51 protein-coding genes (2 of these 51 running past the window's edge) are annotated in these 56,279 nt (G+C 69.3%); 24 read left to right on the forward strand and 27 right to left on the reverse strand.

Translation table 11 applies throughout. The features are described from left to right. The 3 genes from MOQ72_RS11700 to MOQ72_RS11710 form a co-directional block, all read left to right on the forward strand. Positions 1-103: the 3' portion of a 3-ketosteroid-9-alpha-monooxygenase, oxygenase component gene (locus tag MOQ72_RS11700; RefSeq protein ID WP_242183065.1), read on the forward strand. Its footprint begins 1,040 nt before the window's first position; the window shows 103 of its 1,143 coding nt (coding positions 1,041-1,143); its start codon lies beyond the left edge, outside the window; it ends in the stop codon at positions 101-103. Then, positions 103-444, forward strand: a complete 342-nt coding sequence (locus tag MOQ72_RS11705) for a hypothetical protein (RefSeq protein ID WP_242182943.1) — start codon at positions 103-105, stop codon at positions 442-444. Before MOQ72_RS11700 ends, MOQ72_RS11705 begins: the two co-directional genes overlap by 1 nt. 64 nt (positions 445-508) lie before the next feature. Next, positions 509-1,585: a ferredoxin--NADP reductase gene (locus MOQ72_RS11710; RefSeq protein WP_242182945.1), complete on the forward strand. Its 1,077-nt coding sequence runs from the start codon at positions 509-511 to the stop codon at positions 1,583-1,585. Positions 1,586-1,696: 111 nt separating this feature from the next. Here the strand turns inward: MOQ72_RS11710 and MOQ72_RS11715 are convergent, their stop codons facing one another. Beyond that, on the reverse strand, positions 1,697-3,067 hold the full coding sequence (locus MOQ72_RS11715) for an FAD-binding oxidoreductase (protein ID WP_308197868.1): 1,371 nt from the start codon (positions 3,065-3,067) through the stop codon (positions 1,697-1,699). Positions 3,068-3,221: 154 nt separating this feature from the next. Between MOQ72_RS11715 and MOQ72_RS11720 the strand changes: the two genes are divergently transcribed. Then, a complete protein-coding gene (locus MOQ72_RS11720; protein ID WP_242182947.1) occupies positions 3,222-4,199 on the forward strand; it encodes a helix-turn-helix transcriptional regulator in 978 nt (325 codons plus the stop codon). Between the two features lie 135 nt (positions 4,200-4,334). Continuing rightward, positions 4,335-4,514 carry a hypothetical protein gene (locus MOQ72_RS11725; RefSeq protein WP_242182949.1) on the forward strand — a complete coding sequence of 60 codons (180 nt, stop codon included), beginning with the start codon at positions 4,335-4,337 and terminating at the stop codon, positions 4,512-4,514. Between the two features lie 122 nt (positions 4,515-4,636). Here the strand turns inward: MOQ72_RS11725 and MOQ72_RS11730 are convergent, their stop codons facing one another. The 5 genes from MOQ72_RS11730 to MOQ72_RS11750 are packed head-to-tail and all read right to left on the reverse strand — an operon-like array spanning position 4,637 to position 9,493. Beyond that, on the reverse strand, positions 4,637-5,812 hold the full coding sequence (locus MOQ72_RS11730) for a lipid-transfer protein (protein WP_242182951.1): 1,176 nt from the start codon (positions 5,810-5,812) through the stop codon (positions 4,637-4,639). Beyond that, positions 5,809-6,234: a MaoC family dehydratase gene (locus tag MOQ72_RS11735; protein WP_242182953.1), complete on the reverse strand. Its 426-nt coding sequence runs from the start codon at positions 6,232-6,234 to the stop codon at positions 5,809-5,811. The genes MOQ72_RS11730 and MOQ72_RS11735 overlap by 4 nt, the downstream gene beginning before the upstream one ends. A gap of 57 nt (positions 6,235-6,291) precedes the next feature. Further along, complete coding sequence (locus tag MOQ72_RS11740) at positions 6,292-7,248, reverse strand: bifunctional MaoC family dehydratase N-terminal/OB-fold nucleic acid binding domain-containing protein (RefSeq protein WP_242182954.1); 957 nt, start codon at positions 7,246-7,248, stop codon at positions 6,292-6,294. A 12-nt stretch (positions 7,249-7,260) separates the two neighbouring features. Then, positions 7,261-8,433 carry an acyl-CoA dehydrogenase family protein gene (locus MOQ72_RS11745; protein ID WP_242182956.1) on the reverse strand — a complete coding sequence of 391 codons (1,173 nt, stop codon included), beginning with the start codon at positions 8,431-8,433 and terminating at the stop codon, positions 7,261-7,263. 10 nt (positions 8,434-8,443) lie between these two features. Then, complete coding sequence (locus MOQ72_RS11750; protein WP_242182958.1) at positions 8,444-9,493, reverse strand: acyl-CoA dehydrogenase family protein; 1,050 nt, start codon at positions 9,491-9,493, stop codon at positions 8,444-8,446. 205 nt (positions 9,494-9,698) lie between these two features. Between MOQ72_RS11750 and MOQ72_RS11755 the strand changes: the two genes are divergently transcribed. Then, on the forward strand, positions 9,699-10,382 hold the full coding sequence (locus MOQ72_RS11755; RefSeq protein ID WP_242182960.1) for a class I SAM-dependent methyltransferase: 684 nt from the start codon (positions 9,699-9,701) through the stop codon (positions 10,380-10,382). 119 nt (positions 10,383-10,501) lie between these two features. Here the strand turns inward: MOQ72_RS11755 and MOQ72_RS11760 are convergent, their stop codons facing one another. From MOQ72_RS11760 to MOQ72_RS11770, 3 genes are read right to left on the reverse strand one after another with little or no spacing between them, the layout of a single operon-like run. Continuing rightward, the gene (locus MOQ72_RS11760; RefSeq protein WP_242182963.1) at positions 10,502-11,575 is read right to left on the reverse strand and encodes a prenyltransferase; all 1,074 of its coding nucleotides are present in this window, start codon (positions 11,573-11,575) and stop codon (positions 10,502-10,504) included. Next, entirely contained in the window at positions 11,562-12,284 is a 723-nt protein-coding gene (locus tag MOQ72_RS11765; RefSeq protein ID WP_242183070.1) for a class I SAM-dependent methyltransferase, read from the reverse strand. The genes MOQ72_RS11760 and MOQ72_RS11765 overlap by 14 nt, the downstream gene beginning before the upstream one ends. A gap of 2 nt (positions 12,285-12,286) precedes the next feature. Further along, positions 12,287-13,543, reverse strand: a complete 1,257-nt coding sequence (locus tag MOQ72_RS11770; protein WP_242182965.1) for a glycosyltransferase family 4 protein — start codon at positions 13,541-13,543, stop codon at positions 12,287-12,289. Positions 13,544-13,704: 161 nt separating this feature from the next. Here MOQ72_RS11770 and kstR point away from each other — a divergent pair, with 161 nt between their 5' ends. Then, positions 13,705-14,313 (forward strand): cholesterol catabolism transcriptional regulator KstR, encoded by a 609-nt coding sequence (kstR, locus tag MOQ72_RS11775; protein ID WP_242182966.1) that lies wholly within the window; start codon positions 13,705-13,707, stop codon positions 14,311-14,313. 73 nt (positions 14,314-14,386) lie between these two features. Here the strand turns inward: kstR and MOQ72_RS11780 are convergent, their stop codons facing one another. From MOQ72_RS11780 to MOQ72_RS11790, 3 genes are all read right to left on the reverse strand, one after another. Beyond that, on the reverse strand, positions 14,387-15,424 hold the full coding sequence (locus tag MOQ72_RS11780; protein WP_242182968.1) for an MBL fold metallo-hydrolase: 1,038 nt from the start codon (positions 15,422-15,424) through the stop codon (positions 14,387-14,389). A 167-nt stretch (positions 15,425-15,591) separates the two neighbouring features. Continuing rightward, complete coding sequence (locus MOQ72_RS11785; RefSeq protein ID WP_242182971.1) at positions 15,592-16,464, reverse strand: SDR family oxidoreductase; 873 nt, start codon at positions 16,462-16,464, stop codon at positions 15,592-15,594. Positions 16,465-16,510: 46 nt separating this feature from the next. Beyond that, on the reverse strand, positions 16,511-17,272 hold the full coding sequence (locus MOQ72_RS11790; RefSeq protein ID WP_242182973.1) for an SDR family oxidoreductase: 762 nt from the start codon (positions 17,270-17,272) through the stop codon (positions 16,511-16,513). 88 nt (positions 17,273-17,360) lie between these two features. Between MOQ72_RS11790 and MOQ72_RS11795 the strand changes: the two genes are divergently transcribed. Genes MOQ72_RS11795 through MOQ72_RS11810 form a run of 4 tightly spaced genes read left to right on the forward strand, consistent with a single transcriptional unit; the run spans position 17,361 to position 20,810 of the window. Further along, on the forward strand, positions 17,361-18,119 hold the full coding sequence (locus tag MOQ72_RS11795) for an enoyl-CoA hydratase family protein (protein WP_242182975.1): 759 nt from the start codon (positions 17,361-17,363) through the stop codon (positions 18,117-18,119). Continuing rightward, the gene (locus MOQ72_RS11800; RefSeq protein WP_242182977.1) at positions 18,119-18,988 is read left to right on the forward strand and encodes a CoA transferase subunit A; all 870 of its coding nucleotides are present in this window, start codon (positions 18,119-18,121) and stop codon (positions 18,986-18,988) included. The genes MOQ72_RS11795 and MOQ72_RS11800 overlap by 1 nt, the downstream gene beginning before the upstream one ends. Continuing rightward, positions 18,985-19,728, forward strand: a complete 744-nt coding sequence (locus MOQ72_RS11805) for a CoA-transferase subunit beta (RefSeq protein WP_242182979.1) — start codon at positions 18,985-18,987, stop codon at positions 19,726-19,728. Before MOQ72_RS11800 ends, MOQ72_RS11805 begins: the two co-directional genes overlap by 4 nt. Then, positions 19,725-20,810, forward strand: coding sequence for an NAD(P)H-dependent flavin oxidoreductase (locus MOQ72_RS11810; RefSeq protein ID WP_242182980.1), 1,086 nt, complete (start codon positions 19,725-19,727; stop codon positions 20,808-20,810). The genes MOQ72_RS11805 and MOQ72_RS11810 overlap by 4 nt, the downstream gene beginning before the upstream one ends. Here the strand turns inward: MOQ72_RS11810 and MOQ72_RS11815 are convergent. The 3 genes from MOQ72_RS11815 to MOQ72_RS11825 all read right to left on the reverse strand — a co-directional run bounded on the left by MOQ72_RS11815 (position 20,776) and on the right by MOQ72_RS11825 (position 23,441). After that, on the reverse strand, positions 20,776-21,396 hold the full coding sequence (locus MOQ72_RS11815; RefSeq protein WP_242182982.1) for a TetR/AcrR family transcriptional regulator: 621 nt from the start codon (positions 21,394-21,396) through the stop codon (positions 20,776-20,778). The two genes, MOQ72_RS11810 and MOQ72_RS11815, sit on opposite strands and share 35 nt — an antisense overlap. 99 nt (positions 21,397-21,495) lie before the next feature. Beyond that, positions 21,496-22,269: an SDR family oxidoreductase gene (locus MOQ72_RS11820; protein ID WP_242182984.1), complete on the reverse strand. Its 774-nt coding sequence runs from the start codon at positions 22,267-22,269 to the stop codon at positions 21,496-21,498. Next, entirely contained in the window at positions 22,266-23,441 is a 1,176-nt protein-coding gene (locus tag MOQ72_RS11825) for an acyl-CoA dehydrogenase family protein (RefSeq protein WP_242182986.1), read from the reverse strand. Before MOQ72_RS11825 ends, MOQ72_RS11820 begins: the two co-directional genes overlap by 4 nt. 262 nt (positions 23,442-23,703) lie before the next feature. Here MOQ72_RS11825 and MOQ72_RS11830 point away from each other — a divergent pair, with 262 nt between their 5' ends. Genes MOQ72_RS11830 through MOQ72_RS11845 form a run of 4 tightly spaced genes read left to right on the forward strand, consistent with a single transcriptional unit; the run spans position 23,704 to position 27,820 of the window. Beyond that, complete coding sequence (locus MOQ72_RS11830) at positions 23,704-24,558, forward strand: enoyl-CoA hydratase (RefSeq protein WP_242182988.1); 855 nt, start codon at positions 23,704-23,706, stop codon at positions 24,556-24,558. Positions 24,559-24,563: 5 nt separating this feature from the next. Beyond that, entirely contained in the window at positions 24,564-25,679 is a 1,116-nt protein-coding gene (locus MOQ72_RS11835) for an acyl-CoA dehydrogenase family protein (RefSeq protein ID WP_242182990.1), read from the forward strand. Then, positions 25,676-26,719 carry an acyl-CoA dehydrogenase family protein gene (locus MOQ72_RS11840; protein WP_242182991.1) on the forward strand — a complete coding sequence of 348 codons (1,044 nt, stop codon included), beginning with the start codon at positions 25,676-25,678 and terminating at the stop codon, positions 26,717-26,719. Before MOQ72_RS11835 ends, MOQ72_RS11840 begins: the two co-directional genes overlap by 4 nt. A gap of 15 nt (positions 26,720-26,734) precedes the next feature. Beyond that, positions 26,735-27,820 (forward strand): acyl-CoA dehydrogenase family protein, encoded by a 1,086-nt coding sequence (locus tag MOQ72_RS11845; protein ID WP_242182993.1) that lies wholly within the window; start codon positions 26,735-26,737, stop codon positions 27,818-27,820. A gap of 46 nt (positions 27,821-27,866) precedes the next feature. Here the strand turns inward: MOQ72_RS11845 and MOQ72_RS11850 are convergent, their stop codons facing one another. From MOQ72_RS11850 to MOQ72_RS11865, 4 genes are all read right to left on the reverse strand, one after another. Beyond that, the gene (locus MOQ72_RS11850; RefSeq protein WP_242182995.1) at positions 27,867-28,295 is read right to left on the reverse strand and encodes a MaoC family dehydratase; all 429 of its coding nucleotides are present in this window, start codon (positions 28,293-28,295) and stop codon (positions 27,867-27,869) included. Positions 28,296-28,298: 3 nt separating this feature from the next. Next, positions 28,299-28,766: a MaoC family dehydratase N-terminal domain-containing protein gene (locus MOQ72_RS11855; RefSeq protein WP_242182997.1), complete on the reverse strand. Its 468-nt coding sequence runs from the start codon at positions 28,764-28,766 to the stop codon at positions 28,299-28,301. 54 nt (positions 28,767-28,820) lie between these two features. Beyond that, on the reverse strand, positions 28,821-29,984 hold the full coding sequence (locus MOQ72_RS11860; RefSeq protein ID WP_242182999.1) for an acetyl-CoA C-acetyltransferase: 1,164 nt from the start codon (positions 29,982-29,984) through the stop codon (positions 28,821-28,823). Positions 29,985-30,132: 148 nt separating this feature from the next. Next, positions 30,133-30,972, reverse strand: a complete 840-nt coding sequence (locus MOQ72_RS11865) for an SAM-dependent methyltransferase (protein ID WP_242183001.1) — start codon at positions 30,970-30,972, stop codon at positions 30,133-30,135. 194 nt (positions 30,973-31,166) lie between these two features. On the opposite strand from MOQ72_RS11865, the gene MOQ72_RS11870 reads away from it, so the two are divergent. From MOQ72_RS11870 to MOQ72_RS11880, 3 genes are all read left to right on the forward strand, one after another. After that, a complete protein-coding gene (locus tag MOQ72_RS11870; protein WP_242183003.1) occupies positions 31,167-32,063 on the forward strand; it encodes a Sco1979 family transcriptional regulator in 897 nt (298 codons plus the stop codon). Positions 32,064-32,169: 106 nt separating this feature from the next. Then, entirely contained in the window at positions 32,170-32,403 is a 234-nt protein-coding gene (locus tag MOQ72_RS11875; RefSeq protein ID WP_242183005.1) for a DUF397 domain-containing protein, read from the forward strand. Beyond that, on the forward strand, positions 32,387-32,704 hold the full coding sequence (locus MOQ72_RS11880) for a hypothetical protein (protein ID WP_242183007.1): 318 nt from the start codon (positions 32,387-32,389) through the stop codon (positions 32,702-32,704). Before MOQ72_RS11875 ends, MOQ72_RS11880 begins: the two co-directional genes overlap by 17 nt. A gap of 27 nt (positions 32,705-32,731) precedes the next feature. Here MOQ72_RS11880 and MOQ72_RS11885 read toward each other — a convergent pair whose 3' ends face one another. Then, positions 32,732-37,747: a tetratricopeptide repeat protein gene (locus MOQ72_RS11885; RefSeq protein WP_242183009.1), complete on the reverse strand. Its 5,016-nt coding sequence runs from the start codon at positions 37,745-37,747 to the stop codon at positions 32,732-32,734. Between the two features lie 256 nt (positions 37,748-38,003). After that, complete coding sequence (locus MOQ72_RS11890; RefSeq protein ID WP_242183011.1) at positions 38,004-39,230, reverse strand: lysozyme; 1,227 nt, start codon at positions 39,228-39,230, stop codon at positions 38,004-38,006. A gap of 335 nt (positions 39,231-39,565) precedes the next feature. Between MOQ72_RS11890 and MOQ72_RS11895 the strand changes: the two genes are divergently transcribed. Genes MOQ72_RS11895 through MOQ72_RS11905 form a run of 3 tightly spaced genes read left to right on the forward strand, consistent with a single transcriptional unit; the run spans position 39,566 to position 43,661 of the window. Then, entirely contained in the window at positions 39,566-40,399 is an 834-nt protein-coding gene (locus tag MOQ72_RS11895; protein WP_242183013.1) for a hypothetical protein, read from the forward strand. Beyond that, on the forward strand, positions 40,396-41,331 hold the full coding sequence (locus MOQ72_RS11900; protein ID WP_242183015.1) for a hypothetical protein: 936 nt from the start codon (positions 40,396-40,398) through the stop codon (positions 41,329-41,331). Before MOQ72_RS11895 ends, MOQ72_RS11900 begins: the two co-directional genes overlap by 4 nt. Beyond that, positions 41,328-43,661: an AAA family ATPase gene (locus MOQ72_RS11905; RefSeq protein ID WP_242183016.1), complete on the forward strand. Its 2,334-nt coding sequence runs from the start codon at positions 41,328-41,330 to the stop codon at positions 43,659-43,661. Before MOQ72_RS11900 ends, MOQ72_RS11905 begins: the two co-directional genes overlap by 4 nt. Positions 43,662-43,759: 98 nt before the next feature. Here the strand turns inward: MOQ72_RS11905 and MOQ72_RS11910 are convergent, their stop codons facing one another. From MOQ72_RS11910 to MOQ72_RS11920, 3 genes are read right to left on the reverse strand one after another with little or no spacing between them, the layout of a single operon-like run. Next, positions 43,760-44,722 (reverse strand): hypothetical protein, encoded by a 963-nt coding sequence (locus MOQ72_RS11910; RefSeq protein ID WP_242183018.1) that lies wholly within the window; start codon positions 44,720-44,722, stop codon positions 43,760-43,762. A gap of 15 nt (positions 44,723-44,737) precedes the next feature. Continuing rightward, positions 44,738-48,502, reverse strand: a complete 3,765-nt coding sequence (gene fxsT / locus MOQ72_RS11915) for an FxSxx-COOH system tetratricopeptide repeat protein (protein WP_242183021.1) — start codon at positions 48,500-48,502, stop codon at positions 44,738-44,740. Between the two features lie 36 nt (positions 48,503-48,538). After that, the gene (locus tag MOQ72_RS11920) at positions 48,539-48,709 is read right to left on the reverse strand and encodes an FxSxx-COOH-like cyclophane-containing RiPP peptide (RefSeq protein ID WP_242183023.1); all 171 of its coding nucleotides are present in this window, start codon (positions 48,707-48,709) and stop codon (positions 48,539-48,541) included. Positions 48,710-48,958: 249 nt separating this feature from the next. Between MOQ72_RS11920 and MOQ72_RS11925 the strand changes: the two genes are divergently transcribed. Then, positions 48,959-50,119: an FxsB family cyclophane-forming radical SAM/SPASM peptide maturase gene (locus MOQ72_RS11925; protein WP_242183025.1), complete on the forward strand. Its 1,161-nt coding sequence runs from the start codon at positions 48,959-48,961 to the stop codon at positions 50,117-50,119. Beyond that, positions 50,119-51,411, forward strand: coding sequence for an HEXXH motif domain-containing protein (locus tag MOQ72_RS11930; protein ID WP_242183027.1), 1,293 nt, complete (start codon positions 50,119-50,121; stop codon positions 51,409-51,411). Before MOQ72_RS11925 ends, MOQ72_RS11930 begins: the two co-directional genes overlap by 1 nt. A 151-nt stretch (positions 51,412-51,562) precedes the next feature. Here MOQ72_RS11930 and MOQ72_RS11935 read toward each other — a convergent pair whose 3' ends face one another. Genes MOQ72_RS11935 through MOQ72_RS11945 form a run of 3 tightly spaced genes read right to left on the reverse strand, consistent with a single transcriptional unit; the run spans position 51,563 to position 54,567 of the window. After that, positions 51,563-53,050 carry a tripartite tricarboxylate transporter permease gene (locus MOQ72_RS11935; protein WP_242183029.1) on the reverse strand — a complete coding sequence of 496 codons (1,488 nt, stop codon included), beginning with the start codon at positions 53,048-53,050 and terminating at the stop codon, positions 51,563-51,565. Then, complete coding sequence (locus MOQ72_RS11940; protein ID WP_242183031.1) at positions 53,051-53,545, reverse strand: tripartite tricarboxylate transporter TctB family protein; 495 nt, start codon at positions 53,543-53,545, stop codon at positions 53,051-53,053. 5 nt (positions 53,546-53,550) lie between these two features. After that, on the reverse strand, positions 53,551-54,567 hold the full coding sequence (locus MOQ72_RS11945) for a Bug family tripartite tricarboxylate transporter substrate binding protein (RefSeq protein WP_242183033.1): 1,017 nt from the start codon (positions 54,565-54,567) through the stop codon (positions 53,551-53,553). A gap of 183 nt (positions 54,568-54,750) precedes the next feature. Between MOQ72_RS11945 and MOQ72_RS11950 the strand changes: the two genes are divergently transcribed. Beyond that, positions 54,751-56,279: the 5' portion of a Tex family protein gene (locus MOQ72_RS11950; protein WP_242183035.1), read on the forward strand. Its footprint extends 892 nt past the window's final position; the window shows 1,529 of its 2,421 coding nt (coding positions 1-1,529); the start codon lies at positions 54,751-54,753; the stop codon falls past the right edge of the window.

A 56,279-nucleotide genomic window follows, 5' to 3' on the forward strand; every position in this document is an offset into this window, starting at 1 on the left:
CATGGTCGCCCGCTTCGAGTTCGAAGTGGACACCACGCGCGCCAACGAGGTGTGGGAGCGGGAAGTCGCGGACAACCTCGCGCGCAGGGATGCGGAGAGCTGATGCCGACCTGGGCCAAAGCACCGGATTTCGCCGACCAGCCGCGGACGTTGGCCAGGGTCCGCGCGGGTACGGCCGCCGACCGGGACGACTACCTGCGCTCCGGGCTGTGCCCGATCCAGTGCGGGCGCTGCGCGACCTGGGTGCTGGCGAAGAAGAACAGCCCCCAGCACACCAGCATCCAGTGGACCGCCGAAGGCATCCGACAGTGCGCGGAGCTGGCCGCCCGCGCGCCGGGCGAGGTCGTCGAAACCTGCCCCGCCCTGCAGGCCAGCATCGACGCGGCGGCACGCGACGGCCGTCTCGCGATGCCGCAAATCAACGGGGACCGACGTGCTGGCTGACACCTCGGCCAGCACGGGCGATCGGCCCGATCGGGGTTCACAGCCGAGCCATTAGGAGCCAGTGATGTCCGAGCCTGCTCGACTGCGGGTCGCCGCGGTCATCGAGGAGACCCGCGACAGCCGGTCGCTGGTGTTCGAAGCGCCACCGACGTGGTCCTACCGTCCCGGCCAGTTCCTCACCTTGCGAATCCCCAGCGACCGCACCGGTTCGGTGGCGCGCAGCTACTCGCTGTCGAGCTCGCCGCACACCGACTCGACCTGGCAGATCACCGTGAAACGCGCGGGATACGCATCGAACTGGCTGTGCGAGAACGCCACGGCGGGGACCGAAGTGGACGTGCTGCCACCGGCGGGGGCCTGCACCCCCCGCTCGCTGGATGACGACTTCGTGCTGCTCGCGGCCGGAAGCGGGATCACGCCGGTCATGTCCATCACGAAGTCGGTGCTGGCGGCCGGTTCCGGACGGGTGGTGCTGATCTACGCCAACCAGGACCAGGACTCGGTGATCTTCGCCGCCGAACTCCGAGACCTGGCCGCGCGACACGCCGACCGGCTGGTGGTGGTGCACTGGCTGGAGTCGGTGCAGGGCCTGCCCGACGTGTCGGCGCTGCGCGAGCTGATCAGGCCGTTCACCGACCGCGAGTGCTTCGTGTGCGGGCCGGGAGGCTTCATGGACGCTGCGGCCCGAGCGCTGCGCGACCTGGCCGTGCCCCACAAGCGCACCCACGTCGAACGTTTCGTCTCCCTGACCCGCAATCCGTTCGAAGACCCCGAACCCGCGGCCCCGATCCCGGCAGAGAACACCGAATCAGCTATCCCGGCCCCGCCCGAGAACGTCGAACCGGCCGTCGCGAGCTCGGCTCGGAACAGTGCGGTCGTCGAGGTCGAACTCGACGACCAGCGCCACCGATTCTCCTGGCCACGCCAGAAACGTCTGCTCGACCTGCTACTGGACAACGGACTGGACGCGCCGTTCTCCTGTCGGGAGGGCGCTTGCAGCGCCTGCGCCTGCCGAATCGAACGCGGCGAGGTGAAGATGCTGCAGAACTCGGTGCTGGAACAGGAAGACCTCGACGACAACATCATCCTGGCCTGCCAATCCCTACCGATCACCGACGAAGTCCACATCACCTACGAATAAGAGGGCGAGCGGATTGGGTGTCGTGAGCGGTTGTGGTCGCCAGGACGACCGCGACCACTCACGACGCGGCAGCAGCTCGGGCTGTACTCGGAAGTCCACTTCGGATGGCCGTCAGGCTGGTGGAATGTTGTGGTTGAGGCGGAATCGGTTCGTCGGGTCATAGGTCCTCTTCAGGGCGACGAGGCGTTGGTAGTCGGCCTCGTCGTAGGCTTCGCGGACCTTGTCGACGTCGGCGCTCTCACCGGAGAGGAAGTTCAGGAAGCGGCCACCGGTCGACCACGGTGCCATCTCCCGCATGACCTGGTTCTGGAGTTCGCGGGCCACGGCGGCCGTGCTGTCGTCCACCACTGAGTTGACGCCGAAAACGTATGCCGCGTCGCGGTTTCCGACGCAGTTGCCAGCCGGTCGGGACAGTGCGCCGCCGAGGTGGCGGACCTCGACCACGCACTGCTGCGGCGCGTCCGGGCCAACCAGGCCGAGCAACGTCTTGATCGCCGCGTCGTCGAAGTCCCGCAGCACCGCGTTCGCCGTCAGATACGGCATCGGTTGGACCGGGTCGTTGCAGATCGAACCGACCTCGCGGTAGGGCATCTCACGCACCGAGTCGATCAGCGGCTCGCCGACCGCGCGCAACGGCTCGACCAACCGCTCCCCGGCCGCCCGGTCGCCGACATGAGCGATGCGCACGTGCACGACGTGGCGACCGCGCAACGGTTCCGGCAGCGCCGGGACATCCGGGAACGGGACCAGCGCAACCGACGACGTCATCTCCTCTGGCAAGTCGCGGGTCCACTGCTGCCAGGCCCGCAGCACTTCGCCGATCAGGTGCGCGTCGAAGTACAGCCCTCCGCCGTAGAGACTCGACACCGGCATCAACTCGACTTCCACACCGGTCACCACGCCGAAGTTGCCGCCCGCGCCGCACAGCGCCCAGAGCAGCTCGGGATCGGATTCGGCGGTGATCTGGCGGAGCCGACCATCAGCGGTGACGATGTCGACGGTCCGCACGTGGTCAGCGGCGTAGCCGTAGCGCCGCGCGAGGTGCCCGAGTCCGCCGCCGAGGGTGTAGGACACCGCGCCGACGTGGGGCGCACTGCCGCAGAGCGGCGCCAACTCGGCGTCCGCCGCCGCCTCGATCACCGCACTCCACGGCACACCCGCCTCGAACCACGCGGTGCGCCGCTCGCGAACGATCTGGACACCTGTCATCCGGTTGGTGGTGATCAGCAGTCCGCCTTCGCCCTCGGCCGGGATACCGTGCCCGGTGGCCTGCACGGCGACCGGGAGCTCCCGCGCCGCCGCGAACTCGACCGCCGCGCGCACGTCGTCCGCGTCGACCGCACCCACCACGACCTGCGGTCGACGCCGCCCGAAGGTCTGGAATCCGGTGCGTTCGGCGTCGTACCCGGCATCGCTCGGCACGAACACCGGTCCCTGGACGCGGTCGGACAGCGCGGCGAATTCGTTTGAAGTCATGCTCATACCGCCGACCCTAACCAACATTGCGGACAGGATCTGTCCTCAACGGTTGAGACCCTGTCATCGCGGCGCAATCACGGGAAACACCGCACGGCTGCGGTTGGGGCAGGTCCCCCCGCACCCGCCCGCCGAGTTCGACATTGAGATGGTGGACGCCATGACAGCCACGTTGCCCGCCCGGTTGCTTCGGTTGTTGTCGCTGCTGCAGGGCCGACGGGAGTGGTCCGGCGCCGAACTCGCCGATCGCTTGGAGGTCACCGGCCGCACGGTGCGCCGCGACATCGATCGGCTGCGAGAACTCGGCTACCCGGTCGAAAGCACCACGGGGACCGCTGGCGGTTACCGGCTGGCCTCGGGCAAGAACCTGCCACCGCTGCTGCTGGACGACGACGAGGCGGTGGCAGTGGCTGCCGGGCTGCTGACCGCGGCGGGCGGCAGCGTCACCGGCATCGAGGAGAGTTCGATCCGCGCGCTCGCCAAGCTGGAACAGGTGCTCCCAGCCCGGCTGCGCAGTCGCGTGGAGGCCGTCTCCGGCGCGACGGTGCCCGTGGTGGTGCGCAACGGACCGCAGGTCGAGGCACAGACGCTGGCCACCATCGCGGCGGCGTGTCGAGACCGGGAGATGCTGTCCTTCGACTACGCGAAACGCGGTGGCGCAAGGACGTCCCGCCGGGTCGAGCCGCACAGCCTGGTCGCGGCGGTCGGTCTGTGGTACCTGATCGCCTTCGACCCCGAACAAGACGACTGGCGCATCTTCCGGGTGGACCGCGTCACCCGACCGCTGGCCACCGGTCGCCGCTTCGAACCCCGAGACCTACCAGCGGAAAGCGCCGCGGAATACCTTCGGCGCTCCATCGCGGACGCGGCCTACCGCTACACCGCGCAGGTCACTGTGCACACCCCTGCCGAGACCGTGTTGGAACACCTGCATCTGCTGTTGCCGCAGCGCGTCGCGCCCATCGATGACCGCAGTTGCACCGTGCAGCTCAGCGAGGAAACCTTGGCCGCGATCACCCGCCACATCATCGAGCTGGCGGACCTCGACGCCGAACTCATCATCGACGCCCCGGCCGAGCTGCGCCGCCAGTTGGATGCGCGGATTCGCCAGGTCCTCAACGCCCTGTCACACGCGTGATCGAACAAGATCGCGACCGACCGCGGCCACTCCGCGTACACGGATTTCCCCCGAGAGACCGACCGTTTGCACCTTTTCCTCGAAGCTTTCTCAGCCGACGTGAGTGCAGAGGGGGCACGATGATCAGGAGCGAGCATGGGTGTCGGCGGTGTGATCCGCGCCAACTTCACGCACTACCGCTACCGGAACGCACCACCGCGCAGGCCCCCGGACATCCCGGTGATGGACGAGTGCCCACAAGGGGGCGGCCACGCACCGGTGCCGAAACAGGGCGGTGGCGGCCGGATCTGCGCCAAATGCGGCAGGGACTGCTAGGACGGCGCCGCGCCAGTTTTGTGGAAGTGGTTGCTGTCGCGCGGGGAACTTGCCGATTTCGCCCGAAATCGCCCACACCACCCGCAAGGTGACGACCCCGGAGCAACCACGCGGACCGGGTGTCAGGAAACCGCCGATACGACCAGGCCGCTGGTCGGTACACCGGTGCCTGCGGTGACCAGGACGTGCCGGACGTCGTCGACCTGGTTGATCGCCGTGCCCCGGATCTGGCGGACCGCCTCGGCGATGCCGTTCATCCCGTGGATGTACGCCTCGCCGAGCTGGCCGCCGTGGGTGTTCAACGGCAGTCGGCCGCCGAGTTCGATCGCGCCGTCGGCGATGAAATCCTTCGCCTCGCCGCGTGCGCAGAAGCCGAGTTCCTCCAACTGCACCAACACGAACGGCGTAAAGTGGTCGTAGAGGATGCCGACCTGGATCTCACGCGGCCCGATCCCGGCCTGCTGCCACAGCTTCCGGGCGACCACACCCATCTCCGGCAGCGCGGCCAGATCGTCGCGGTAGTAGCTGGTCATGGTGAACTGGTCGGCGCCACTGCCCTGCGCCGCCGCAGCCACCACCGCCGGGGGATGCGGCAGGTCCGCGGCGCGCTCCGGGCTCGTCACCACGATGGCCACGCCGCCGTCGCTTTCCTGGCAGCAGTCCAGCAACCGCAGCGGTTCGGTGATCCAGCGCGAAGCCTGGTGGTCGGCGAGCGTGATCGGCCGCTGGTAGAACCAGGCGTTCGGGTTGGTCGCCGCGTGCTTGCGATCGGCCACCGCGACGCGGCCGAAGTCGGCACTGCTGGCGCCGTAGACGTGCATGTAGCGCCGGGCGAACATGGCCACCTGCGCGCCGGGGGTGGCCACGCCCGCCGGGTAGGACCAGCTGTTGTCCAACCCGGCGGAGGTCGGGGCGCTGGCGGCCGCGGACTGCACCTGGCCGAACCGGCTGCCGGACCGCTCGTTGAAGGCCCGGTAGCACACCACGACCTCGGCCATCCCGGTCGCGACCGCCATCGCCGCCTGCTGCACGGTGGCGCATGCCGCGCCGCCGCCGTAGTGGATCCGGCTGAAGAAGCTCAGTTCCGGGATGCCCAGTTCCCGCGCGACGGCCGTTTCGGTGTTGTTGTCCATGGTGAAGGTCACCAGACCATCCACATCGGACGGTTCCAGGTCGGCATCCGCGAGGGCCGTCCGGACGGCTTCCGCGGCGAGCTGGAGTTCGCTGCGCCCGGAGTCCTTGGAGAACTCCGTCGCGCCGATGCCGACAATCGCGGCACTGCCCGAGATCGTGCTCATCGCGTCACCTCCGGCAGTGCCACCCGAACCGTGCCGCTGACGTGGGTGCCGAGGCTGTTGCGGCCCAGCACTTCGACGACCAGCACGTCGCCGTCGCGCTCCAGGACTTGGCCGTGCAGGGTCAGCGCGTCGTAGGCGTAGCAGGGCACGCCGAGCTTGATCGCCACGCCGCGCACCAGCGCCTCCGGTCCGGTCCAGTCGGTGACGTAGCGCTGCACCAGGCCGGTCGTGGTCAGGATGTTGAGGAAGATGTCCTTCGAGCCCTTGGCCACCGCCAAGTCGCGATCGTGGTGGACGTCCTGGAAGTCGCGGGTGGCGATCGCGGTGCTGACCACGAAGGTCGGCGTGACCTCGATGCGTTCTTCCGGCAGTGCGTCGCCGATGGTCACCTCGGCCAGCGAGCGGGTTCGGGCCAGCGTCATGACGCCTCCGATATCCGACGGCACGACCGCACCTGATCGGTCGCGGCGAACGAACGGTCACTCATCGAGCCTCCATCCGGGCAGCACCAGTTCGTCGTCGACCCGCTGGAACTCGACCGCCACGCGCTGGCCGATCTCGACGTGCTCCGGGTCGACTCCGTGCAACTCGCCGAGCATCCGCACCCCCTCGTCCAGTTCGACCAGCGCCACGACCAGCGGCAGTTGCTTGCCCGGCACCGGCGGATGGTGGTGGACGATGTAGCTGTAGATCTCGCCGCGCCCCACCGAGGCGAGGTGTGTTCGTTTGGTGGCACCGCATTCCGGGCACATCGGTCCTGGTGGATGCCGCAGCAGACCGCACTGCCCGCAACGCTGGATGCGCAGTTCCCCGATCGCCGTTCCCGCCCAGAAGTAGGCGGTGTCCTGGTTGACCGCCGGTCGCAAGACGTCCGAACTGGTCGATTGCTGTTGCAGTGGCGGCGTTTTCACCTCGTCTGGGCGGAACTTCAAAACCCGGAACAGCATCTCGGCGACCGGTTCGGCATCGACGTACCAGGTGTTGCGGGTGGTGACGAACCAGCCTTCCCCGAGCCCGGTCCGCTTCGGCCCGATGACGCTGTCCAGCCGAGTCGAGACAGTCAGCTGCTCGCCGTGTCGCAGGTACCGGTGGTAGGTCTGCTCGCAGTTGGTCGCCACGACCGAGGTGAACCCGGCATCGTCCAGCACGGCCATCATCGCGTACAACGGATCGTCGTTGTCGCGTTGCGGGTGCAGGCCCCCCATCGTCCACACCTGCGCCATCGCCGGAGGAGCTACCAGTCCACCATGGACGGACGCGGCCGCATCCGGCTCTGAGGTGTAGACCGGGTTTCCGTCGCCGATCGCCTCGACCCAGTTGTTTATCATCGGGGAGTTGACCGGATCACGCGCGGCCCGCGGACCGCTGGGACCGCGCTGCTCGATGCGGCGCGCGGCGGCGAGGACAGCATCCGCTGCGGTCGTTGTGCTGGTCATGTTCCCTCCGGCTCAGCGCGGCACCCGTGGCAGGTCCAGTCCGGCAGTGGCGATCAGTTCGCGCTGCACCTCGTTGACCCCACCGCCGAAGGTGAGCACCAGGTTGCGCTTGCAGTGCACGTCGAGCCAGTCCAGCAGTTCCGCGGTGTCCACATCGGACGTGTCACCGTGCCGTCCGACGACCTCGGCGAGCAGCCGCCCCAGGTGCTGGATCCGTTCCGAGGCGAACACCTTCGTCGCCGAGGCGTCCGCGATGGCCACCGGCCCGAGCGCGGTGGCCGCCGCGACCTGCCAGTTGAGCAGTTCGTTGACCCGTTCGCAGGCACGCGCACGGGCGAGCACCCGGCGGACGTCGGGCAATTCGAGCAGCGGCGTGCCCTCCGGTGTGGTCTTCGTCCGCGCCCACTCGCGCACCTGGTCGCGCATCCCGGCGATGCGCCCGGCCGGGCCCATCATGACGCGCTCGTGGTTGAGCTGCGTGGTGATCAGCCGCCAGCCCCTGTCCTGCTCCCCCACCAGCATGGTGGCCGGGACCCGGACGTCCTGGTAGTAGCTGGCGTTGACGTGGTGCGCGCCGTCGCAGGTGATGATCGGCGTCCAGGAAAACCCCGGATCACGGGTGTCGACGATCAGGATCGAGATGCCCTTGTGCTTGGCAGCATGGGGATTCGTCCGGCACGCCAGCCAGATGTAGTCGGCGTCGTGCGCGCCGGTGGTGAAGATCTTCTGGCCGTTGACCACGTAGGACTCGCCATCGCGCACCGCGCTGGTGCGCAGCGAGGCCAGGTCGGTGCCCGCGTCGGGCTCGGTGTAGCCGATCGCGAAGTGGATCTCCCCGGCCAGGATCTTGGGCAGGAAGAACTCCTTCTGCTCGGGCGTGCCGTATGCCTGCAACGTCGGACCCACGGTCTGCAGGGTCACCCCGGGCAACGGCACGTCCGCCCGCGCGGCCTCGTTGGCGAAGATCAACTGCTCCACGTCGCCGAATCCGCGACCGCCGTACTCGACCGGCCAACCCACGCCGAGCCAGCCGTCCCGGCCCATCCTTCGCACCACGTCGCGATGCGCCTTGCAATGCCGATCGACCGCCATCTGCTCGCGTTCGTCCGGCGTCACCAGACCGCTGAAGTAGGCACGCAGTTCCTCTTGCAGGGCGTGTTGTTCGGGGGTGAGTTCGATGAACATGGGCACCTCTTCAAGCCCGCGCCGCGAGCAGGTCCAGGCGGTGTTGCGCACCACCGGCCAGCCGAGCCAGGTCCGTGATCAGCGACGAGTAGCGGTGCAGCGGATAGGTGACGTCCAAGCCGAGGCCGCCGTGCAGGTGGTGGCAGGTCCGCAGCACTGCCGGGGCCTCTTCGGCCAGCCACCACGTGGCGACGTCGAGATCTTCGACCGCGTCGAGCCCGGAACCGAGCCGCCAGCACGCGGATTGGGCGGCCAGGTGCAGCGTGCGGGCCGCGATGTAGACGTCGGCGATCTGCTGCGACACGGCCTGGAAAGCCGCCAGCGGCTTGCCGAACTGGTGCCGGGTGCGCACGTGCTCGGCGGTCAGGTCGAGTGCCCCGGCCACCGCGCCATCGCCCATCGCGCAGATGCCCGCGAGCGCGCACGCGTGCAGGTCGTCGAGCACGATCTGATCCGGTTTGGCGCCGAGGAACTCACCGCGAGCGTTGTCGAGGCGGACGGCCCACTCGATGCCGGACGACGACGGAACCTTGCGCAGCGTCACGCCATCGTCGCCGGGATCGACCAGAACGACCCCGGCCCCGATCGGCGTGCTGACCGACACCAGGATCCGATGGGCGAGATCAGCGTGCAGCACTCCGGTTTTCGTGCCGGAAACCCTTGGCTCGTCGCCGATCGCAGTGGTGCGCGGCGAGTTCGGAAACGGTGCCGATGGCTCGTTCAGCGCAGCTGTCAGCGGCTTGTCGCCGAGCAATCCGTCTTGCTGTGCCGTCGTGCCGTGCCGTGCGATCGGCAGGACGCCGAAGGCCAGCGTGCTCAGTGCCGGTACGTTCGCGGCGGCGCGCCCGATCTCGGTCAGGACGATCGAGGTCTCCAGCACGCCGAGCCCGGCTCCGCCGAGCCGTTCCGGCACTGCGAGGCCGCGGAGACCCGCGTCGCCGAGCGCCTTCCAAGTCGCCTCTTCGTAACTGGTTCCAGCGACTCTACCGGCTTCGCGCCGCAGTACCTCGACGGCCAGATCTTGCACCGCCTGCTGTGTTTCCTCGAACGCGAACTCCATCAGCCCCGCCTCACACATCACCATGTAGTGAAACTTGTTCTAGTAGTACCGGTAGCTTCGCCCCGGCGCAAGCAGCTGCGCGCGGGACACAACGGCCCGAAGAGTCCGGCTCAGGGCAGCGAATAGCAACAGGTTCTACCGGAACTGCCGTGTTCAGCAGGTAGGATTTCCGGCGTCAGCAGCCCGGATCGACGGAAGGACGCACGTGACGCAGGGATCGGCCACCGACCGCGAGCAGCACCCCCCGATCCCCGCTGAGCTGCGCGAGCTCGCCGAACGGGCCACCGGGTTCATGCCCGCCGACGAGGGGCAGGCGCTCTACGAGGCCGCGCTGGAACACCTCGGCACCGGGCTCGCGGTGGAGATCGGGACCTATTGCGGCAAGTCCGCCATCTACCTCGGCGCAGCGGCGCGCCAAACCGGTGGCCGGATCGTCACCGTCGACCACCACCGCGGTTCCGAGGAACACCAACCGGGCTGGGAGTACCACGATCCGAACCTGGTCGATCCGCTCGTCGGGAAACTGGACACCCTGGGCGAATTCCGGCGAACCATCGCCGAAGCGGGGTTGGAGGACGAGGTGACCGCGATCGTCGGCCAGTCTGGGGCCGTGGCGGAGTTCTGGCGCACCCCGCTGTCGCTGCTGTTCATCGACGGTGGCCACACCGACGCCGCGGCAACCACCGACTACCGGGGCTGGGCACCGTGGGTCGCCCCCGGCGGTGCCCTGGTGATCCACGACGTCTTCCCCGACCCGGCCGACGGCGGCCAAGCCCCCTACCGCATCTACTGCCGAGCCCTGGAAACGGGCGCCTTCCGCGAAACTCGAGTCGTCGGCTCCCTCCGAGTCCTGCAACGCACCGCGGGCGAACCCGGCTCCCTGCCCTGACCGGTCGTGAGTGCCCAGCCGGGCTCCAGCCCGGTTGCGCACTCACGACAGCACCACCACGGGTCGTGAGTGCTGATGGTCGCCCCAGCGGCCATAGCCGCTCACGACAATCGGAGGGGTCAGGCGCCGGGGACGTTTTCGAGTTCGCAGCAGGGCGTGTTCTCCGCTGGTAAGCCAGTTGGGAGCCGGTCACCTCGGAAGATGCCGTTGCCCGGTGTGGTCCGGGACAGCGCGTCCGCTGCCAGGACGACCGCGGCTCCGGTCCAGGTGGTGCGTTCCTCCGGCCAGCGCTTGCCGTCGGCGTAGACCAGACCGGTCCAGTACGAACCGTCCGGGTCTCGCAGGTGTTGCATCGCGGCCAGCAGGTCCCGCGCCCGCTCCGGCTCCCCCACCGCGTCGAGGCTCAGCGCCAGTTCGCAGGTTTCCGCGCCGGTGACCCACGGGTGGTCGTCGACGCAGCGCACCCCGAGCCCGTCGACCACGAAGTCCGACCAGCGGGCGAACAACCGCTGCCGCCCGGCATCGCCGCGCAAGGCACCGCCGAGCACCGGGTAGTACCAGTCCATCGAATACCGGTGCTTCGGCGTGAACGCTTCGGGATGCCGACGCAGCGCGTGGCCGAGCCTGCCCAGCGCCACCTCCCAGCCGGGCTGCGGCCGGTCCAGGTACTCAGCCAACGCCAGCGCGCAGCGCAAGCTGTGGTGAATGCTGGAACAGCCCGACAACAACGCCTCACCAGCCGGGATGCCGTACGCGCCGACCGCCCAGTCGATCTCGCCGCGCTCGCGCTGCACGGTGAGCACGAAGTCGATCGCGGCGCGGACCATCGGCCACATCCGCTCCGCGAATCCGTCATCGCCGCTGATCAGCAGGTAGTGCCACACGCCGACGGCCGGATACGCGCAGAAGTTGGTGTCCGCTCCGGCGTCCTCGACCTGCCCGTCGCGCACTTGCAACGGCCAGGATCCGTCCGCGCGCTGGGTGTCGCGCAGCCACGAGTAGGCGCCCTCCGCCTCGGCGAGCAGCCCCGTCGCGGCCATCGCCATCGCGGACTCGACGTGGTCCCACGGGTCCACGTGCCCACCCGGAAACCACGGCACCGCACCGGATGCCAGCTGGGTCGCCGCGATGGCCTTGCCGGTCTGGGCGGCCGCCTCGGCGGACAGCACGCCCGGAACGTCAGGCCCCGGCACGGGCCGCTCCCGGCTTGCCCAGGTAGACCACGATGCTCTTGCCCAGCACCGGGTCCAGCACCCGCTCCGCGGTGCGGGTGATCCAGGGCCGCTTCATCAGGTCCCAAACCAGGAACCGGTGGTAGAGCGCGGGCAGCGGGTGGTCGTCGTTGCCCGTGCCGACCGCGCACTTCAGCCACCAGTACGGCGAGTGCAGCGCGTGCGCGTAGTGGTGGAACGCCGGGCGCAGGCCCGCGTCGCGGAGCTTGCCGATCAGCTCGTCGGCGGTGTAGATCCGCACGTGGCCGCCCTCGACCTGGTGGTACTCGTCGGACAGCGCCCAGCAGATCTTCTCCGGCCACCAGCGCGGCACCGTGACCACCACCCGGCCACCGGGCTTGACCACGCGCACCAGCTCGCGCATCGCCTTCTCGTCCTCGGGGACGTGCTCCAGGATCTCCGAGGCGATCACGCAGTCGAAGTGCCCGTCCGGGAACGGCAGCGCGAGCGCGTCACCGGAGACGGTCTGCGCGCTGGCACCATCCGGCACCTGGTTCTCGGCCTTCATCGCGGCGAACATCGCCGCCACGTTCGCCAACTCCGCGACGTCCTGGTCGAAGGCGATCACGTCCGCTCCGCGCCGATAGAGCTCGAAGGCGTGCCGCCCCGCGCCGCAGCCCAGGTCCAGCACCCGCTGGCCCGGCCGCACGCCGAGCTTTTCGAAGTCCACCGTCAGCAACGCGCTGCTCCCTTCCCGGCGCGCGGCCCGCGCGCGATCGCTTCGGCGTAGCAGTCGACCGTCGCCGCTGCCACCGATTTCCAGCTGTACTTCGCCAAGACCCGAGCTCGACCCGCCGCGCCGAGCCGCTGCCGCCGGTCGGCCGAGTCGAGCAGTCTGGTCAGCGCCTTGGCCAGCGCTTCGGCGTCGCCGGGCGGCGCCAGGTCGGCGCATTCGCCGTCGCGCCCGGCGACCTCCGGGATGGCTCCGGCGCGGCTGGCCACCAGCGGCGTCGCGCAGGCCATCGCCTCGACGGTCGGCAGCGAGAACCCTTCGTACAGCGACGGCACGCAGGCCACCTCGGCGGAGCCGAGCAACTCGGCGAGCGCGGCGTCGCTGAGCCCGTTGACGGTGCGCACCACGTCGCCGATGGTCAGCTCCTCGATGCGCTGCTCGGTCGGCCCGCCGGGGGTCGGCCGGGCGACCAGCACCAGTTCCACGGTGCGTTCGGTGCGCAGCTTCGCGACCGCCTCCAGCAGCGTGCCGATGCCCTTCATCGGGGTGTCCGCGCTGGCCATCGCCACGATGCGGCCCGGCACCCGCGGCGCGGTCGGCGGCTTGAACACCTCGGCGTCCACGCCCAGCGGCACCACCCGCAACTGGCCGGGGGCAACGCCGAAATCCTGCCCGATGTCGGCGGCCGAGGACTCCGAAACGGTCAGCAGCCGCGGGATCCGGCGAGCCACCCGGGCCTGCATGCGGGTGAACCCGTACCAGCGGCGCACCCCGATCCGCCGCCAGCCGGTGGCCCCGGCCAACTCGACCCGGCGATCGTGGGTGATGGGGTGGTGCACCGTCGCCACCAGCGGAATTCCGGCCCGTTGCAGGGAAAGCAGACCGTATCCGAGGCTCTGGTTGTCGTGCACCACGTCGAACTCGTGGGACCGCGCGCGCAGCAGCTTGGCGGCGCGCAGGCTGAAGGTCAGCGGCTCCGGGAAGCCAGCGGACCACATCGTGGCGACCTCCAGCAGGTCGACGGCGTCACGCAGTTCCCGCCAGTTCGGCGTGCGGAACGGGTCGGCCTCGTCGTAGAGGTCGAGGCTGTCCACCGCGGTCAGGTCCACGCCGGGATCCAGCTCCGGGTACGGCTGCCCGGAGAACACCTCGACGTGGTGACCCAGCTCGGCCAGTCCGCGGCTGAGGTGTCGGACGTAGACGCCTTGCCCGCCGCAGTGCGGCTTGCTCCGGTAGGACAGCAACGCGATCCGCACGACTCACCTCACACCGCCCGCGGTCGGCGGGCTGGGTAGACTGGAACATGTTTCGATCGAACCACGTCGATCACCTTAACCCGTGAGGGTGGTGCGGCGATGAGCCGCGTGGCGACGAACACGCGTTTTCGACCAACGAGTCTTCGAGGGGACCACGCTGCATGGAAAGCACGTCGCGCAATGTCCTCCAGGCGCTCCGGGACGACGAGGCTGGTTCCACCGCCCAGCACGAACGCCGCAAGCGCATCATCGACGCGACCATCGCGCTGGCCACCAAGGGCGGCTACGACGCGGTCCAGATGCGAACCGTGGCGGAGAAGGCCGATGTCGCGCTGGGCACGCTCTACCGGTACTTCCCGTCCAAGGTCCACCTGCTGGTGACCGGCCTGGCCAGGGAGTTCGAGCGGGCGCTGGACAAGATGGACCGCACCAAGGTGACGGGTGAAACGCCTTACGAACGGGTCATGTTCGTGCTCAGCCGCACCACCCGCTCGTTGCAGCGCAACCCGCAGCTGACCGAGGCGATGACCCGCGCCTTCATGTTCGCCGACACGTCCGCGGCCGCCGAGGTCGACACGGTCGCGGCATTGGCCGAGCGGTTCTTCACCAACGCGATGACCGACGGCGAGCCGACCGATGAGGAGAAGGCGATCGCCCGGGTGATCACCGACGTGTGGCTGTCCAACCTGGTCGCCTGGGTGACCCGCCGAGCATCGGCCTCCGACGTCTCCAACCGCCTGGAACTCACGGTCCGCCTGCTACTCGCGTGACCCGTTTGGGTGTTGGGTGAGGGGCACCCTTTACCAAGTAACTTGGTGAAGGGTGCCCCTCACCTTCGGAAGATCACTCGGGTGGGGTGGTGTAGCTGAGGACTCCGTCCACCAGGGACGAGGTCAGGATTCCTCGGGTGACGAGGACGTCCAGGTGCGCGTTGGTTTCGCCGACCGCTAGGACTTGGTTGAACAGGTCGAGGTCGAGCAGCTTGCGGTTGCGGCGGGTCCAGCCGAGTTTCAGCGCCGCCTCGTACGCGGTGCCCGCGCCGTCGCGGACCGCCTCGGCGGTTTGGTCCAGGCGTTGCTCGTGGTGCCGCAGGAGTTCCGCGATGCGGGTGTGCGAACTGTCGGCGACCGGGCCGTGGGCTGGTAGCAGTCGCATGTCCGGGTAGGACTGCATCAGCCGCAGCGAATCCAGGTAGTCGCGCAGCGGGAGTTCGGCCCGCTCCGGTTCGACGCCGATGGATGGCGTGATGTGCGGCAGGATGTGGTCGCCGGAGAACAGCAGAGCGGACGCGGAATCCAGGAACACCAGGTGCCCGCGCGTGTGCCCCGGCGTCGGCACGGCGAGCAGGGTGCGACTCGCCAGCGGGATCTCGACCTTGCCTTCCAGCCATTCGTCCGGGAGCTCGTACGGGCTGCGGGACTTCGGCGCCTGCCCGCCGTACGCCTCGGCCAACTTCGCCAGCAGTTCCGCCGCGCCCCAACGTTGCAGCCGCAGCGCCTCGGCCTCCTGCCGATTGGCCAGAATCGCTTCCACCGATGGCTGTTCGTCCGCGCCGAGGCTGATCCGGGAGCCGAACGTCCGGCGCAGCGTCACCGCGAGCGTGTAGTGGTCGCGGTGGGCGTGGGTGACCAGGAAGCGCTGGACGTCCTCGAAGCCGCGCCCGAGCTGGCCCAAACCGGATTCGAGCTGGTCGCGGGCCTCGTCCAGCGCCCAGCCGGAGTCGATGAGCACCAAGCCGTCGGCGTCCTCGATGGCGTAGACGTTGACTGCCCGCAGCCCGTCGTTGGGCAGTGGCAGCGGAATCCGGTGCACGCCCGGAGCCACCTCGAACACCCCCGGCTCGATCCAGGCGTGTCGCGCATCCGCCGCACCGTCGTTCACCGTCGACCTCCCGTTGGCAGCACACCGCTCCGACGCAGCGTAACCCGGCACTCCCCCGGAGCCCGCGCGGATTCGCAGCTTCTTAAAAGAGAATTATCACGCCCGTCGAAATGGTGTGCTGACCAAACCGATCCGTCCACTGAGGACGTCGAGCGGGGTCTCGGCGATCACGACCCGTACACCGGCTCCGGGGCTGGTGCCTGGGCGAGCAGTTCGCGCACTACCGGTCCGATCTCGGCCGGTTCCCACCGCCGACCCGCATCGCGGGACGGCCCTCGTTGCCATCCGGTCGCCACGGTCACCGCTCCGCCCCGCACTTCGAAAACCCGCCCGGTGACGTCAGCTGATGCCTCGCTGCCCAGCCAAACCACCAGCGGCGAGACGTTCTCCGCCGCCATCCCGTCGAATCCGTCAGCGGGCTCGGCCATCAGGTCGACGAAGACGTCCTCGGTCATCCGGGTCCGCGCCGACGGTGCGATCGCGTTCACCGTGACGCCGTAACGCGCGAGTTCGGCGGCGGTGTTGACGGTCAGCGCGACGATTCCGGCCTTCGCGGCGGCGTAGTTGGTCTGCCCGATGCTGCCGAGCAGCCCGGCACCAGAGGTCGTGTTCACCACACGGGGCTGCACCGGCGCACCGGCTTTCGCCTGGTCCCGCCAGTATTGCGCCGCATGGCGCAGGGTCGCGGCGTGCCCCTTGAGGTGCACCCGGATCACCTGGTCCCACTCAGCCTCGGTGACGTTGACGAACATCCGGTCGCGGACCACGCCCGCGTTGTTCACCAGCACGTCGAGGCCGCCGAAGCGGTCCACCGCGAAAGCCACCAGTTCGCGCGCCTGCTCCCAATCCGCGACATCGGCTCCGTGCACCGCGGCTTCGCCGCCCAGCGCCTCGATCTCCGCCGCCACTTGCTGGGCTGGCTGGTCGTCGCCGCCGCTGCCGTCCAGGCCCACGCCGATGTCGTTGACCACGACCTTCGCGCCCTGCCTGGCGAATTCCAGCGCGTGCGCCCGCCCCAGGCCGCGTCCGGCACCCGTCACGATCACGACTCTGCCCGCGCAGATCACCGGTCTCCTCCTGTCCACATCAGATGGTCCGCCGTGCGGTGAGGTAGGCGGACCGCTCGCCGCCGCCGTCCACCGTCACCGTCGAGCCGGTGATGTGCGCGGCCATCGGGGACGCCAGGAAGACGCACGCGTTGCCCACATCAGCAGGTTCGGCGAGCCGTCCCATCGGCACGATGCCGCTGATCGCGGCCGGTTCGTCGCCGTAGTGCTCTGCCTGGCCTGCCGAGCGGACCAGGCCGACCACGACCGCGTTCACCCGGACCCGCGGCGCGAATTCCTGCGCGAGCGTGCCGGTGAGGTTGTCCAACCCGGCCTTGGCCGCCCCGTAGGCGGCGGTGCCCGGCGACGGGCGGCTGCCGGAGACGCTGCTGATCATGATGATCGAGCCGCCGTGGTCGGCCAGCACCGGTCGGGCGTGCTGCGCGACGAGCAGCGGGGCGATCAGGTTCAGCTCGACTACCTTGCGGTGCAGTCGGATCGAGGCTCTCGCGGTGTCGGCCACCGGTGTCCCACCAGCATTGTTGACCACCACGTCGAGCCGCCCCGAACGACGCGTGATCTCCGCGATCAGCCCCGCGACCTGCTCGGCATCGCGCACATCAGCCTGCCGGAACTCGGCCGACCTCGCACCGTGCGACGGGAGCCGGTCGACCGGCTCGCGCGCGCAGGCGTAGACCTCGGCACCGGCTCGCAGGAAGGTCTCGCCGATACCGGCTCCGATGCCGCGGGTGCCGCCGGTCACCAGCACGACTCGGCCGGACAGGTCGATCTCGATGGCCATCCGGCCTCCCGTCGGTGCTGGCGGCACGTCCTGCGGTGTTGCTACCGTAACAACCCGACCAAACAAGTGCTAGGTTTGGCAGGTGTTCATGGGCACGCACATCGAACGCCGCGCTGGCGGCGTCGTGGTCCTCACCGTCGATCATCCACCGGTGAACGCACTCCCGGTGCGGGGCTGGCAAGACCTCGCCGCGGCACTGCGCACCAGCGGCGCCGATCCGGAAACCCGCGCGGTGGTCCTGCAAGCCGCGGGCCGGGGCTTCAACGCGGGCGTGGACATCAAGGAACTCGCCGCCGACAGCGGACATGCCAAGCTCGTCGCGGTCAACCAGGGTTGTTACGACGCGTTCAAAGCCGTTTACGAGTGCCCGGTGCCGGTGATCAGCGCGGTGCACGGGTTCTGCTTGGGCGGTGGGATCGGACTGGTGGGCAACTCCGACATCATCATCGCAGCCGAGGACGCCACGTTCGGGCTGCCCGAGGTGGATCGCGGCGCGCTCGGCGCGGCCACCCACCTCTCCCGGTTGGTGCCGCAGCACACCATGCGCGCGATGTTCTACACCGGGCGGACCGTCACCGCGCAACAACTCCTGCACTTCGGTTCGGTCTGGCAGGTGGTGCCCCGCGAGGAGTTGGCCGACGCGGCTTCGCGGCTGGCCGAGGAGATCGCCGCCAAGGACCCGCTGGTGGTGCGCAAGGCCAAGGAATCGCTCAACGGCATCGATCCGATCGACGTCAACCGCAGCTACCGCTTCGAGCAGGGCTTCACCTTCGAGCTCAACCTCACCGGGGTGTCCGACCGGGCTCGCGCCGAGTTCGTCCACAACGGACAAGCGGAGGGGGATTAGTGCAGGACAAGGTGCTGACCACCGAAGACGTGGTATCCCGCCTCGCCGACGGCATGACGATCGGCATCGGCGGCTGGGGTTCGCGCCGCAAGCCGATGGCGCTGGTCCGCGCGATCCTGCGGTCCCCGCTGCGGGATCTGACCCTGGTCTCCTACGGCGGGCCGGACGTCGGATTGCTCTGCGCAGCGGGCAAAGTCCGCAAGGTCGTCTACGGTTTCGTGTCGCTGGACTCCATCGCGCTCGACGCGCACTTCCGGGCCGCCCGCCAACGCGGCGAACTGGAGGTGGCGGAGTACGACGAGGGCATGGTGCTGGCGGGGTTGCGCGCCGCCGCTGCCCGGCTGCCCTTCCTGCCGACCCGCGCTGGCCTGGGTTCGGACGTCCTGGCGCTCAACCCCGACCTGCGCACGGTGACGTCGCCCTACCCCGACGGCGAGGAACTGGTGGCGATGCCCGCCTTGCGGCTCGACGCGGCCCTGGTGCACCTGAACCGCGCGGACCGCTTCGGCAACGCGCAATACCTCGGCCCGGACCCGTATTTCGACGATCTGATGTGCGCGGCGGCCCGGCGCAGTTTCCTCAGCTGCGAGGAGATCGTCCCGACCGAGGAGTTGTTGGCAGGCGGCCCGCCGCAGTCGTTGCTGATCAACCGGATTCACTCGCACGGCGTGGTCGAGACGCCCAACGGGGCACACTTCACCAGCTGCGCGCCGGATTACGAACGCGACGAGGCGTTCCAGCGCCGGTATGCCGACAGCGCGAAGCCCGAGCAGTGGGCGAAGTTCCGCGCCGAATTCCTCGACGGTGACGAGCAGAGCTACCAAGCCGCGGTGGCGGCCTTCCACGCCCGCGAGGAGGTTCCGGCGTGACGATCAGCAGAGCCGAAGTCTGCGCCGTCGCCTGCGCCGACACCTGGCGCGATGCCGGTGCGGTGCTGGCCTCGCCGTTCGGGGTGATCCCGTCGATAGGCGCCCGGCTGGCCCGGCTGACCACCGCGCCCGAGCTACTGCTCACCGACGGCGAGGCGATGCTGCTGGCCGAGCCGACCGCGTTGGGCGCTGAGGCGGCGGGCACCGTGGAGGGCTGGCTGCCCTACGGCCGGGTCCTCGACCTGCTCGCTGGCGGGCGGCGCCGGGTCATGATGGGTGCCTCGCAGGTGGACCGCTACGGCAACCAGAACATCTCCCGCATCGGGCCCTGGGACAAGCCGAAGGTCCAGCTGATCGGTGTTCGCGGTGCGCCGGGCAACACGGTCAACCACACCACGAACTACTGGGTCGCCCGGCACAGCGCCAAGGTCTTCGTGGCATCCGTCGACCTGGTCGCCGGGATCGGCCACGACCGGGCGCGGCAGGTCGGCGCGCGGTTCCACGACGTGCGGGTGGTGGTGACCGACCTGGCGGTGCTGGACTTCACCGGTCCGGACCGCACGATGCGGTTGCGCTCGGTGCATCCGGGCGTCAGCGTCGCGGAGGTCCAGGAACGGACCGGGTTCGAGCTCGCGGTGGACTCGGTGACCGAAACCCGGCTGCCCACCGACGAGGAGTTGGCGCTGATCCGGCACCGGATCGACCCGAAGAACCTGCGCGACCAGGAGGTTCCGGGATGATCTCGCAACTGCTGCGCACTCAGCTGTACGAGCTGACCGGGGTTCGGCACCCGGTGGTGCAGACCGGGATGGGCTGGGTGGCCGGGCCCAGCCTGGTGTCGGCCACCGCCGAGGCGGGCGGGCTGGGCATCCTCGCCTCGGCGACGATGACGCTGCCGCAACTGGCCGATGCGGTGCACGAGGTCAAGGACCGCACCTCGAACCCGTTCGGCGTCAACCTGCGTGCCGACGCCGCCGACGCGGAGGAACGCGTCGATCTGCTCATCCGCGAGCAGGTGCGGGTCGCATCCTTCGCGCTGGCCCCCAGCGAGCGGTTGGTCGGCAAGCTCAAGGACGCCGGAATCGTGGTCATCCCCTCGATCGGCGCGCGGCGGCACGCCGAGAAGGTGGCCAGTTGGGGCGCGGACGCGGTCCTGGTGCAAGGCGGTGAGGGTGGCGGCCACACCGGATCGGTCGCGACGACGCTGTTGTTGCCGCAGGTGGTGGACGCGGTGGACATCCCGGTGATCGCGGCCGGTGGTTTCTTCGACGGCCGTGGCTTGGCCGCTGCGCTGTGCTACGGCGCGGCCGGGGTCGCGATGGGCACGCGGTTCCTGCTGACCTCCGACAGCCGGGTGCCGCGCGAGGTGAAGCAGTCCTATTTGGACTCTTCGGTGTCGGACACCGTGGTGACGTCCCGGATCGACGGATTGCCGCACCGGATGCTGCGCACCGACCTGACCGACGCCGCCGAATCCCGCGGCCTGCTGCGCAGGTTGCCGGACGCGCTGCGGCAGGCGGTCGCGTTCAAAGCGCTGACCGGTGTGAGCTGGCGGCAGCTCATCAGCGACGGCCTCGCGATGCGGCGGGCGCACAACCTTCCGTTGCCTCGCGTGCTGTTGGCCGCCAACACGCCGATGCTGATCAAGTCCGCGCTGGTGGACGGCCGTCCCGATGCCGGGGTGTTGCCCGCCGGTCAGGCCGTCGGAGTCATCGACGAGTTGCCGAGCTGCGAAGAACTCATCGACCGCATCGTCACCGACGCGGTGCGCGTGCTCGCCACCACCGCTACGGGACCACTATCCCATCGCACAGGATCTTGATGTACTGATCCGCGATGACGTTGCTCGTGAGCTTTCCGCGCGGGTTGTACCAGTGCACGGTCGTCCACACCATGTCGCGGATGAAGCGGTAGGCCAGCTTGACGTTGAGGTCCGCGCGGAAGGCGCCGGAGCGCTGACCGTCCTGCAACACCCTGGTCCAGGTCCGCTCGAACTCGTTGGCCGCCTGCCGCAGGTAGCCGAACCGCTCGAACTGCGCCAGGTACTTCGACTCGTTCTGGAAGATCGCGATCGCCGCCTGGTGGTGCTGCATCGCGGCGAAGGACTGCCGGATGAGTTCGATGATCGCGGCGCGCGGGTCGCTCGCCTCGCGCAGCACCCGCTCGTTGGTCCGGCGCTGGGTGTCGAGGAAGTCGCGGAGGATCTCGTCGACCATCGACTCCTTCGAGTCGAAGTGGTGGTACAGGCTGCCGGAGAGGATGCCCGCGGCATCGGCGATGTCCCGCACGGTCGTCGCGAGGAAACCGCGGCTGGCGAACAATTCCCCAGCGATGGCCAGCAGTTCGGCACGCCGTTCGGAGCCGGATTCCCGCGCGGGGCGGGCGGACAAGCGCTTGGTCGAAACCACGAAACCATCCTCTCAGAGCGGGAGCACCCCGGCCCCAGTAGGTGGGTCGTGAGTGGCAATGGCTGTTAGAGCGACCATTGCCACTCACGAGCGGGTGCGTCACGGGTGCTGGTTGCTGACCGAGATGACCTCGCCGGTGAGGTACGTCGAGTAGTCGCTGGCTAGGAAGACGATCACGTTGGCGACCTCCCAGGGCTGCGCGGAGCGGCCGAACGCCTCCCGCTCGGTGAGTTCCGCGAGCAGTTCGTCGGAAGTCACCTTCGCCAGGTTCTCGTGCATCACCAGGCTCGGCGCGACGGCGTTGATCCGCACGCCCAGCGGCGCCGCGTCCAGCGCCGCGCACCTGGTCAGCGCCATCACCCCGGCCTTCGCCGCCGCGTAGTGCGCCTGCCCGGCTTGCGCGCGCCAGCCGACCACCGAGGCGTTGTTGACGACCACACCGGCATTGCCCTGCGCGCGGAAGAGCCGGACCGCCGCTCGGGTGCACCGGAACGTGCCGTTCAGGGTGACGTCCAGGACCTGGTGCCACTGCTCGTCGGTCATGTCCAGGATCGACGCCGTACCACCCAGCCCGGCGTTGTTCACCACCACGTCGATCTGGCCGAAGGTGCTGGTCGCGGTGTCGAACATCCGCTGCACCTGCGCTTCGTCGGTCACGTCGCAGGACACCGCCGCGATCTTGGCGCCGGGCAGGTCGGCGAGCGCGTCGCAGGTGGCTGCCAGCCGCCGCTCGTGCCGGTCGCTGATCAGCACCTGCGCACCTTCCTCCAGCATCCGGCGGGCCACCGCCGAGCCGATCCCGGTGCCCGCCGCCGCAGTCACCACCGCCGTCTTGCCAGCTAGCAACCCGTGAGCGGGCGGAGGTGTTGTCATGGCCTGGCCTCCCTGGGCAGGCCGAGCACGCGCTCGGCGACGATGTTGCGCTGGATCTCGTTGGAGCCGCCGTAAATCGTGTCGGCGCGGCTGAACAGGAACAGCCGCTGCCAGGCGTCGAGGTCGTACGGCGCGCCTCTGGCGAGCAGCCCACCCGCCCCGGCCACCTCCATCGCCAACTCACCGAGCCCGCGGTGGAACGTCGACCACATCAGCTTGACCACCGACGACTCCGCGCCGGGCGGACCGTCCGCACCCAACGTCCGCAGCACCGTGCAGCGCAGCGCCTCCAACCCGATCCACGCCTGCGCGATGCGGTCCCGCAGCAGCGGATCGTCGACGGCCCCGTTGGCGCGGGCCAGTTCGGTAATGGCGGTGAGTTCCCGGCGGAACATGACCTGCTGGTCGACCGTGCCAATACCGCGTTCGAACCCGAGCGTGCCCATCGCGACCCGCCAACCGGCACCGATCTCGCCGACGACATTGGCCGCCTCGGTGCGGGCGTCGTCGAAGAACACCTCGTTGAACTCCGAAGTCCCGGTCAGTTGCAGGATCGGCCGCACCTGCACGCCCGGCTGGTCCATCGGCACCAGCAGGTACGACAGGCCGTGGTGGCGTTGCCGCCGAGCATCGGTGCGTGCCAGCACGAAGCACCAGTCCGCGACGTGCGCCAACGACGTCCACACCTTCTGGCCGTTGAGCACCCACTCGTCGCCGTGCAGCTCGGCAGTGGTGGACACGTTCGCCAGGTCCGATCCGGCGCCCGGCTCGGAGTAGCCCTGGCACCACAATTCCCGCACCGCGACGATCTCCGGCAGGAACCGCTGCTGCTGCACCGGGCTGCCGAAGGCGATCAGCGTCGGACCGAGCAGTTCCTCGCCGATGTGGCCGACCCGCACCGGAGCCTCGGCGCGGGCGTACTCCTCGTGGAAGATCACCTGCTGCTGCACGGTGGCTCCCCGACCGCCGTGCTCGCGCGGCCACCCGAGGCAGGTCCAGCCGTGCTCGGCCAACAGCCGGTCCCACGCCAACCGCTCGGCGAAGCCCTCGTGCTCTCGGCCCGGCCCGCCCAACCCGCGCGCTGCGGCGAACTCGCCGGTGAGGTGGTCGCCGAGCCATTCCCGCACCTCGCGGCGGAATTCCGCCTCGGCTGCGCTGTCGGTGAGATCCACGCACCCTCCCAGCTGCTCGGAGTCCTTGACACCTGCGGAGCCAGTTGCGCGGCTCGCTTCGCCGAGCGGAGCGGCGATTTCGCGCAGACACCACGCGCTCCGCCGGTCGTGAGTGCGTGGCCGGGCTGGAGCCCGGTTGTGCACTCACGAGCAAGTCGTGCGACGCGCCCGCCCCGTCCGCCAGTTGCGAACTCTACCAAGCACTTGCTTGTTCGGCTAACCTCGACGTGCCGCAACCGCAACGCCGAGCTAGGAGCTCTCGATGGCAGCAGAGCACGCGGGCGTGCACTACGAGCGCCGGAAGCAGGTCGCCGTGGTGACGATGAACCGGCCCGACTACCGCAACGCGCAGAACTCCGCGATGACCTACGCGCTGGACGACGCCTTCTACCGGGCGTGCGAGGACGACGAGGTCAAGGTGATCGTGCTGGCAGGTGCCGGGAAGCACTTCTCCGCCGGGCACGACATCGGCTCCCCCGAACGCGACGTCGACGTCAGCTTCCCGCGCCGGGCCGGGCTGTGGTGGGACCACACCCGCCACCGCGGCGGCGAGTCGCGGTTCGCCCGCGAGCAGGAGGTCTACCTGGGCATGTGCCGCCGGTGGCGGGAGATGCCGAAACCCGCGATCGCCTCGGTGCAGGGCGCGTGCGTGGCCGGTGGGCTGATGCTGGCCTGGGTGTGCGATCTGATCGTGGCCAGCGAAGACGCGTTCTTCGCCGATCCGGTGGTGCGGATGGGCATTCCCGGCGTCGAGTACTTCGCGCACCCCTGGATGCTCGGGCCGCGCATCGCGAAGGAATTCCTGTTCACCGGCAAGCGGATGAGCGCGCAGCGGGCCTACGAGGTCGGCATGGTCAACCGGGTGGTGCCGCGCGATGAACTCGCGGACACCACGATGACGCTGGCCGACGAGATCGCCGAGATGCCCGGATTCGGGTTGGCGCTGGCGAAGAAGGCGATAAACCAGGCCGAGGACCTGATGGGCCTGCACAGCGGGATGGATTCGGCCTTCGGCCTGCACCACTTCGCCCACGCGCACAACGCGGAGGTCGGCGAGGACTCGCTGAGCGGCATGGATGCGCGCAGCATGAAACAGGCCGCGCAGGAGCGGGAGTAAGTGCCGTGGACCTCTCGTTCTCCGCCGCTGACCGGGCGTTCCGCGACGAGGTTCGGAAGTGGCTGCGGGAGCACGTGCCGCGAGAACCGCTGCCGTCGCTGGAAACCGAGGAGGGCTTCGCCGCGCACCGCCGCTGGGAGCAGGAACTGCACGAGGCCCGGCTGTCGGCGGTGTCCTGGCCCGAGGAGTTCGGCGGGCGTGGTGCATCTCTGCTGCAATGGGTGCTCTTCGAAGAGGAGTACTACGCTGCGGGTGCGCCCGGCCGGGTCAGCCAGAACGGCATCTTCCTGCTGGCGCCAACGCTTTTCGAGCACGGAACAGGACATCAGCGACAGCGCTATCTGCCGCGGATGGCCGCTGGCGCGGAAATCTGGGCGCAAGCCTGGTCCGAACCCGAAGCCGGCAGCGACCTGGCCGGGATCCGCTCCACCGCCCGGCGGGTCGACGGCGGCTGGTCGTTGTCCGGTCAGAAGACGTGGAGTTCCCGCGCGGCGTTCGCGGATCGGGCGTTCGGGCTGTTCCGCAGCGATCCGACGGCGCAGCGGCACCGGGGGTTGACGTACTTCCTCTTCCCGCTGGACGCCGATGGCGTAACGGTCCGTCCGATCCGGCGGATGGATGGCAAACCCGCGTTCGCCGAGTTGTTCCTGGACGAGGTGTTCGTGCCCGACCGCGACGTGCTCGGCACGGTCGGCGAAGGCTGGCGGGTGGCGATGAGCACCGCGAGCAACGAGCGCGGTCTGACGCTGCGCAGCCCCGGTCGATTCCTCGCGACGGCACGCCGCCTCGCCGAGTTGCCGGGCGCGCTCGACGACGACAGGGTTGTCGATGCGTGGATCGGCGCGCAGGCTTACCGGCTGGCCACGTTCGAGACCGTGACGAAGGTCCTCGAAGGCGGGACGTTGGGCGCCGAAGCCAGTCTGAACAAGCTGTTCTGGTCCGAATTGGACATCCAGCTGCACGAAATGGCCTGGGAACTCCTCGGGCCGGAGGCCGAACTGTCGCCCTGGGTCGAGGGATACCTGTTCTCACTCGCCGGTCCGATCTACGCGGGTACCAACGAAATCCAACGCAACATCGCCGCCGAACGGGTGCTCGGGCTACCGAGGGGGTCGCGATGAGGTTCGCGCTGGACCAGGAACAGCAGGACATGGCCGACGCCCTGCGGAACCTGCTCAACGCTGCTGACACCCCGCGAATCGCCCGCGACTGGGCGGTCGGCGACGCCGAGGCGTGGTGGAAGCTGTGGCGCGGGCTCGCCGAGCTCGGACTCACCGGGCTCACCGTTGCACAGCGCCACGGCGGCCTCGGGCTCGGACCGGTGGAACTGGCCGTCTGCCTGGAGGAATGCGGCTACGCCGCGCTGCCCGGCCCGCTGGTCGAATCGCTGGCCTTCCTGCCCCGGCTGCTCTCCGACGCGTGGCTGGAAGACCTCGCGGCGGGCCGATCGATCGGTACCGCCGTAATCGCCGATCACCTGCCGTACGCACTCGATGCCGACCAGGCCGACGCGGTGTTCCACTGCGACAGCACCGTGCGACGACTCGGCGGAATCCGGTTGCGCCGACAGGAGTCGTTCGACCCGACCCGCCGACTGTTCAGAGTGGATCATTCCGCTTCGGCGTTGGTATCGGGCGACTTCGACGCGGCTTTCGACGAGGGAGTGCTGGGTTGCGCCAGCTATCTGCTCGGTCTCGGGCGGCGATTGCTCGACACCTCGACCGAATACGTCAAGCAACGGCACCAGTTCGGCCGCCCGGTCGGCGAATTCCAAGCGGTGAAGCACCACCTCGCGAACGTTGCGCTGAAGCTGGAGTTCGCCCGCCCGCTCATCCGGGGTGCCTGCCTGTCGATGGCCGACGACGTTCCGTGGCGTTTCCGTGACGTGTCGGCGGCCAAGATCGCCGCCGGTGACGCGGCCTACGCCGCAGCGCGCACAGCGCTCCAGGTGCACGGCGCGATCGGCTACACCGCAGAGCACGACCTGCACCTGTGGTTGACCAAGGCGACCGCGCTGCGCTCCGCGTGGGGAACCCCGGCCTGGCACCGCCGCCGCGTCGCCGCAGCTCTCGCCACCGATACCACCACCCCGATCGGGGCCGCCTCCGGCGCTGGTGGCGCCGATTTCGCGAGAAATCGGCGGCATTCCGCGGCCGGATGAGTATTTGGAGGTGCCGTGCGTTTCGCATTCACCGAGGAGCAGGAAGAACTGCGCCGCACCGTGCGCAAACTGCTCGATCGCCACGGTGGCCCGCCGAGCCATGCACCGGATGCGCCCGATCCGGGCTACGACCCGGTGCTGTGGAAGCAGCTCGCGGAAGTCGGGGCGCACGGCCTGGCCATCCCGGAAGACCACGGCGGCAGCGGGTTCAGCCTGCTGGAAACCCTGATCGTCGTCGAAGAGCTCGGCAGGCGGCTGGTGGCGAATCCGTTCCTCGGCAGCGCCGTGATCAGTGCGGAAACCCTCCTGGCCAGCGGCAACACCGATGCCTGCGCACGGCTGCTGCCCGGCATCGCATCCGGCGAACGAGTCGTCTCGCTCGCCTGGGCGGAGCCGGATTCCCATTGGGAGGCCGACACATGCGCCACAACAGCACGCCACGACGATCGCTGGTTGCTCGACGGCCGCAAGTCCTACGTGCTCGACGGCGCGCAGGCCGACACCCTCCTGGTCGTCGCCGCGACGGCCGACTCGCCTTCCCTGTTCTCGGTGGATCCGGATCCGTCCATTGTGGCCTCGGCAACTCCGCTGGACCTCACCCGGCGGATGGCCGAGGTCCAGCTGACCGCAACACCCGCAACGCTCATCGGTGACGCGCCGCTGCAACGTGCACTGGATGTCGCGGCCGCCGCGATCGCCGCCGAACAGATCGGCGCCGCCCAGCGCTGGCTGCACGAAACGGTCGAGTACGCCAAGCTGCGCAGGCAGTTCGGTCGACCGATCGGCTCCTTCCAGGCGATCAAACACCGGCTCGCGGACTGCTACGTGGCGATCGAGTCGGCCCGCTCGCTCTCCTACGCGGCCAGCTGGGCGGTGTCCACTCGCGACGAAGCAGCGGCCGAACTGGCGGCGATGGCCAAATCGGCCTGCTGCGAAGCGTACTCAGCGATAGCCGCCGAAGGCATCCAACTGCACGGCGGAATGGGCATAACCTGGGAGCACGAAGCCCACCTGCACCTGAAAAGAGCCCACGCGGCCACCCACCTCTTCGGCACCCCCCGCGACCACCGCACCCGGCTCCCCTTGACGTCCCGCCCGTGATCCCCGGCCGGTCACGGATCACTTCAGCCGGGGCCCTGCGCGCGGGTCAACTCAGTTGGACGACTGCTTGGGCGTTGGCCAGGACCTCGATACCGTCGGTCGTGGCGGCCAGGTCCACCACGACCTGCTTGTCCCCGGTCTTCTCCGCCACGCGGCCGGTGACCACGACTTCCACTCCTTCGTCGTCGTCCGGGACCACCACCGGCTTGGCGAAGCGGACGCCGTACTCCAGCACCGCTCCCGGATCTCCCACCCAGTCCGTGACCAGCCGGGCCGCTTCGGCCATCGTCAGCATGCCGTGCGCGATCACGTTCGGCAGGCCCGCTTGCTTGGCGATCCGCTCGTTCCAGTGGATCACGTTGAAGTCGCCCGATGCTCCGCAGTACTTCACCAGCGTCAGGCGCTGGATCGGATAGTGCTCGGGGCCGATCTCGGTGCCGACCTCGACGTCGTCGTAACGCACGCTAGCCGCCACGGTTCACTCCCCTGCCTGCCCGGCCGCGGTGCCCCGCGACACGATGACGTTCATCGTCGCGCACACCAACTCGCCGTCCGCGTCGCGGATCTCGGTCTCGATGCGCACCAGCTCGTTGCGCCCCGCGTCGCGGATCTCGGCGATCCGCCCCTGCGCCGTGAGCACGTCACCGGCGCGGATCGGCCGCCGGTACCGGAACTTCTGCTCGCCGTGCACGACCATCCGGTGGTTGAGCCCGAAGTCGGGATGCCGGATCGGGCTGTTCGGCGATGCCGCGCCAGCCGCGACGATGCCGAAGGTCGGTGGGGCGATCACGTCGGGATGACCGAGTTCGCGCGCTGCCGCCGGACTGCGGTAGGCCGGGTTCTCGTCACCGACCGCGTCGGCGAATTCGCGGATCTTGCCGCGCGTCACCTCGTACGGCTCGTCGGAGCTGAAGGTGTGCCCGATGAAATCGCGGTTGATGGCCAATGGAATTCCTCTCCGCCGCGCTTCGCCGACCGTGCCGCGTTCGCACCACCAGGATCAGCCGAGGCGTTCGAGCACGGTCACGTTCGCAGTGCCGCCGCCCTCGCACATCGTTTGCAGTCCGTAGCGGCCGCCGGTGCGTTCCAGTTCGGCGAGCAGCGTCGTCATCAGCTTGGTGCCGGTGGCTCCCAGCGGATGGCCGAGGGCGATCGCGCCGCCGTTGGGGTTGACCCGCGCCGGGTCGATGTCGATCTCCTTCAGCCAGGCCAGCACCACGCTGGCGAAGGCTTCGTTGATCTCGACCACATCGATGTCTGCGGGGCTCAGCCCGGTCTTGGCCAGCGCGTGCCGGGTCGCCGGAATCGGCGCCGACAGCATGAAGATCGGGTCGTCACCGCGAACGCTCATGTGGTGCACGCGGGCGCGCGGCCTCAGACCGTGTTCGGCAACAGCCCGTTCCGAGGCGACCAGCAGCGCCGATGCGCCGTCGGAGATCTGGCTGGCCAACCCGGCGGTGATCCGGCCGTCCTCGCGCAGCGGCTTGAGACCTTCGAGCTTCTGCTTGTCGGTGTCCCGGCGCGGCCCCTCGTCGCGCTCGACACCGGCGATCGGCGCCAACTCCTCGTCGAACCGGCCGGTGTCGATGGCCTCGACGGCCCGGCGGTGGCTGGTCAGCGCGAACTCCTCCATGTCGTCGCGGGAGATGTCCCACTTCTGCGCCATCAGCTCGGCGCCCCGGAACTGCGTCACCTCCGCGTCGCCGTACCGGTACTGCCAACCCGCCGAACCGGATTTCGGCCCGTAGGCAACGGGAAACCCGAGCTCGCCCGCCGCACGCAGCGCGCTGCCGATCGGGATCGCGCTCATGTTCTGCACACCACCGGCGATCACCAGATCCGCTGTGCCGCTGAGCACCGCTTGAGCGCTGAAATGCACCGCCTGCTGGGAGGATCCGCACTGCCGGTCGATCGTGACGCCGGGGACGTGCTCGGGATAACCCGCCGCGAGCCAGCCGGTGCGGCCGATGTTGCCCGCCTGCGCGCCAACCGCGTCCACGCATCCCCACACCACGTCGTCGACCTCAGCCGGGTCTATCCCGGTTCGCGCCACCAGGTTCCGCAGCACGTGCGCGGACAGGTCGGCCGGGTGGATGCCGCTGAGCCCACCACCGCGTTTGCCGACCGGGGTGCGCACCGCGTCGATGATGTACGCCTCCGCCATGACTGCCCCTTCCGCACGGGCGGATCCGGACGCGCTGAATCCGCCGGACACCAGCAGCAGGCCCAGCCTAGCGAGCGGTGTCCAGCGGAACAAGCAAGCGTTAGGTTGCGGCTGGAGAACTCGCGCGGACCAGAGGCCCCGCACTCTCTCAGGGTTTGCGGGCGACTGCTCCGGCGATGCAGTACTGCACCGGGTAGCGCGGCCTCAGCCGGGGTCCGGTCGGCCACCAGTCGCAGCACCGCACCAGGCCGGGGTTGATGAATTCCAGCCCTGGGAACATGCCCTCGATCTGGGCATGGGTGCGGAACACGCCGGTGCCCATCGGACTGTGCAGGAACGTCTGCTCCATGCGGCGCGCCAGGTCGCTGTGCTCGGCGGTCTCCGGGTCGAGGAAATGGCTGATGGCCACGTAGGAACCCGATGGCAGCGCATCGATGTACTCCCGCATGATGTCGGCCGGTGGGCGCGCACCGTCGTAGTGGTGCAGGGTGCCCAGCTGGAACAGCGCGATCGGCTCGGCGAAGTCCAGGTGGCTGCGGACCACGTCGTCCTGCAGGATCCGCGCCGGTTCGAAGATGTCGGCCGGGCTGAAGTGGGTCTGCGAGTTCTCCTCCAGCAGGGCGCGGCCGTGCGCGAGCACGACCGGGTCGTTGTCGACGTAGACCACCCTGGCCTCGGGTTTGATCCGCTGCGCCACCTGGTGGGTGTTCTCCGCGGTGGGCAGTCCGGATCCGCAGTCCAGGAACTGGGTTACGCCGGTTTCGGCGGCGATGAACCGGGTGACCCGGATCAGGAACTGGCGGTTGTCCCACGCGAGCTGGTGGGCTTCCGGGGCGACCTCCCGAACGCGGCGGAAGACCTCCCGGTCGACCTCGTAGTTGTCCTTCCCACCAAGGAAAGCGTCGTAGACGCGGGCGATGCTGGCTTTGCTGGTGTCGATGTGGATCGGGGCGGCGTCGTCGTCGGACGCAGTGAGGTCAGCGGCCATGATGTCCTCGCTAGCGGATCGGGGTGTCGGGTGCCCGAAGATTGCATAGCGTACGAGCTTCGCTGCGCTGAGTAAACGACTTGTGTTCGCACCGTAATCCCAGGGGCCGGATCGTGGTCCGCGGCTGCCTGATCAGTGCGGGTATTCGCCCAGTAGTGGTGCGAGAATCGGGGCGGGCGATCAGGAGGTGGGCGATGACCGAGCAGGCGGATCCGAGATCCGCTCGCGACGAGGACTCCGGCACGGACGGCAGTCCGACGGCCCGGCGCATCATCCTGGGCGCACAGCTGCGGCGGCTTCGGGAGAACGCGGAGATCCTGCCCGCCGAAGCGGCCTACGCCATCCGCGGCTCGGAGTCCAAGATCAGCCGGATGGAGTTGGGCAAGGTCGCCTTCAAGGAGCGCGACATCGTCGACCTGCTCACGATGTACGGGGTGACCGATCCGGCCGAGCGGGCGCGTTTCCTGCAACTGGTCGCGGAATCCAAGCAACCGGGCTGGTGGAACCGGTACGCGGTGGCGATGCCGCAGTGGTTCCAGGACTACGTCGGGCTCGAAGGAGCGGCCGCCCGGATCCAGACCTACGAGCTGCAGTTCGTGCCGGGCCTGTTGCAGACCGAGGAGTACGCGCTGGCCATCGCGAGTTCGGGACATCCGAAACTGGTCGATGACGACGCGCGCCGCCGCGTGTCGTTGCGCATGAAGCGCCAGAAACTGCTCGCCCGGCCGGACGCGCCGCGGCTGTGGGCGGTGGTCGACGAATCGGTGCTGCACCGGCCGATCGGCGGCGTCGACGTGCTGCGACGGCAGTTCGACCACCTGCTGGAAATGACGAAGTTGCCCAACATCGCGTTGCAGGTGGTGCCGTTCGCGCTCAGCGGGTACGCGGCGGAAGGTTCGTTCACCATGCTGCGCTTCGCCGAACCCGAACTGCCGGACGTGGTGTTCCTGGAGCATCTCGGCGGCGCGTTGTACCTGGACAAGCGGGAAGAGATCGAGTGGTACGGCCGGACGCTCGACCGCCTGATGGTCGATGCCCGGACTCCCGAGCAGAGCAGGCAAATGCTGTTGAAGATGCGGGCGGCGCTGTGATCCGATCGTTCGAGTACGCACAGTGATCGCTTGATCGCGCTGCGCTGTGGTACCGTCTCGTGCAATGGCGTATGCAATTGCATGTGCAGTTGACCGAGGAGATCTGATGAGCGATCAGTTCGAGGTCCCGGTCGCCGAGCTCGCGGGTGTGACCTGGCGAAAGTCCCGTCACAGCGGGAAGTGGGGCAACTGCATCGAGCTCGCCGCGTTGGACGACGGAACCATCGCGTTGCGCCAATCGCGCCAGTCGCACGGGACTGCGCTGATCTGCACCCGAGCAGAACTGGCCGCTTTTTTCAGCGGTGCCAAGGACGGTGAATTCGATGACCTCGTCCTTTGAGGCCCATCCTGATTCCAGCATCCGCCTGCGCCAACTCATGGCGCGTGGATTCCGGCTGATGCCACCGGTTCGGGACACCGACGGCGAGCTGATGGCCCTGATCTACGTGCGGCCGCACGGCGACATCATCGACATAGTGGAGTTGCGCGGCGAGGACGACGTGCGCGCAGCACGGGTTTCGCGCAAGGACGGCATTCGGGACGACCCGAGCACGGCGCAGTGGCGGACGGCTGGCGCGGCGTGCGACGTCCTGGACCAGGTGCTCGCGCTCCCGGAGCGGCTGATCATCGTGCGCGCGTGATGTTCGGCCGCGAGCGGACCGCTCCAGTCAGCTCAGCTTGGCCAGCAACTCGCTCGCTTGTTGGGCGAAGGACGGATCTTCGGTGCGTGCCGCGCGGTCGAGCAGTTCGCGCGCCTGTTGCACCTCGCCGCGCTGGTAGCGGATTTCGCCGACCCGGTAGGCCGCCTCGGCGATGAGTTCCCGGTCTTCGGTGTGCGCCAAGGTGTATTCGTAGTGCCGGAGCGCGTCGGCGTGCTCCGCCCGCCAGTAGTGCATCTCCGCCAAGTGGGCGGCGGCCAACGCGGCCGTGGGGTGACCGAGGTCGATCAACGCCAGGAACCACGGTGTTGCCGCGTCGAGGTTGTTGCGGCGTTTGGCGATCACCCCGAGGTTCATCGCGGCCTTCGCGGACAGTTCCGGGTCATCGGACTCCCACGCCCGCAGGCTCCACTCGCGGGCCGCCACGTCATCGTCGGCTTGGTAGGCCATCGAGGCCAGTTCCAGCAGCGCTTCCCGCGCGTAGCGGTCCTGCGGGTCGGTTTCGATCAGCTGCAGGTAGATCTGCCGGGCCTGTTCGAGATCGCCTTCCAGGCGCAGCGATTGGGCCAACGCGTAGCTCGCCATCGGGGAGAACTGCTCGTCGTCGCTGTCCGCTGCTTCGCGGAACATCTCGATCGCCCCGGCCGTGTCGCCCTCGTCGCGCCGCTTGAGCCCGAGCATCGCCTTCATCGCGGTGCCCATCACTTCGTCCGGGCTCTGCATGAGCTCCTCGACGGCGGCCGGATCGCCGTCGCCCAGCAACTCGATCAGCCGGTACTTCGCCAGCGCGGCCGACTGCTCGTCGCCGGTGGCCAGCACCCGTTCGTACGCCTGCCGGGCGCCCACCAGATCACCACGCCGGTGTAGCGCTTCGCCCAGTGCCAGCACTGCTTCCGGCGCGGGGTTCGGGGCACCGATCTCCACCGCGCACCGCAGGTAGACCAGCGCGACGTCGTGGTCGTCGGCTTCGATGAAACCGGTGCCGGTCTCATGGGCCCACTCCGCGACGTCGCGGTCGGGGACGACTTGGACCATTCTGCGCAAGGTGTCGGTCGCGCCGAGGTGGTCGCCGCCAGCCCGCTGTTCTTCGAGCACCACTCGGATGTTGTTCAGCGCGTCTTCGCCCAGCTCGTCGTCGGCCGCGTGCGAGGCGGTCTGGACGAAAGCCGCGACCGCGCCCGCGAGGTCGTGCTCCTCGTACCGGATCAGGCCCAGTCCGAACTCGCCGCGCGCCGCGATTCCCGGCTCGTCGCACCGGCTGACCCGCTCGAACTCGATCCGCGCCGCATCGCGATCGCCTTGCGCGAGCAGCAGTTCGCCGAGTCGGCTGCGCGCAGCATCTGAATGTCCGGGCACGCCGAGTTCCGCGGCCTTGCCGAACCACCCGATGGCCTCGGCCGGGTTTTCGGCGCGCTCGCCGAGCAACCCCATCCCGATGATCGCCGTGTTCGGATCGGGCGACGAGGTCGCCCGGTGCAGCAGTTCCAGCGCCGGTTCCGCCGTGTCGGCGAGTTGTGTGATGCGGTGGTGCAGCGCCGCGCCGAACTGCTCGGGCGACTCGGCGGATTCCTCAGCCCGGTCCCAGATCGCGCGCGCTTCGACCGGGTCACCGGCAACGTGGTGGAGGTAGCCGAGCAGCAGACCCGCGTCCACCGCAGCGACGCCGGACCCGGTGGAGACGGCCTGCCGACAAGCGGATTTCGCGCCTTCCGGGTCGTTCAACCGGGCTAGCAGTTGCGCCAGCAGCACTCCGGCGCGGGCGACCGCCTCCGGCACGTCCGCGCAGGCGGCGCGGCGGTACCAGACCAACGCCATCGCTTGCTCCCGCCGCCGCTCGGCGAGCTCGCCGAGGGCGATCTGCGCCTGCGGTGCGAGAGCGGGGTGCCCGTGGTCGGCGACCATCCGGAACAGCACCTGAGCATCAGGGCTGCCGTCCGCGGCCAGCGCCCGGCCGAAATCCAGGCCGAGTTGCGAACACACCTGCAGGTCGTCCCCGGACGCCCCGCCCAGGATCGGGACCGCCGCCGAGGGGTCCGTCCAGGCCGCGCACCAGAAGTCGGCGGCCCGCGCGGAGCCGAAGTGCTCACCGACGGCCGCCCGCGCGCCATCGACGTCGCCTTCCCGGATCAGCCGGAGTGCCCGCTGTTCCGCGGTTTCGGCGCCCATCTGCTGGTAGACGTACGGCGTGATGTCCGGGTCTTCGAACTCCAGCGCCCGTTCGTAGGCGGACCTCGCCCCCGCTTCGTCCCCGGCGTCCCGGAGCAGATTGCCGAGGTTCAGCGCGGCGTGCGCCTGGGCGCCGGGCACCCCGGAGGAGATCGCGCGTTCGTACGCCTCTCGCGCCGGGGCGATTTCGCCCTTGCTGGCGAGCAGAACTCCGATGTTGGCGGCGGAGTGGGCCGCCTCCGCGCGGGAGCCCACCGACTCAGCGCGGCGGAAGGCGTCGATCGCGCCGTCGATGTCGCCGCGCCCATCGCGTAAGGCGGCCAGTCGCAGCGCCGCGTCCGCGGCGTTCCCGGCACCGCTGGCGGCGACCTCGCCCAGCAACGCGTCCGCCCGGTCCAGTTCTCCCTTGCCCCGAAACAGGTCCGCGAGGCTGCACTTCGCCACCGCTGCCTCGTCGGCGTCATTGCCCTGGGCAGCTTTTTCCCAGGCTGCCGCTGCGGCGTCGACGTCGCCGCTCTCGTTGCGCAGCGCGCCGAGGAAGAGCCAGCCCTGCTGGACCTTCTCCGGGTGACCGGCCTCGACCACCAACCGCAGCGCCCAGTCGGTGAACTCGACCGAGCCTCGGCGCTGGTACCGGTGCGCCAGGCTCAGGCAGAGCTGCGTGACGGTGTAGTGGGGTTTCTCGTCGTCGACCAACGCCAGGAAGCTGGCCCGCGCCGGTTCCAGCTCCTGCCGGATGGCGCGCATGCCGAAGGCCGCGATCGGGGCGGCGGCGGAGCTGGAGCCAGCGGCCTGGGTGAACAGCGCCAGCGCCGACTCCAGGTCGTCGGCCTCGACGAGTTCCTCACCGAGCAGGAACGCCGCGCGCGGCCCGAACTCCGGATGGCCGCTGGCCGCGGTCTGCCGGTAGAGGTCCAGCAGCGCGTCGTGCCGGTCCCACGTCCGGTACAGCAGGGCGAGCTTGCCGAACACCTCGCTGACCACGGCGGGATGCCGGGTGGCCATCGCGGTTTCGTACGCCGCGATGGTGCCTTCGAGATCTCCCTGGTCCAGCAGCAGATCACCGAGGTGCGCCGACGCCCACGGTCGCAGCGCCGGATGCCCTTCCTCGACGACCCGGCCGAGCAGGCGCAGACCTTCGTCGTGCCGCTGTTCCCGCAGCAGCCAGCTGGCCAGCAGGTGGCCCGCCTTCGTCCAGACGAGCCGGTTCGGCGACTCGACCAGCCTGCTCAGCACTTCCACGGCAGCCGGAACATCAGTGGTCATCAGGTGCTCGGCCTTGACCACCGAGGCCAGGTCGCGGACCTCTGGTGCGGTGTCGGTGAGGAGCTGGTCGAGCATCAGCTCGTCGTTGTTCTCCAACCGGAACAACGCCTCCAACACCGGACTCGCCGCGGGCTCGTCGAGCAGTGCGCCGCGGAACGCGCCGTCCTGCGCCAGCGATCCCTCGTCGGCGACTGCGGCCCGCCGCAGCACCTGCCTCGCCCGGTCAACGTCGCCCATGGTCGCTTCCACCAGACCGAGCGAGTTGGCCGCCATCACCGACCAGATTCGCGCGTGCATTTCGATGACCTGCTGGTAGGCGGCCCGCGCGGTGGCGAGGTCACCCACCTTCGCCGCCTCGCGAGCGCGCATCGCCAGTTGCTTCGCGTCGTCGCTGGCGGGGTCCTGCTGGGCGTCCATCACGTCCATCATGGACAGTGCGAGTTCGGCTTGGTGGGCCACGTGCGGATCTTCGGCCTCGGCGGCCTGCCGGAAGGCCGCCACGGCGGCGTTCTGGTCGCCGTGCTCGTAGAGCAGCACGCCCATGTTGTAGGCGGCCAGCGGTGCTTTCTCCGGGTGTCCGGACTTGGCGACCTTGCCGAACGCCTCGACCGCTGCCGCGATGTCGCCGCTGTCGCGCTGCAACTCGGCCAGCACGCCGAGCGCCTCGATCGAATAGCGCGGGTGGCGGGTGTTGATGACCCGCTGGTAGGTGTCGCGGGCCTGGTCCGGCTGACCGAGCTCCCCGAGCTGCATCCCCAGGTGGATCAGCGCGTGCAGCCGGACGTCCGGGCGCGGATCGTCGGCCGCGCGCCGGAACGCCTCGGCCGCGCCCGACGGATCGGCCAGGTCCTCCAGCACACCGCCCAGCAGCACGTATCCCCAACCGAGGTGTTCGGGGTGCCCGTAGGCGATGATCCGCTCCGCCATCCGCCGGGCTCGCTCGGGATCGTCGACGTGCAGCGCGTACAGCTTCGCCGCGCCCAACGAGCCGTAGTTCGCATGCCCGCTGTCCAGCAACCGCACCAGGATCGGCTCGGCGTCGTGGTCCCGGCCCTGCTCCAGCAGCAGGCATGCCTGGTCGTAGGCGACCTGCAGGTACTCCCCGGCGGAACGCTCGCCCGGCGCGGGCAGGTCCAGTTCCGAGGCGAGCGCGACCACGCCGGGGTCGTTGCAGGCCAGCGCCCGATCGCGGGCCTCGCGGGCGCCCGCGGCGTCACCGAGCATGTGCAGCACCTGCGCCAGCAGGGCATCGGCGCGGCCCGCCGCGTCCGGGTCGGCGCCGTCGGCGGCGATCCGCAGCACGGCCTGGGCGGCGGTCAAATCGTCGGCGTCGAACAGCAGCAGCCCGAGCGAGATCGCTGCCATCTGCGCGTAGATCGGGTGCCCGGAGTCGATCGCCCGCTGGTACATCGCGCGGGCGCCGGGCGCGTCGCCGCGCTCGTCCAGCAGCGCGGCGAGCAGGCAGGCAGCGTGCACGGCGGTGTCGAAGTCGCCGTCGTCCAGCACAGTGCGCAACTCGTACTCGGCGGCGGCGTGATCACCGTTGATCCACAGCTGTCGGGCTCGGGTGACCCGCTGCTCCCACAGTGACATGCCGTGCCTCCGATCAGGTGATCATCGATCGCGGCGAGAATATCGGTCCGACACCGCCAGTCGCGGCGAATCCCCATCATCGAATTCCCGACGAAGATCACCTGGTCGGGCGGCAACCTCCGGCCCGCTTCGGGCGTCCTACGGCTTCGGCCGGGTGCCAGCCGCGAGCCGTCCAAAGGGGACGAAAAAGAGCGGGCCGTCCGCGCCTGTGCGGACGGCCCGCTCCGGTCGAAATACCGTTGCGAACGTCAGTGGGTCAGCTGGCCATTTGCTTGAGCCGCTCGATGCCTTCCCGGTACTGGTTCAGGTCGGTGCTGCCGCTGATACCGGCGACCTGGCCCTGGTCGGTGTACTGCCAGAAGTCCCAGTCGTTGAAGCCGTTGGGCACCGTCGGGTTGTCCACGCCGTAGGACGCCAGCCACAGCGCGTGGCCGCCGAACGTGTCGGTGCCGCCCATGCACTGCCGCCAGAACGACGGGTTCGCGTAGATGATCGCGTCCTTGCCGGTGCGTTCCTTGACCTTGTCGTTGAAGGTCTTGGTCCACAGGTGCATGTCGTCCACGGACAGTCCGTAGCAACCGCCACTGTTCGGGTCAACCTCCAGGTCCAGCACCGGCGGCAGGGTCTTGCCGTCGTTCTGGTAGTCGGCGAGGTTCAGGAACCGCTCGGCCTGCACCTCCGCCGAGGACGAACTCGGCCGCGCGAAGTGGTAGGCACCGGCGATCAGCCCGGCGCCCTTCGCACCGTGGTACTGCTCGCTGTAGCGGGGGTTGGAGAAGCTGGTGCCGTCGGTGGCCAGCACGAAGGTGAACTTCTTGCCGTCGGCGGCGACCTTGCTCCAGTCGATGCTGCCGTTGTGGTTGGACACGTCGATGCCCTCGGCTGGCGGACCCAGCGGTGCCTGGGGCGCGGGCTGTGCCTCGGGCGCCGGTTCCGGGGCAGCCTGCGGCTGCTGGGGCGCGGGCTGCTCAGCCGCAGGCTGCTGGGCCTGCGCCGGGGCGGCCTGTTCGGGGGTCACCTGGGCCGGGACCTGGATCGGCGCGGCCAGGGCGGCCTCGCCGACCTCGGCCTTTTCCGGGCCGGATGCGGCGCTGCCGATCACCAGGCCCACCACGCCGACCGCGGCGATGGCGGCGCCTGCCTGCATCGACCGCGTCCGCGGTGCCCGCCGCACGGATTCGGGCAGCTTGTCCTGGACCGCGGTCACGTGCGGCGCCACCCTCTCCCGGAGGCGCTGCACCACGGGTGCGTCCTGGATGCGCCGCAGCAGTGGCGCCAGCCACTGCAGGAAGCGCTGGATCAGTGGTGCGAGCCACTCGCCGACGCGGTGCGCCGCCGGGCGCACGCGATCCACTGCCGTGCGCAGGGCCGCATCGGCTCGCAGCGCAGCGGAGCGCCACCCTCGGTCAGTCGCCTCGCGGGGGGTCGAGGCGTGATCGGTGTGTTCGGGGGATCTTTTTTGGTCGGAGGATTCGGGGTTCACGCGTCCCCACACTCCAGCACGGAGCGTGTACGTGCATCGCGGTTTGTACGTACGCGACTACCTAGGTTTAACCCTTTTGAGCTACATAGCCCACCCGGTCCATCACCAATAGTGACTGAAAACGGTCGACGGCAAGATCCTGGGGGCCCAGGTCACAGCCCTGGCATCGGCCGGGTGGCCGCCCGGCGCAGCAGTGCGTGACCGATCGTTCTCGGACCGTGCGCACCGCGGAGCAATATCAACTTGATCAATGCGGCCCAGCGGTTTCTCGTCCGGTGGTAAGAACAATCTTGAGGAAGCCGTGCACCACACCTGCACTCGCGGAGCTGACATCGATGGGAACGACCGTCGCGCGCCGGTCCGGGTCGCGTGCACTGGTCCTGTGGCCGGTGTTGGTGTGCGCCGCGTTCCTCCTCCTCGGGTGCGCGGACTCGGCCCGCCGGGATGCGACCAAGGTGTACTGCCTCTCCACCGCGCAGCAGGGCTCGCTGGTCGATGCGGCCGTGGCGCTCGGCCTCGCGGAGCGCACCGCAGACGCCACGTCGCTGGTGGTCACCGGTACCACGCGCCCGCTCAAGGTCGAGGACTGGTCGAAACAGCGGCCGTCCGACTTCGACCGCGCGTGCAAGGCGCTGTCCGCACCCGCCCTCGCCGCGAACCCCTCCGGTGCGCAGGCGTTGTGGAACGTGCTGCTGCCGGTGGTCGCCGGTGCGGTGCTCACCCTGCTGACCACCACGTGGCGCGACGAGACCAGCCGAGGTCGCCTGCTGGCCGACGACCTCCGGACCGCGGCGACCGCGTTCACCAGTGCCGCCAAGGAATACCTCGGCGGCTGGACCGAACCGGGCGCACCCCGCCCGGCCGAGCAGGACGTGCGGGACCGCCGAGCGGAACTGGCCGCTCGGCTGCGCACCGTCCGCGTCCTGCATTCGCGTTGGCGGGCCCCGCGCGAAGCGCAGCAACAACTGACCGGCAACCGACTCGGCGACGAGATCGTCCAAGGCTGGACGACCATTCGAGACGACGAGCGGACCCAGCGCGCCGCGACCTTGCACGACGAACTGTCGCAACTCGACACCACGATCAACCAGATCGCGCACGCGTTGGAACGCCCCTGGCGCCCGCATCGGCGCATGCGCCGGGCCGAGCCGAGGAAGACGGACCGATGAACCCCTACCTGGTGCCGGAAACCACGGGGCGACCGCAGGCCCCGCTGTGCCCGCACGAGACGGCCGAGCACGAGAGGTACTACGTGCCGGTGGACAACACGCAGGCCGCCTTCGAGAAGTTCCAGGAGGAGATCGGCGACACCGCGAGCCTGCTGCACGAGGGACGGCTGGTGGTCGCCGCCGGCCAGCAGGGCTGCGGCAAGACCTCGCTGATCAACCGCTGCGCCGCCTGGCTCGCCGAGAACCTGCCGCACGGCGAGATCGTCTCGCTGGTCGACGAGTCATCGGCCAGCGATCCGATCGAGCACCGGCTGACGCTGGTGTACGAGTGCCTGCTCGCCGACCTCGCCAGGAGCAAGGTGCTCAGCGCCGACCAGGTCCGGGAACTCGCCGAGCTCCGCGACCGGCTGGAACTCGGCTACCGCACGCTGAGCAACCGCCTCGACGCGCTGGACAGCGGCCTGGCGCTGATCGTCCTGCTGCCCTCGTCGGAGGATCTGGTCAAGGAGATCGAGCACTACGCGAGATTCGCCCGCCGCAAGATCCTCTTCTTCGCGGAGAGCTCCTATGTCGACTACGTCGACCGGCACTGGGCGCAGATTCGCCGGGCCTGCCGGGCAGAACCGGTGCTGCTGCGGGTCGGTCCGCTCGACGACGGCGACGGCTGGCTGTTCGCGCGGACCCGCCAGGAACTTCACCCGGATGCCGGTGTGTACCCGAAGGTGACCGAGGAGACCATGCTGCGCGTGACCACGAGTGGCTATCCGACGTCGATCGGTCAGCTGCAAACGCTGCTCTACGGGGTGTACGAGGATTTGCGACGCCGGTCACCGGAGGAACTCGCGTTACGCTCGCCGGAGTTGAGCTACGAGGAGATCACCGACTACTTCTTCCGGCTGATGCGGACGCCAGGCGAGGACACGACGCGATGAGCGGCAGCCACTCGGACAACGCCCGGTCCGTCGAGGTGAACCCGTTCTCGCCGACCGCGGTGGCCCGAGTCGCCGAGTTCGCCCCGGACACCGTCACCATCCCCACCCCGGCGATCCGCGAAGCGGTCCGGCTGCTCGACGGGTACCTGGAATCCCCGCAGCACGGCAACGTGATCGCGATCGTCGGCGACTACGGCACCGGGAAGACGCACCTGGCCGTCGAACTGCTGCAGCACGCCAACCGGCGGGCGCCCGAGGTGACCAAGACGATCTACCTCGACGCACCGGCGGGCACTTTCGTCGCGCTGTACCGGAGATTCATCGAGCAGCTCGAACTGCGCGACGTCCGCGAGCGCGTCCAGGAGTACTACGCCGACATCGTCGCGGACGCGCTCAGCCAGTCGGCGTTCGGCATGGATCTCGCGCAGCCGTTGCGGGCGGGCGAGATCGATCCGATGGAGGTGGTCTCCCGCCTCGGTCTGATGGAGAGCAGCTTCCTGCAGCAGGTGCAGCGGAAGCTGGAGGACGTGACGCACAACGAGGCGTTCGGCACCGCGCTGACCCTGTTGCTGCGCCCCGGTTTCGACGACGTCGTGTGGGAGTGGTTGACCGGCCACGAACCCGACCAGATCCTGGCGGATCGCGGGATCGCCGCAGCGGTCGACACCGACGCGGCGGCGCTGGAAGCGATGGGCGTCTTCGCGCTGCTCTACGGCCACCGCGACCGCCGGTTCATCGTGGTGATCGATGAACTGGACAAGGTGCTCTCGGCGGCCAACCGACCGACCGAGGACGCCATCGAGGGCTTCAAGAAGCTCCTGGAGGTCTTCGCCGGGGCGCGGGCGATGCTGGTGCTCGCCGGACTGCCGGACTACCTCGAAGTGCTCAGCGGCAACGCCCGGCAACGGATCGGGCGGGTGATCACCGCGTCCGCGTTGAGCGCGGAGAACACCATCGACTTCATCCGGGAGAGCCGCCGCCGGGCGCACGGCGTGGACGCCCTGGAACCGTTCACAGTGGACACGGTCAACTACCTGGTCAAACTCACCGACGGCATCGCCCGCAAGATCGTGCGGCTGTGCTTCCAGCTCTACCGGAAGGCGACCGAGCAGCAGCAGCTGGTCACCGTGGCGATGGTCCACGAGGTGGCGCTGAACAACCAGTTCGACCACGCGAGCATCGACGACGTCCGCAACGCGATTCGACGGGTGCTCAACGCGCAGGGCTCCACCTACCGCCGGGACCAGATCGTGGGTCTGGACGAGAATTCGCGGGCGGATTACTGGATCCCGGTCGGCCGGAGTGGCTCCGGTTGCGCCCTGCTGCTCACCGAGTCCGTGCTGACCACTGAGGACAGCCAGCGGTTGGCCCGGCGCGCGACGGCGATCCGCAATGCCGCCGGGCAGGTGGAAGCGCTGTTGGTCGTGGTCGGCTACCTGCCCACCGAATTCGCCGCCGAGCTCGGCGCCGCCTTCGGCGCCGAGCCGCTGGTGTACGACCACTGGACGTTCAACGAAACGCTGGCCAGCGCGCTCGCCGCCCGCATCCGGGGGTTGGAGTCCGTCGCGGCCGACGATCCGCTGGAGGCCGTCCAGGAGCGGCTGTCCCGGATGAGCCGCCAGCAGACCAACACCCAGCGGTTCATCGAGCAGCTCGCCATCCGGCTGGAGGACATGCGGACTTCGTCGGACCGCCAACTCGCGGTGTTGCAGCGCGAACTGGCCGGTGTCTCCGACACGCTCTACTCGGCCGCGCCGCACGACGAGGACGACGCCGAGGTGCCGACGCCGTTGCGGCTGCCCGCTGAGGTGGCGCGGCTGTTCAGCGATGCGGTGAGCGCGTTGGACTCGCTGAGCCAGGTCGTCGTCGTGCTGCGCGCCGCTTTCGTCAGCACCGATCAGGTCCCGGTGCGCTCGATCGACGTCCGCGACGACATCCGCGACTGGCTGCGGTCGCAGAAGGTGTTCCCGGCGGTCGGGGTGGCGGTCCTGCTGAGCAGGCTGGTCGTGGCGTTCCGGGACGGCATCGCCGACTGGTACCGCTCGTCCGCGCCAACGGAGCAAGGCCAGCTCTACGCCGTGGACCGGGAACGCCTTTCCACGCTGTGCCGCACCTATGACGTGCTCTACGAGTACCTGCCGTTGATCGGCCTGGAAGTCCTCGGCGACCTCGCGACGAGCTCGCCCGGAGCGGACGACTTCTACGGCCAAACGGTTCGATCACCGGCGCGCCTGGCCGACGTCCGAGAAACCCTGGACGGCCTCGGCTCCCGAGTCCAAAACGCAATGCTGGAATCCTTCGCCCCCGCCAGCGGCGGCGGGGACGGGTGAGGGGCACCCTTCACCAACTTACTTGGTGAAGGGTGCCCCTCACCTCTCACCCGAATGGGGTCGTGGGCGCGAAAGGCGGTTGGCGCCGGTTTTCGCACTCACGACTCTGGTTGCCGGGTTCCGGCCAGCTGGGTGGCCAGGTCGGCGACCTTGTGCTCCGCGCGGGCCACCCGGCCCTGGTCCAGCGTCACGCCGACCAGGAACTCCCCGGCTCGCACTCGGCGGTAGTAGATCGCACCCTGCTCCAGGTCGAGCGTCAGCCGCGTCGTCCGGATGCCGAGCACCTCGCCCACGATCCGGCTCAGCTGCCCCACGACCGTCGGCAGCCGGGCGCCGAGGTCGCGGTAGCGGCCGCGTCGGGCTTCGGCATCGATCTGGGTGAAGAACCTGGCCGCCCGGCGGTGGTCGAACTGATCGGCGATCGCGCTCGGCTCGCCGCCGCGCCACAGCGCTGCGTAGTGCAGGTCGGCGAAGCTGACCGCCGACCGGACCAACTCGAAAGCCATTGTGTCGTCGAGGTTTTCGCCGCGCGGGCCGTCTTCACCGCCTGGCTCGGGGACCTCGTCGGAGTCCTCGCCCGTCGGCTTCGGCACGAACCAACCACCGGGGTTCGTGCTCTCACCGAGCCTGCGGCGCAGTTCGGCCACCAGACCCACCGTCGCGGCATCCGCGGAGTCCACTGCCGACGCTTCCAACGCGTAACCGACCAGGTATTCGTTCGACCTGACCGAGCAGCAGTAGATCGCGCCGCTGGTGGTTTGCAAGACCGTCCGGATGAGCCGACCGCTGCGGATCCCGCGCAGGGTGCGGTCGATTTCGTTGACCTCGCTGCTGAAGTGCCGACCGATCAGTTCGTGCGGATCGTCAGCACCCAGTTGGACGTCGTGCACCGCGAAGTTGAAGATGCCGTTGTTGTAGTGCGCCAGGTAGCGCAGCCCTTGCTCGCTGCTCACCACCGCGCGGCAGAGTTCGACTTGCTCGTCGATCCGGTGGTCGGCGTGCGGTGCGCGCCGCTCGACCGGGCCGACGGCCCGCAGGTCACCCGCTTCGGGTCCAGTCACGCCGGGTCCCCCTCATCAGGTCGTCGGAACATCGAGGGTCACTTCTTGCCACTGGTCCGCGTTGTTCGCCAGGTTCGCGGCGGCGACCAGGGTGTACGGGTGATCGCGGACCAGGAATTCCCGGCCGTTCTCGTATGCCTCGCGTTGCAGCTCCAGCGCCCGGTCGACCTCCCCGGCGTGCGCCAGGGCGCGGGCGTGGTTGATCGCCGCGGCCAGCGTCCACGGGTGTGCCTCGCCGAGCCTGCCGCGCAGCCCTTCCCAGCCTTCCCGGCCGGAGGTGAGCGATTGCTCGACGTCTCCCGCGCCTCGGCTGAACACGGCGTGGTCGACCTGGCACATCAGCGTGAAGGGGTGGTATGCGCCGAGCAGGCTCTGGTACTCCCGCAGGCAACCGTGTCCCAGGTCGGTGGCGGTCGCCGAGTCCCCGGTGCCGTGGTGATCGGCGGCGAAGCTCAGCTTGCAGGCGCGGGTGTTCGGGTGGTCCTCGCCGTAGATCTCCCGGTAGCGCTGCAAGGTTTCGGCGTCGCGGTCCCGCGCGGCCAACGCGTCGCCCGAGCGCCGCAGGGCGATCGCGCGATTGCGCTGGATGCGCAGTTCGTCGGGATGGTTGGGCGGACGGATCGCCAGGATGTGGTCCAGGGCTTCCTTGAGCACCGCCAGCGATTCGGCGTACCGGCCGAGTTCGCGGAGGTAGATCCCGACCGAACCCGCGGACCACCAGACGTCGGGGTGGTCCGGCCCGAACAGGGCCAGGCGGCGGTCCCGGTTCTCCTGCTGCAACGCCAGGGCGGCCGGGACGTTGCCGACGAGGAACAGCGAGTGCGCCAGGTTGTTGGCCGCCCGAAGGGTGTCCGGGTGGTCATCGCCGAGTTCGGCGCGGAATCCCCGCAGGGTCGTCTGGTCTTCGGCGACCGCCTCGTCGAACCGGGCCAGGCTGCGCAGGCCGTCGGCCAGGCCCCGAGCCGTCTTGAGCGTGCGGGGGTGCGTCGCGCCGAGCACCCGGCGCTGTTCGGCCAGCAGATCCTGGTCCAGTTCCAGCGCTTCGGTGCGCCGCCCCAAAGACCGGTGCAGGTTCGCCAGCAGGAACCGCAGGCGCATCCGCAGCCCGGTGGTGGTCAGGTCGCCGGTCTGGTCGGCGGTCCAGCGGACCAGGGCCTCGTTGCCCAACCGGATCGCGAACCGCCAGGCGTCCGGCCCGCCTTCGATCTGCAGGTAGCGCACCTGTTCCACGACCCACCGCCGCACCTCTGGCGCCGCGCTGTGCAGGGCACCCGAGACGACCAGGTGCTTCTGCAGTTCGGCGAACTCGCGGATCCGCTCGGGCGGCTCGCCTTCGGCGTCGGTCGGCGCGACGGCCGCCAAGCCGTGCAGCACATCCGCTTGTCGGGCCTGGCGTTGTTCGGACGTCATCAGGTGGCCGATCAGTTCCTTGACGACGCGGTGGATGCGCAGCGTCGGCGGCTGCCGCCAGTCGAGGTCGAACAACCCGAAGCGAGCGCCGCGCCACAGCACCCGGTCCAGTTCCAGGGTGTCCCAACCCAGCTTCTCGTCCATATCGGACAGTGCGGTCAACAGGCGCCCGGATCGCAGCAGCCGCAAGGCGACACCGTCCGGCGACAGGAACACGCACAGCTCGGCCGCGCGGACGGCCGCCTGACCGAGGCGATCCTCCTGCAACGTCTTGAGGACCACGTTCACCGTCTCGGCCAACCCTGGCGCGGCGGGCACGGCGTCGTTGACCGCTTCCCGGCGGAACCGCGCCTCGAATTCGTCCGCGGCCCACGCCGCGGATTCCGCTCGGGTGTTGCCGTGCTGGGTCAGCAGGGTGACTGCCTCCCGCAACCACGCTGCGGCCAGCCGCAGGGTCAGCGGCATCTGGTCGAGCAGCTCCGCGAGCCGCTCGGCGTCCATCATGGACAGATCTGGCGCGGCATTCTGCAGCAGTGCAACGCTGTCCTCGGCCCGAAGCCTGCCGATCTCACCGGTACCGTCCGCCGCTCGCGTCGTGACGATCACGTGCCCAGGCCCGCCGTCGGGCAGCAGCCCGTCCAACACCGAGGGATCGTCCGCGCCGTCGTACACCAGCAGCCACCGGGTCGCGGGCCGCGCGGCCGAGAGCACTTGCAGGGCATCGGCCGCGTTGTCCACCACGGCGGGCGAACGCATCCGCCCGGCCAGTTGGATCAGGCTGTTGCGCACCGATTCGCTGCTGTGCGCCGGAATCCACCAGACCCAGTCGTAGTCGAACGCGAAGCGGTGCGCGTACTCCTTGGCCAGTTCGCTCTTGCCGACCCCGGCCGCACCGCGCAGCACCCACGGGCGCGCGGCGTCGGCGGAGCCGAAGTGGTCGCGCATCGCTTCGATCTCGTCATCGCGGCCGACGAAATCCGGGCTGCGCGGCGCGAGATCGGATCGGTCGACGCTGCCGCCAGCTGAACCGGGGAACCGGACCGCACCCGATTGTCCCGGACCAGGCCGGTCGACCAGCGAGAAGCGCGCCAACAGTCGGGCCCGCAAGTCGGTCTCGTCGGATCGGTCGCCGCGGATGCGGGGCAAACCGGCCAGCGCACCGAGCACCGCGTCATCGGAAACCGGCAGCACCACCACGTCCCACCCAGCGGCTTGCCGGGCCCGGAACACCTGCCGTCCCAGCGGCGAACTGCTCAACCGGGCCGAAGCCAGCACCAGCACGCTCGCCTGCTCGGCGAGGTCCTGCGGCGCGACGTCGACGGGCAGCCGCTCGACCTGCGCCCCGGCGCGTTCGAGCTGGTCTCGGGCCCAATCCGCCCACGGCCGATCTGCCGGGGCATAAGCCAGGAAGATCTGTTCCGGGGTCTGGGCCGGGCCGAGCCCGACCACCCTGCGGTAGCTCTCCCGGATCCGGTCCGGGATCTCCGGTGGCGGGCCGAGCGGGTGCTGCGTGATCGCCGCCGCCAGCCGCCGGTACGCGACCAGCGGGCCGCGCTGCGCACCGGGCTCGTCGATGAGCGCGGCCAGCGTCTCCTCGTAGGCGTGGTGCGGCTGCCACGGGATCTCGACCAGGTCAGCCGACAGGTCGCGGCTGTCGTCGGCCGGATCGCCGAGCAGGGCGGCGAAAGCCTGCCGGATCGAGTTCTTGGCCCGTTGCGCCCGGATCTCATCACCGTCGTCGAACTGCAGCGGCACTCCGATGACCCGCACCCCGACCGGTGCCCGGTCCCAGACGCCCTGCGCGATCGCCACCGCCTGGTCGACCGAGCTGCGCCGGGGTGTGAAGCAGACCGCGACGACATCGCACAGCCGGGCCAGTCTGGTCAGGCCCTCGATGTCCATGTCGGTGGGGCCGTCGACTAGCACGTAGTCGTAGTCGGCGGCGCGGATCGCCTCGCGCAGCAGCGCGACCTCGCTGGTGCCGTCCTGCTGCGGCGCGAACCCCCGCACCGGGGTGCCCGGATCGGTCGACGCGGCGACGTCGATCCGCCCCGCGCCTTCGGGTAGTTCGTAGCGACGCGCGTCCAACAGGGGGAACGAGTTGGTTCGCTGGAAGGGGCGCACCGACAGCGCTCGGACCAGTCGAACGTCGAGCAGTTCGTCCGGCCGCATCGTCTCGGCGAGGAACGGCCGGAGGTAGTCGTGCACCCGAGGCGCCTCGGTGCCCCAGTCCGCCACCCCGACCCGCTGACCCGCACCGGCCAGCACCCACGCCAGGTTGGCGACCACGCCGGTGCGGCCGATGCCCACCGTCGGCGAGGTGAACGCCACGATCGTCGCGGGGCGACGCCCGTTGGATTCCCCGCTCATCGCACTCCGCCCTGCCTGCTCGCGAACATCGTCGGCTCAGATGTTGTTCTGGAACGACGCGTACTGGTCGAGGCCGTCCTGGTTCTCCTGGAATATCCGCCGCAACGATTTGACCAGGGCGGAGCTGGGCAGTTCGGCGAGCCGGTCGAAGTCGACACCGGTCAGATCGAGCAGATCCGACCGCAGCTCAGCCTCGCCATTGCTCATGCAGTTCCGCCTCCAGTTCCGCCCCTCCGCGATTCACAGTGGTGGTGCGTCCAGCACGAATCTCGCGTTTCGCGGTTTCTTGTGGCTGGGTTGCGTCACGGTCCCCTGGGGTGCGGTTGAGGAGGGCTGGGGTTGACTGGGGTTGGCACAGGGTTGCTCATGCGTCAAGCACCGCCGTTCGTCGTCGACCATGACGTTGCCCCCGATCGGCCCAAGGCGACCTTTCGATCCACCAATAAAATACCAAGAATGCGGCGGCCGACGGACCAGGTTGGGGGGTCTCGCGGGTTTCGCCAGTTCATCCTCAAAATCCACGGCCGCTGCGACCTGGCCTGCGATCACTGCTACGTCTACACCATGGCTGACCAGCGGTGGCAGCTCCGGCCGCGGATGATGTCAAGCAACACGATGGACCAAGTGGCAGCACGCATCGCCGAACACGTGCGGGCCCACCGGCCCGGTTCGGTCGAGGTGGTGTTGCACGGCGGCGAACCGCTGCTGGCCGGTCCACAACGGCTGGCCCACTGCGTGCGGGGATTGCGTGCCGCAGTCGGATCGGATGCCGAAGTGCAGGTGCGGATGCAGACCAACGGGTTGCGCCTTGACGCGGATCTCCTGCCGCTGCTGGACGAACTGCGGATCCAGGTCGGTGTCAGCCTGGACGGCGACCAGGCGGCCCACGATCGGCACCGCAAACGGCCCGACGGAACCGGCAGCTATTCGCTGGTCGCCAACGCTTTGCGCACCCTGGGGGAACACCGAGAGCTGTTCGGCGGTCTGCTGTGCACGATCGACCTGCGCAACGATCCGGTCCGGACCTACGAGAACCTGCTGGAATTCGCGCCCCCGGCCGTTGATTTCCTGTTGCCCAACGGGAACTGGTCGAGCCCGCCACCGGGACGCCAGCGGTCTGCCGAAACACCCTATGCGGACTGGCTGATCGCGGTGTTCGACCGGTGGTACCGAGCCGCCGAGCAGGAAACGCACGTCCGGCTGTTCGCGGAGATCCTGAACGTGCTCTTCGGCGGGATGTCCACAGTGGAAGGAATCGGGCTGAGCCCGACCGCGATGGTCGTGGTGGAGACCGACGGGGCGATCGAGGCGTCGGACATGCTCACCGGCGTGTACGAGGGTGCGGCAGAGACCGGGCTCAACGTCGCCCGCGACCCGTTCGACGCGGCTTTGCGGCACCCGGTGTTCCAGGCCGCCGAACCCGCGCGGGAGTGCCTGGAGTGCTCGCTGCACCGGGTCTGCGGCGGTGGTCTCCACGCGCACCGCTACCGGGCCGGGAGCCCTGGCGGCGGATTCGCCAATCCCTCGGTGTACTGCGCCGACCTGTTCCGGTTGATCTCGCACATCCGGGACAGCGTTGCGCGGGATCTCATTCCACTGCAAAGGAACTTCTCTTGATGACGCACCGGATTTCGCCCGACGTGTTCGCCGCACTGGCAGCGGGCGGCGGCGGAACCGAGGCGATCCGGCAACTCCGCGCGGCACGACGCAGCAAGAACATGCTGCTGCTCCGGGCTGTTCTCGATCTGGTCGTCGAAAAGGGCCACCCGTCAGCTGGTTTCACCCTGGCCACCTTTGAACTGCTCAGTCGGATGCAGAAGCAGGCGCCGGAGGCGGTGGCCGGTGTGCTGGGCTATCCGCTGTTCGGCGCGTGGGTCCTGCGCACTGCGGTCCTGCTCGACCAGGACGAGATCGGCGAAGCCGAGCCCGACGGGCTGGCTTCCTTCGCCGCCGCAGCGGCCGTGCGCGGCAGCATCGGTGCGGTCGTCGAACTCCCACCTGGCGATCAGGTGCGGCTCCCTTCGATCGGTGTCGCGCACTTTCCCAACCCGACTGGCGAACCGATCCGACTGGTCGACGGCGCGCTCTCCGACGGCCGGACCAACATCCCGATCCGGTCCGGAAGTCCACACTGGACACCTATCCCCCGGATCAGCGCCGAGCACCACGGGCTGCGGCTGGACCTGGCGGTGGACGATCTGGGCGCGCATCGGGTTCCCGATTCGATCACGATCGCCGACCGGTTGGCGGATCAGAACATCGCCGACGAGTGGCGGTATCGCATCGGCGAAGGCTGGCGGATCCTCGCGCAGCACCACCGCGAAGTCGCCGTCGAGGTGGCAGCGGCGGTCAACGTGCTCGCACCGCTGGCCGGTTCAGCGCCGGGGCAGCTCAGCGCCACCTTCAACGACTCCTTCGGCTGCGTGGCGATGTCGTTGCCCGCCGACGCCCGTTCCACCGCGCTGACGTTCGCCCACGAGGTGCAGCACGCGAAGCTCTCGGCCCTGATGGACCTCTTCCCGCTGATCAAGCCGGGCGATCCCGACTACTTCTACTCGCCGTGGCGCAAGGACCCGCGCCCCGCTTCCGGCCTGTTGCAAGGAATCTACGCCTACCTCGGCGTGACCGGCTTCTGGCGACGCCAATACCGTGCGGAAACCGACGAGGACCACCGCTGGCAAGCGGAAGTCGAGTTCGCCCGCTGGCGAACGGCGGGCCGCGACGCGGCCCACGACCTGGCCAACAGCACCCGCCTAACCCCAACCGGCCGCACCTTCCTCACCGGAACCCGCCAAGTCCTCGACGCCTGGCACACCGACCGAATTTCACCCGACGCGCAAGCAGAAGCCAACCGCCGAGCGACTGAACACCGCCGCCATTGGCTAACCCGATCATCACAAGCCCCATAACCACGAACCAAGCCCACTCGAACGCGCCCCAAGGGGTGACAGATACGGGGTGAGGGGCACCCTTCACCAAGTAAGTTGGTAAAGGGTGCCCCTCACTTCTCACCTGAATGGGGTCGTGAGTGCGTAGCCGGGCTGGCGGCCGGTTGAGCACTCACGAGCGGGTGCGGCGGAGCAGCGGAATCAGGACCGCTCCGAGGAGGGCTAGCACCGTGATCGTCCACAGGGTTATCGTGATCGGGCCGGAGACCAGGATCGAGAGGTCTCCTTCGGAGATCGTCAGGGCCCTTCGGAGCTGTTGCTCCGCGATTGGGCCTAGGATCAGGCCGACTACCGCTGGGGCTACTGGGATGTCGGCTTGGCGCATCAGGAGGCCGAGCAGGCCCAGTCCACATAGGACCAGCAGGTCGATAGTCGTGCCGCCCGCCGCGTAGGTGCCCAGCGTGGCGAACACCAGCACCCCGGCGTAGATGCCGTAGGCCGGGATCGTCAGCAGCTTCGCCCACATCCGCACCAGCGGCAGGTTGAGCACCAGCAGCATCACGTTCCCGATGTACAGGCTCGCGATCAGCGTCCACACCAGCGGCCCGGATTCCTCGAACAGCTCCGGCCCCGGTTGCAGGCCGTAGGACTGGAACGCGGTGAGGATCACCGCGGCCGTCGCCGAGGTCGGCAGACCGATGGTCAGCAGCGGCACCAGCACCCCGGCCGACGCCGCGTTGTTCGCCGCCTCCGGCCCCGCCACGCCCTCGATCGCGCCGCGCCCGAACTCCTCCCGGTGCTTGGACAGCCGCTTCTCCACGCTGTAGCTCAGGAAGGTCGGCACCTCAGCGCCACCAGCGGGCAGGCTCCCGATCGGGAAGCCCAGCGCGGTGCCGCGCAGCCACGCGGGCCACGACCGCCGCAAGTCCTTGCGGGACAGCACAACCCGCTCGCGCACCGGCTCCACCGTGCTGCCGCCGGTACCGGTGAGCAGGTGCCCGAACGCCTCGCTGAGCGCGAACAGCGCGATCACCACGATCACCACGTCGATGCCGTCCAGCAGCGAATCCACCCCGAATGACAGCCGCGGCTGCCCGGTCTGCGAATCGATGCCGACCAGCCCGATCGCCACCCCGACCAGCAGGCTCGCGATGCCCTTGAGCAAGTCGGGGCCGAGCAGCGCGCTGACCGTCACGAACGCCACGGCCATCAGCGCGACGTACTCCGGCGGTCCGAAGCTGGTGGCGAAGTCGGCGACCACCGGCGCCAGGAAGGTCAGCCCGATGGTGCCGATCGTCCCGGCCACGAAGCTGCCGATCGCGGCGGTCGCCAGCGCAGCGGCGGCCCGCCCGGCGCGGGCCATCTTGTTGCCCTCCAACGCCGAAACCATCGACGCGCTCTCGCCGGGCGTGTTCAGCAGGATCGACGTCGTCGACCCGCCGTACATGCCGCCGTAGTAGATACCGGCGAACAGGATCAGCGCGCTGGACGCCTCCAGCCGGAAGGTGATCGGCAGCAGCAGCGCCACGGTCAGCGCCGGACCGATGCCGGGCAGCACTCCGATCGCGGTGCCGATGGTCACCCCGACCAGCGCCCACAGCAGGTGCGACGGCGTCAGCGCGCTGGCGAATCCGTCGAGCAGCAGTCCCAACTGGTCCATCTAGAAACCCCAAGGTCCGCTGGGCAGGCTGAGCCCGATCAACCGGTCGAAGACGAGGAACACGGTCGCGGCCAACGCCCAGCCGTACGCGACCAGCTGCCAAGTGCGCGGCGCACCGAGCAGCAACGCCGTGCCCACGAACAGCCCGGCGGAGGTCACCACGTATCCGAGCAGCGGCAGCAGCACGGCGAACAGCACCAGCACCCCGACGAGGGCGAGGACCCGCAGCCCGGCCCGCGACTGCCAAGCCGTGCCGGTGGTGGCAGCGGCGAGCTTGATCCGGGCTTGCGCCAACAATCCGATCCCGACGATGCCGAGCAGCACCCCGACGATCATCGGCATCGCCGCTGGCCCCATGGCCGACGAACTGTCCGGCAGCCGCGCCGCGTCCACGATCACCAGCACCGCGCCGAGCAGCATCAGCGCGCCGAACGCCCCGGACGCGAGCACGGTGCGCCGATCCGGTGCGGGAACTTGCCCGCCGCTTTCGGTCATGGCCGTCACCCCAGTCCGATCTGGTCGAGCACCTTCGACACCCGGTCCTGCTCCACGCGGAGGAATTCCTCGAACTCCGGCCCGACGAGCGTCGCGTCACCCCAACCGCGCTCCGCGAGCGTCGCCCGCCACTGCGGTGTCCGCGTCATCTCCAGCAACAGCTGTTCCAGCACGTGTTCCTGTTCGGCGCTGATGCCCTTCGGCGCGACGACCCCGCGCCAGTTGTCCAACTCGACGTCGACTCCGGTCTCGCGCAGCGTCGGCACGTCCGGCAAGGTCGGCGCGCGCTGCGCGCTGGAGACCGCGAGCGCCCGGACTTGACCGGATTTGATCTGCGGCTCCAACTCGGAAACCCCGGAGATGGCGATGGTCGCGCGACCCGACAGCAGGGTGCTGAGCATCTCGCCGCCGCCGGAGTGCGCGACGTAGCTCATCTTCGCCGGATCCGCCCCTACCGCCTGCGCCAACAACCCGGCCAGGATCTGCTCCGCGCCGCCCGCCGAACCGCCCGCGATCGACACGCTCGGCAGGTCGGTCCGCATCGCGTTCACCAGGTCGGACATGCTCCGCAGCGGCGATTCGGCCGGGACCGCGACCACCTCGGCGTCGGTGGTGAGCCGGATCAGCGGCGTTGTGTCGGCCAGCGAGACCGGCGACTTGTTCGCCTTTACCGCGCCCACCATGATCAGCCCGGTGGCCATCAGCTGCGACGGATCGCCTTCGTAGCGGACGAACTGGCTGAGCCCGATGGTGCCGCCCGCGCCGGTGACGTTGTAGACCTCGGTGCGGCCGACGAGTTCTTGCAGGGACGCCTGCATCTCCCGCGCCGTCTGGTCCCAACCACCGCCGGGCGCCGCCGGAGCCATGATCCGCAACTGCCGGTCGCCGAGCAGCTGAGCAGCGGTGGAGCCGGAGTGCGCGGAATCGGCGGGCGCGGTGGCCACCACCGATGCCGTGACGAGCACCGCCACCGCCCACGGCACCCAGCGGATCAACCGGGCTGTCGAGCTTCGTCGCTCCATCCGCTGCCTCGCTCGAATCGAACGGACTGTCCACAAATGTATACAAGCCTTGCCCCGAATGGGACAAGGATCACTTCCCAACCCGCCGCGGTGGACGCCGGGTGACGGCCCGGTCCCGGAGCGCGAACGATCCGACACGCCGGACGCGAGTGCCGATGTGGCCCGCTGCCGGGTTCGGGCAGAATGCCGGTCGGATCTGGCGAAGATCGCAGAGAAGGCGGAATCAGCATAGTGACGACTGTTCATCAGAAGATCGCCGAGGAGCTCGGTGTCCGCGAGCGCCAGGTGCAGTCCGCGGTCGAACTGCTCGACGGCGGGGCGACCGTGCCGTTCATCGCCCGCTACCGGAAGGAAGCGACCGGCGCCCTCGACGACGCGCAGCTGCGCACGCTGGAAGAACGGCTGCGCTACCTGCGCGAGCTCGAAGAGCGGCGCGCCACGGTGCTGGATTCCATCCGCTCCCAAGGCAAACTCACCGACGAGCTGGCAGCGCAGATCAACGCGGCGGACTCCAAGGCTCGGCTGGAAGACATCTACCTGCCGTACAAGCCCAAGCGCCGCACCAAAGCGCAGATCGCCATCGAGGCGGGCCTGGAACCGCTGGCCGACCAACTGCTTTCGGACCCCAGCAACGACCCGCAGCAGACCGCGGCCGGTTTCGTCGACGCGGACAAGGGCGTCGCCGACGCCGCTGCCGCGCTGGAAGGCGCGCGCTCGATCCTGGTCGAGCGGTTCTCGGAGGACGCCGACCTGATCGGTGAGCTGCGCGAGCGGGTTTGGACGCGGGGCCGGATGGCCTCCCGGGTCCGCGAGGGGAAGCAGGAGGAAGGCGCGAAGTTCGCGGACTACTTCGAGTTCGGCGAATCGTTCACCGACCTGCCCTCGCACCGCATCCTGGCGCTGTTCCGCGGCGAGAACGAAGAAGTCCTGGAACTGTCCCTGGAACCCGACGACGGGACGCCGCAGGAGGGGCCGAGCGACTACGAACTGCGCATCGCGCAGCAGTTCGAGATCGCCGACCAGGGCCGACCGGCCGACCGCTGGCTGACCGACGTGGTCCGCTGGGCGTGGCGAACCCGCATCCTGACCCGGCTCAGCGTGGACCTGCGCCTGCGGCTGCGGCAGAGCGCCGAGGACGAAGCGGTGCGGGTGTTCGCGGCGAACCTGCGCGACCTGCTGCTGGCCGCGCCAGCCGGATCGCGCGCCACGATGGGCCTGGACCCCGGCTTCCGGACCGGTGTGAAGGTCGCGGTGGTCGACGGGACGGGCAAGGTCGTCGCGACCGACACGATCTACCCGCACCAGCCGCAACGCCAATGGGACCAAGCGCTGGCGACCCTCGCGAAGCTGGCGCAGGCGCACCAGGTCGATTTGATCGCCATCGGCAACGGCACGGCCTCCCGCGAGACCGACAAGCTCGCCGGTGAGCTGATCAGCAAGAACCCGGACCTGAAGCTCACCAAGATCTCGGTCTCCGAAGCGGGCGCGTCGGTCTACTCGGCATCGCCCTACGCGTCGCGGGAACTGCCGGAGTTGGACGTGTCGCTGCGCGGCGCGGTCTCCATCGCCCGCCGCCTGCAGGACCCGTTGGCGGAGCTGGTGAAGATCGACCCGAAGTCCATCGGTGTCGGCCAGTACCAGCACGACGTGTCGGAGACCAAGCTGTCGCGCTCGTTGGACGCGGTGGTCGAGGACTGCGTGAACGCGGTCGG

The organism is Saccharopolyspora soli (assembly GCF_022678645.1).
Lineage (GTDB): Bacteria > Actinomycetota > Actinomycetes > Mycobacteriales > Pseudonocardiaceae > Saccharopolyspora > Saccharopolyspora soli.

What these genes read in the sequence shown, in the direction of transcription:
- MOQ72_RS11705 (WP_242182943.1), top strand. Translation starts at nt 103, where the DNA reads ATGCCGACCTGGGCCAAAGCACCGGATTTCGCCGACCAGCCGCGGACG.
- MOQ72_RS11710 (WP_242182945.1), top strand. Translation starts at nt 509, where the DNA reads ATGTCCGAGCCTGCTCGACTGCGGGTCGCCGCGGTCATCGAGGAGACC.
- MOQ72_RS11715 (WP_308197868.1), bottom strand. Translation starts at nt 3,067, where the DNA reads ATGAGCATGACTTCAAACGAATTCGCCGCGCTGTCCGACCGCGTCCAG.
- MOQ72_RS11720 (WP_242182947.1), top strand. Translation starts at nt 3,222, where the DNA reads ATGACAGCCACGTTGCCCGCCCGGTTGCTTCGGTTGTTGTCGCTGCTG.
- MOQ72_RS11725 (WP_242182949.1), top strand. Translation starts at nt 4,335, where the DNA reads ATGGGTGTCGGCGGTGTGATCCGCGCCAACTTCACGCACTACCGCTAC.
- MOQ72_RS11730 (WP_242182951.1), bottom strand. Translation starts at nt 5,812, where the DNA reads ATGAGCACGATCTCGGGCAGTGCCGCGATTGTCGGCATCGGCGCGACG.
- MOQ72_RS11735 (WP_242182953.1), bottom strand. Translation starts at nt 6,234, where the DNA reads ATGACGCTGGCCCGAACCCGCTCGCTGGCCGAGGTGACCATCGGCGAC.
- MOQ72_RS11740 (WP_242182954.1), bottom strand. Translation starts at nt 7,248, where the DNA reads ATGACCAGCACAACGACCGCAGCGGATGCTGTCCTCGCCGCCGCGCGC.
- MOQ72_RS11745 (WP_242182956.1), bottom strand. Translation starts at nt 8,433, where the DNA reads ATGTTCATCGAACTCACCCCCGAACAACACGCCCTGCAAGAGGAACTG.
- MOQ72_RS11750 (WP_242182958.1), bottom strand. Translation starts at nt 9,493, where the DNA reads ATGGAGTTCGCGTTCGAGGAAACACAGCAGGCGGTGCAAGATCTGGCC.
- kstR (WP_242182966.1), top strand. Translation starts at nt 13,705, where the DNA reads ATGGAAAGCACGTCGCGCAATGTCCTCCAGGCGCTCCGGGACGACGAG.
- MOQ72_RS11790 (WP_242182973.1), bottom strand. Translation starts at nt 17,272, where the DNA reads ATGGCCATCGAGATCGACCTGTCCGGCCGAGTCGTGCTGGTGACCGGC.
- MOQ72_RS11795 (WP_242182975.1), top strand. Translation starts at nt 17,361, where the DNA reads ATGGGCACGCACATCGAACGCCGCGCTGGCGGCGTCGTGGTCCTCACC.
- MOQ72_RS11810 (WP_242182980.1), top strand. Translation starts at nt 19,725, where the DNA reads ATGATCTCGCAACTGCTGCGCACTCAGCTGTACGAGCTGACCGGGGTT.
- MOQ72_RS11820 (WP_242182984.1), bottom strand. Translation starts at nt 22,269, where the DNA reads ATGACAACACCTCCGCCCGCTCACGGGTTGCTAGCTGGCAAGACGGCG.
- MOQ72_RS11830 (WP_242182988.1), top strand. Translation starts at nt 23,704, where the DNA reads ATGGCAGCAGAGCACGCGGGCGTGCACTACGAGCGCCGGAAGCAGGTC.
- MOQ72_RS11840 (WP_242182991.1), top strand. Translation starts at nt 25,676, where the DNA reads ATGAGGTTCGCGCTGGACCAGGAACAGCAGGACATGGCCGACGCCCTG.
- MOQ72_RS11860 (WP_242182999.1), bottom strand. Translation starts at nt 29,984, where the DNA reads ATGGCGGAGGCGTACATCATCGACGCGGTGCGCACCCCGGTCGGCAAA.
- MOQ72_RS11865 (WP_242183001.1), bottom strand. Translation starts at nt 30,972, where the DNA reads ATGGCCGCTGACCTCACTGCGTCCGACGACGACGCCGCCCCGATCCAC.
- MOQ72_RS11870 (WP_242183003.1), top strand. Translation starts at nt 31,167, where the DNA reads ATGACCGAGCAGGCGGATCCGAGATCCGCTCGCGACGAGGACTCCGGC.
- MOQ72_RS11875 (WP_242183005.1), top strand. Translation starts at nt 32,170, where the DNA reads ATGAGCGATCAGTTCGAGGTCCCGGTCGCCGAGCTCGCGGGTGTGACC.
- MOQ72_RS11880 (WP_242183007.1), top strand. Translation starts at nt 32,387, where the DNA reads ATGACCTCGTCCTTTGAGGCCCATCCTGATTCCAGCATCCGCCTGCGC.
- MOQ72_RS11885 (WP_242183009.1), bottom strand. Translation starts at nt 37,747, where the DNA reads ATGTCACTGTGGGAGCAGCGGGTCACCCGAGCCCGACAGCTGTGGATC.
- MOQ72_RS11895 (WP_242183013.1), top strand. Translation starts at nt 39,566, where the DNA reads ATGGGAACGACCGTCGCGCGCCGGTCCGGGTCGCGTGCACTGGTCCTG.
- MOQ72_RS11900 (WP_242183015.1), top strand. Translation starts at nt 40,396, where the DNA reads ATGAACCCCTACCTGGTGCCGGAAACCACGGGGCGACCGCAGGCCCCG.
- MOQ72_RS11905 (WP_242183016.1), top strand. Translation starts at nt 41,328, where the DNA reads ATGAGCGGCAGCCACTCGGACAACGCCCGGTCCGTCGAGGTGAACCCG.
- fxsT (WP_242183021.1), bottom strand. Translation starts at nt 48,502, where the DNA reads ATGAGCGGGGAATCCAACGGGCGTCGCCCCGCGACGATCGTGGCGTTC.
- MOQ72_RS11920 (WP_242183023.1), bottom strand. Translation starts at nt 48,709, where the DNA reads ATGAGCAATGGCGAGGCTGAGCTGCGGTCGGATCTGCTCGATCTGACC.
- MOQ72_RS11925 (WP_242183025.1), top strand. Translation starts at nt 48,959, where the DNA reads ATGCGGCGGCCGACGGACCAGGTTGGGGGGTCTCGCGGGTTTCGCCAG.
- MOQ72_RS11930 (WP_242183027.1), top strand. Translation starts at nt 50,119, where the DNA reads ATGACGCACCGGATTTCGCCCGACGTGTTCGCCGCACTGGCAGCGGGC.
- MOQ72_RS11935 (WP_242183029.1), bottom strand. Translation starts at nt 53,050, where the DNA reads ATGGACCAGTTGGGACTGCTGCTCGACGGATTCGCCAGCGCGCTGACG.
- MOQ72_RS11940 (WP_242183031.1), bottom strand. Translation starts at nt 53,545, where the DNA reads ATGACCGAAAGCGGCGGGCAAGTTCCCGCACCGGATCGGCGCACCGTG.
- MOQ72_RS11945 (WP_242183033.1), bottom strand. Translation starts at nt 54,567, where the DNA reads ATGGAGCGACGAAGCTCGACAGCCCGGTTGATCCGCTGGGTGCCGTGG.